The organism is Actinokineospora auranticolor (genome assembly GCF_002934265.1).
GTDB lineage: Bacteria > Actinomycetota > Actinomycetes > Mycobacteriales > Pseudonocardiaceae > Actinokineospora > Actinokineospora auranticolor.
This window is the reverse complement of sequence record NZ_PTIX01000010.1, coordinates 1-57,463: the sequence shown is the minus strand read 5'-3', so window position 1 is coordinate 57,463 and position 57,463 is coordinate 1. Positions and strand designations below refer to the sequence as shown.

Sequence of the window (57,463 nt, the reverse complement as noted above, 5' to 3'; positions counted from 1 at the left end):
CACGACCAGCAGCCCGCCCGCGGTGAGCGGGTGCAGGTTCGGCAGCGGACCGGTCAGGTGCCCGATGTCCCACAGGTGCAGCCGCACCAGACCCGGGGTGAACGTGCTCAGCAGCCGCAGCAGCAGCGTCTCCACGATGGAGTCCACCGCGGCGCGCGCCTCCGGCACCGAGTTCAACCGCAGGTTCCCCTGGTCCAACAACGGCACCGCCAGCGGGAACCCGTCCGCAGGCGACGCGTGCTCGACCTGCGCCGACCCGATCCGCCACAGCCGCGGCGAGCGCACCCCGGGGTCCTGCCCGATCGCGCCCAGCCAGTGCTCCCAGTGCGCCCCCGCCGGACCCCACGCCTCGGCCGCGACCAGCTCCCGCACCGCGCCCAGGCCCTCGGCCCGCCACTCGACGTAGCTCTCGTCGCGCTCGGCGTTGATCCGGGCCCACACCTGCGCGAACGCCGGGTCGGCCAGCTTCTCCGCCAGCTCCGGGTCCAGCGCGGCGGCGCCCAGCCCGACCCGCTGGACCTCGCGCTCGAACTCCAGCTGCCGCTTGCGGACCTCGGCCCGCTCCCGCGCCCCCGCCGCCGCGCCCAACGCCCGGTTCAACACGGTGCGCAGCCGGTTGAACGCCTCGGTCGCGCGATCCCTGCGCTCCCGCCTACCCAGCATCGGGGTTTCTCCTCGTGACAGTGGCTACCCGCGGACGGGCTACCCGTGCGCGCGTCCCGCTACCCGGCGCGCCCGCACCGCGTGTCAACGGCGGGCCGCGTACGCCTCGGCGGTGGAGACGGCGGCCATGGCGGCGCGCTGGGCCTCGGCCAGCGACGCCCGGGCCTCGTCGAGCAACCCGGACGAGCGGTCCAGCTCGGCCGACCCCGTGCCGATCGCGGAGCCCGCGGCCACGAGCGCGGTCCGCGCCTCCTCGAGCTGCAACGACGCCTGCGCGACCGCCGCGACCGCGCCCTGGGTCCGCTGAGTCGCCACCGCGACCCACGAACGCAGCTCCTCCACACCCGCCATACCTGAACAGGCTAGTGCGGATGATCTCCGCCGGCCGCACCGGGTGCGTCCGCCTACTCCGAACGTGTCAGGGCGTGGAGCTGGGAATCGTTATGGGGATCTGTGATCTGTCTGCCCTGCTCACGCCGCATTTACCGTTGGTTCACCGCCGCGTCCCCGGCGGTCGGGGCGAGCCCCCCGAACCCTGCACCGAGGAGTCACCCAGCCATGCGCAGACCACGGACATCACCGCTGATCGCGGTGGTCTTGGCTGTCCCGATCACGGTCGTCGGCCTGACGACCGCCAACGCCGCGCAACCCGCGCAACCCGTCGCGGCACCACTGGCGGCCGCCCCCGCCGTGCTCACCGCGCTGTCCCGCGACCTCGGCCTCGCACCGGCCCAGGCGGTCGCCCGGCTCGACGCCGAGCGGACCGCCACCAAGGCCGACCACCAGGTCCGCGCCACCCTCGGCGGCGACCTGGCGGGCACCTGGTTCGACGCCGCGCGCGGCGGGCTCGTCGTCGGCGTGACCAGCGCGTCCGCCTTCGCCGAGGTCCGCGCGGTCGGTGCCGAGCCGCGGCTGCTCGCCCGGTCGGCCGCCGCCCTCGACGCCGCCAAGACCCGCCTCGACGCCGCCGCCGCGGGCGCGCCCGCGCTGCCGGGCTGGCGGGTCGACCAGGAGCGCAACGCGGTCGTGGTCAAGCACGCGCCCGGTGCCGAGTCCAAGGCCCGGGCCTGGGTGAGCGCGGCCGGGGTCGACCAGTCCGCCGTGCGGTACGAGTCGAGCACCGAACGCGCGCGTCCGCTGATCGACGTCGTCGGCGGCAACCGGTACTGGACCAGCAAGTACGGCTGCTCGGTCGGCTTCTCCGTGCAGGGCGGCTTCATCTCCGCCGGGCACTGCGGCAAGGTCGGCGAGACCACCACCCAGCCGGGCGGCCGGTTCGACGGCTCCACCTTCCCGGTCGACGACATGGCGTTCATCCGCACCAGCGCGGGCGAGACGCCGATCGGCGCGGTCAACGACTACAGCGGCGGCCGGGTGGCCGTGGCGGGCGCGCAGGAGGCCCCGGTCGGCGCGTCGATCTGCCGCTCCGGCGGCACCACCGGCTGGCACTGCGGCACCATCCGCTACCGCAACGCCACCGTCGACTACGGCTCGCAGGTCGGCAAGGTCTACGAGGCCATCGAGACCACCGCGTGCGCCGAACCCGGCGACTCCGGCGGCTCGGCGATCTCCGGCCAGCAGGCCCAGGGCGTGACCTCCGGCGGGTCCGGCGACTGCAAGGGCGGCGCGGCGACGACGTACTTCCAGCCGGTGCCGGAGATCCTGAGCAGGTACAACGTCACGCTGCTGACCTCCGACGGCCCCGGTGAGCCGCCGGGCGGCCAGTGCGGCACCGCCACCACCGGCTCGGTGAACCAGGGCGGCACGGTCTACGAACCGCGCGCCACCGGCTCGTACCAGGCCGCCGCGGGCAAGCACACCGCGTGCCTGGCGGGCCCGTCCGGCAGCGACTTCGACCTGTACCTGGAGAAGCAGTCCGGCACCCGGTGGAGCACCGTCGCCACCAGCGCCGGGCCGAGTGCCACCGAGAAGGTCGACTACACCGGCACGGCGGGCCGCTACCGCTGGCGGATCAACGCCTACCGCGGCTCGGGCGCGTACACGCTGGAGGCCAAGACCCCCTAGTCGACCTCTCACCGACCGGAGGGGCCCGCGGACCGCGGGCCCCTTCCCAGCGCGCGCGCACCGGAGGTACCGTCGCTGAACCGCCGGTCGCTCGCGGTCCGGCGGGGATGGAGGACCCCGTGGAGCTAGAGATCCGCCACCTGCGCGCGCTGGCCGCGATCGACGACACCGGCAGCCTGACCCAGGCCGCGCGCAGGCTCGGCATGTCCCAGCCCGCGCTTTCCGGTCTGCTGCAACGCATCGAACGCACCGTCGGCGGCAGGCTCTTCTTCCGCGCCGAGTACGGCTGCCTGCCCACCCCGCTGGGCGCCGAGGTGCTCACCGAGGCCCGCGTCGTGCTCAGCGGCATGTCCGCCATCGCCGAGCGCGTGGGGGAGTGGTCCAGGCGCGGCCTGCCGTCCGACCCCCTGCGGGTCGGCGGCTACTGCGGTTTCCTGCACGTCGTGGTGTGCCGGTGGCTGCGGGAGCAGTCGTGGTGCTCCGGGGTGAGCGTGCAGGAGGACATCGACGAGCGGATCAGCGTCGACAAGGTCGCGATCGGGGCGCTGGACCTGGCGCTGGTGTACCGGCCGCCGTTGGCCGGGATCACCGTGCCCCCAGGGGTTTCCAGCGTGCTCGTGCACCCGGCGGAGCCCGTGTTCGTGGCCTTGGCGCACGACCACCCGCTAGCCGGGCAGGCGCGCCTCAAGCTGGCCGACGTCGCCGAACACCCGTGGATCGACGACGCGCCGGGCACGACGCGCTGGTCGACCTTCGTCACCCAGGTGGCACACGAGAACGGCGTCGTGTTCGACCAACCGCACAGCACCCAGTGCCTGGCCACGATGCTGGAACTGGTGTCCGCGGGCCTGGCGGTCGGTCCGGCCCTGGCGACCAGCCGGGACCACCCGGGGTCGATCGTGATCCGCCCGATCGAGGACATGCCGATGCACCAGGAACTCCGGCTGTTCTACCGCCAGGGCACCTCGGTGGCCGCGCACATCGAGGAGATCAACGAACAGGTCCTCGCCTTCTACCGCCGCCGCCAGGGTTGCAGCACGGCGTACGACTCCTGGTGGCGCGACCGCGGCGCGGACCTGGCCCTGACCGGCTAGGGAGTTGTGCCACGGCCCCGCGGCGGCCCTGGAACCGGATCCCCCTCGGGTCCGCGAGTCCGGTCAGCCCGGAAACCGGCGCGATCTCGCGTGTGGCGCGGCATGGCGAGATCCCACCGCCATACAACTCGGGTCACACCGTCCTTCCCCCATCCCACATGCCGGTTCCCCCTTCGTCGCCCGGCATACTGCCTTGGTGACAACTGGCAGCGAAGGCGTGGCGGACCGACAGCGGTGGGTGGCGGTCGCGCGGGACGTCGCCGCCCGGTTGGCCGCCGACGCGGTCGAGCGGGAGGCCAAGGGCGCCGAGCCCGTGGCCGAGGTCGCCCTGCTCCGCGAGTCCGGCCTGCTGCCCCTCATGATCCCCACTGCCGACGGCGGGCACGGCGCGGACTGGACCACCGCGCACGCCGTCCTCGCCGAGGTCGCCGCCGCCGACGCGTCGGTCGGGCACCTGCTCGGCTACCACTACCTCCACGTCTGGCGCACCACCCTCTTCGACCGCCCCGACGCCACCACCGCCGCCAACCGGGCGACGGCCGCGCACGGCTGGTTCTGGGCCGGTGTCGCCAACCCCCGCGACGACGCGCTCGTGCTGTCCACTCACGACGGCGGCTACCTGGTCAACGGGCGCAAGTTCTTCGCCACCGGCGCCAGCGTCGCCGACCGGCTCGTGGTCAGCGGTCACCACGAGGCGAGTGGCCGCAAGCTCACCTTCACCCTCGACGCCGCCGCGCCGGGCATCCGGTACCTCGGCGACTGGGACAACCTGGGCCAGCGCCTCTCCGCCAGCGGCGGCGTCGAGTTCACCGACGTCCACGTCCCCGAGTCCGCCGTGCTCGGCGCCCAGCCTGCGCCCGGCGAGCCCCGCGCCAACCGCGATTCCCTTGCCGCGCTCGGGTTCCAGCTCGTCCTGAGCCGCGTGCTGGTGGCCGTCGGTCGTGGCGCGCTCGCCGAGGCCGCCCGCTACACCCGCGACGTCTCCCGCGCCTGGCCCGCCTCCGGTGTCGAGCGCGCCGCCGACGACCCGCACACCCTCGCCGCGTACGGCACCCTCACCGCCCGCCTCGACGCCGCCGAACTCCTCGTCGACGCCGCGGCCCGCGCGTTCGAGGCCGCGGCGGCCGACCCGGACCTCGGCGCCGAGCGGCGCGGCGAGACGTCCGTGCGGATCTCCGCCGCCAAGGTCGTGTCGAGCGAACTGGCCACCGAGATCGGCAGCCGGGTGTTCGAGCTGACTGGCGCCCGCGCCACCGCCGCCCGGTACGGCCTCGACCGGTTCTGGCGCAACGCCCGCACGCTCACCCTGCACGACCCGGCCGTCTACAAGGCCACCGAGGTCGGCAGGCACCTGCTCACCGGCGAGTTCCCCGCCCCCAGCGGGTACAGCTGATGTCCCCGACCCTCGACCGCAGCGTCCGCCTCACCGAGGACGCCGTGATCATCCTCGACCGGCGCCGGTTCCCGTTCGAGCGGGTCTGGGTGCGCTGCGCCACCGCCGAGGAGGTCGCGGTCGCCATCGAGGACATGGTCACCCAGTCCTCCGGCCCCTACTACGCGGCCCTCTACGCCATGGTCCTCGCCGCCCGCGCGCACGCCCACCTGCCCGCCGCCGCGGCCCGCGCCGCGCTCGGCACCGCGGGCGACCGGCTCATCGCGAGCAGGCCCACCAACAACCACCTGCGCAAGGCGGTCGCCGCCGTCCTCGCCGAGGTCGACTCGGGCGACGACCTGGTGGCCGCCGCGACCCGGGGCGCCGAGGCGGGCGACGCGCGCTACCGCGCCGACAGCCGCGCGCTCGGCGAGCACAGCGCCGCCCTGCTGCCCGACGGCGCCCGCGTCCTCACCCACTGCTGGGCCGACGCGTACCTCATCGAGACCGTCGCGGCCGTCCAGCGGGCGGGCAAGGACGTCTCCTTCGTCTGCACCGAGACCCGCCCCTACCTGCAAGGGGCCCGGCTGACCGCGGAGACCCTCGCCGAGATGGGCGTCGACACCACGCTCATCACCGACGGCATGGGCGCGTCCGTGCTGTCGGCGGGGATGGTCGACGTCCTGCTGACCGCCGCCGACCGCGTCACCATGGACGGGCACGTGGTCAACAAGGTCGGCACGCTGGGCCTGGCGGTCGCCGCGCACGCGTTCGGCGTGCCGTTCCTGGCGCAGGTGCAGGCCCCGGACCTGGCCGCGCGGACCGCGGCGGACGTGCCGATCGAGCACCGCGACGGCGAGGAGGTCAAGCACACGCTGGGTGCGCGCACCGCCAGCGCCAGGGTGCGCGGCTTCTACCCGGCCTTCGACGTCACGCCGCCGCGCTTCGTGCGCACCGTCGTCACCGACCGCGGGCCCTTCGCCCCCGACGCCCTGGCCGCTTACCACTCGGCCGTCTACAACCGGAGAGAGCAACCGTGACCGACACGCTGTCCGCCCACTGGGTCGTCCTGGACATCGAGGGCACCCTGATGCCGACCGCCGGTGTCCACGTCGTCCTCTACGACTACGCCCGGCCCCGACTCGGTCCGTGGATCGATGCCCACCCCGACGACCCGACCGTGCGCTCGGCCGTGGCCCGCACCAAGGCCGAGGCCGGGCTGCCCGACTCGGCGACCACCGCCGACGTCGTCGCCGTGCTGCACGGGTGGATGTCCGCCGACCGCAAGGCCGCGCCGCTCAAGGACCTGCAGGGCCTGATCTGGCAGGACGGTTACGCGCGCGGCGACCTGGTCTCCGAGTACTTCCCGGACGTGGTGCCCGCGCTGCGGGCCTGGGACGCCGCGGGCCTCAAGCTGGCCGTGTTCTCGTCGGGTTCGGTCGCGGGCCAGATCGCGTCGTTCTCCACGACCACCGAGGGCGACCTGACCAGGCTGTTCCGCCACCACTTCGACACCGTCAACGCGGGCCCGAAGCGCGAGTCCGCGTCGTACGCGGCCATCGCGGAGGGCATCGGCGGACCGGTGCCGTCCCGGATCGTGTTCCTGTCCGACGTCCCCGCCGAACTCGACGCCGCCGCCGAGGCGGGCTGGCAGACCGTCGGCCTGGCCCGCGACGGCGAGCCGTACGCGTCGGCCGACTTCGGCGCGCACCGGGTCGCCAAGTCCTTCGACGAGTTCCGCGTCGTGCCCGGATGACCGCGCTGGTCACCGTGGGCCGAGCCCTCGCCGCCGAGGCCGCCCGCTACACGGACCTGGGCTGGATGCGCGGCACGTCGGGCAACCTGTCGGTCACCCTGGGCCGAGACCCCCTGCGGCTCGCGGTGACGGCCAGCGGCCTGGACAAGGGCGAGCTGACCGCGCACGACGTCGTCGAGGTCGACGAGGCCGGGGAGGCACTGCCCGGCCAGCGGCTGCGCCCGTCCGCCGAGGCGGGCCTGCACGCGCGCATCGCCCGCGTCGCGGGTGCGGGCGCGGTGGTCCACCTGCACGTGCTGGCCCCCGTGGTCGCCGCTGAGCGCTGGCCCGACGGCATCGAACTGCGCGACCTGGAGATGCTGAAGGGCTTCGGCCGCGCCGCCCACGACGACCTCGTGCGGGTCCCGGTCGTGCCGAACTCGCAGGACATGGGTGTGCTGGGGGACGCGTTCGAGGCCGGGTACGACCCGGCGACCCCCGCACTGGTGGTCGCCCGGCACGGGGTGTACGTGTGGGGGGACGACCTGCTCGAGGCGCGGTGGCGGGCCGAGTGCCTGGAGTGGCTGCTGCGCTTCAAGACCGCGATCGAAGGAGGCCGGTGATGACCCTGCTGACCATCTGGGCCGACGACGACCCCGGGGTGGAGCTGACCCGCACGTCCGATGTGGAGGAGATCACCGCGACCCTGGGCGCCCTCGGCGTCCGCTTCTCGCGGTGGCCGGTCGTCGACCTGCCCCCGAACCCGACCTCGGACGAGGTGATCGCGGCCTACCAGGCGCGGGTGGACGAGGTGAACGACCGCGAGGGCTACACCTTCGTCGACGCGGTCACGATGACGCCGGAGGATTCCGCGGAATGGCGTTCGAAGGCCGCGACCGCCCGCGCCAAGTTCCTCTCGGAACACACCCACGACGATGACGAGGACCGGTTCTTCGCGCGGGGTTCGGGAATCTTCTACCTGCACATCGACGGCAAGGTCCACGCCGTGCTGTGCACCGAAGGCGACCTGCTGAGCGTCCCGGCGAAGACGACGCACTGGTTCGACATGGGCACCCGCCCGGACTACGTGTCAATCCGCTTCTTCCACGACGACGACGGCTGGGTGGCGGACTTCGTGGAGAACTCCATCGCCCACAACTTCCCGACCTACGACCAGATCACCGCCTGATTCCCGGCCTCGCCCGCGCTCAGCCGGACGGACCGGTCCTGCTCCCGGGCCCGGTTCCGCCGGTGGCCGGGGAATGGCGTGATCGCGCTCAACCGGATGTGACAGCTCGGAAATGACAGCGGTGCCCCTGTTCGACAGAACAGGGGCACCGCTGATCCTGGACCGGACTACTGCGAGAAGTTCAGCAGCTGCTGGATCTGCGCCGTCCGGGACTTCACGACCTTGTCGGCGAACGCCTTCACGTCGGCGTTCGCGCCGTCCTTCTTCTCCGTCAGGGCGAACTCCACCGCGTTGTGCTGGTGGCCCGTCAGGATCGTCACGAACTGCTTCTCGAACTGGCCGTCCGGCTGGGCGTCCAGTTCGGCGATCGTCTGGGGGTCGGTGAGCGGCATGCCGCCGTGGTGGGCGTGCGCGCTGGGGTCGCCGCTGACCTCCACGGGCTGCTTCCAGTCGGTGAGCCACTTGCTCATCTGGCTCACCTCCTGCTCCTGGGTCAGCCGGATGGCGTCGGCCAGGTTGCGCACGTCGGCGCGCACCTGGTGCTTGTCGGCCAACTGAACCAGCTCGATGCCGCGCTTGTGGTTGGCGATCGCCATCTGCAGGAACATCACGTCGGCGAGGTTCCAGTCACCGCCGACGGCAGGCGCCGCCGCCGCGCTCGCGCTCGCCGCGCCACCTGCCGGAGCCTGGGCCGACGGCGACGCGGGGGAACTCGACGTGGTGGCGGCGCCATGACCGGCGTGGCCCGCAGGATCAGCGTGTCCGGCGTGGCTGTCGCTGCCGCACCCCGCGACCAGCAGGGTGACGCAGGCGGCGACGGCTACCAGCGGACGTCTCATGCGTGCCTCCTCATGAGGGGACCCGGCCCGGGCCCGCCGAGACCCGGGCCGGGTTGCCACTGGTTACGCCTTGGCCCAGAGGGCGGGCGTGGTGCTGGGCTCCCAGCCCGCGATCGCGGTGTGGCCCTGGAGGCAGCGGTAGCTGCCGCCGTTGTAGGTCACGGTCGCGCCCGTGGCGTAGCTCGTGCCCGCGGCCCACGTGCCGGTCTGCGGCGGCGTGGTGGTGGTCGGGGGCGTGGTGGTGGTGGGCGGGGTGGTCGTCGTCGGCGGCGTCGTGGTCGTCGGCGGCGTGGTGGGCGGGGTGGTGGGGCCACCGCCGCCGACCTGCAGGTCGACGCAGCTGTAGAACGCCATCGCGGTGTCGGCGATGTTCCACACCGCGAGCAGCTTGATGCGGCCGCTGCGGCCACCCAGGTTCACGTTGTGCGTCTTGGTCGCACCCGGCTGCTTGCCACCGTCGTTGAAGACGGCGATGCGCTCGCCACCGACGAAGTACTCCCAGGTGGTGGTCGCGTGCCGGGCGGTCAGCGTCCAGGTGAAGTCCACCGAGTTGCCGACCGAGGCCGCGGGCCACGCCTTCGAGTCGTCGTTGAGCTGGGCGAACTGGGACAGTCCACCGTTGCAGCTCTTGAGGCCCTTGGGGCCCTCGACGCTCTGGGGCTCGTAGATGATCTGGCCGCAGTTGCTGACCTTGCCCGCCGCGCAGTTGGCCTGGCGGCTGGGCGGGGAGCTGATGTACCCGTGCGCGGACGCGGGGCCCGCGGGCAGGGCGACCATGAGCAGGGGTGCGATGCCGACCCCGGCCGCTGCCGCGGCGATCTTGCGCGTGTGCTTCATATTCAGTGCTCCTCCACTTGTGTGGACGGCGTTTCCGCCGGTCGCGGCTAGCGACCGGCGCAGGGGGGAAACGGGGAGCAAGGGGACGCTCGCCTCCCGTCGGGCGTACGGCCGGACCCGGACGCCGGAGGGTGAAACTGGTGTTGCTGTGGTCTAGACCATAAACGCGGCCTCGATCACCCGTCAAGACGACGACTACCGGCCGCGCGGCGGTAAATTCACATATCGTTGCCAATGTTTCAAGCCCCGGTCAATGGACCGTACGGCGCATGTCATCACCAGTGGGGCCGCTGTGGACCGCCAACCGGCCTCCCGGTGGCGACCGTTCGGTCGCATCGGCGGACCGGGCCGCCCGGACTGGACCAATGCCCACCATCGAATCCGACTATTCGCCCCGCGGGCGCCCGCGGCGGGCGCGATCCCGACCCGCACCGGCGCGCTTACGCCTGGCCGTCGGGTCGGCCGGATACCCTCCGGTACCTTGGGACACCTGTTCGACCAGCACCACGGACCAGAATCCAGGAGAGCGACCCAGTGACTGCCGAGACCCTCTACGGGGCCGACGACCTGACGCATCTGGAGGGTCTGGAGGCCGTGCGCAAGCGGCCCGGCATGTACATCGGCTCCACCGACAGCCGGGGCATCAACCACCTGTTCTCCGAGATCGTCGACAACTCCACCGACGAGGGCGTCGCGGGCCACGCGACCAGGGTCGAGGTCACCCTGCACCCCGACGGCAGCGTGCAGGTCGACGACGACGGGCGCGGCATCCCGACCGGCGTGCACGCCAAGTCCGGGTTGTCCGGTGTGGAGCTGGTGCTCACCCGGCTGCACGCGGGCGGCAAGTTCGGCGGCTCCGGCTACAAGACCTCCGGCGGCCTGCACGGCGTCGGCGCGTCCGCGGTCAACGCCCTGTCCCACCGCTTCGACATCACCGTCAAGCGCGACGGCAAGGTCCACCGGATGTCGTTCGCGCACGGCGCCCCCGGCGTCTTCGACGGCGACGGCCCCAAGGCCCCGTTCACCCGCCAGTCCGGGTTGGACGTCGTCGGCAAGACCCGCCGCAACGAGTCCACCGGCACCTCGATCCGCTACTGGTACGACGCCCGCTACTTCGAGAACGGCGCCGCCCTCGACGTCGACGCGGTGCGGTCGAAGATGCGCAACACCGCCTTCCTGGTCCCCGGCGTCACCTACGCGCTGCGCGTGCCCCGCGCGGACGATCCGGACAAGTTCGACACCGAGACCTTCCACTTCCCTAACGGCCTGGTCGACATGGTCGACTACCTGGCGCCGTCGAGCGAGAAGCCGGTCTCGGGCACCATTCTGATCACCGGCGAGGGCACCTACCAGGAGAACGCGGCCGACGAGAACGGCGTCATGCGGTCCAAGGTGGAGCGCCGCGCCGAGGTCGAGGTCGCCCTGCGCTGGGGCACCGGCTACGAGCGCACCGTCGAGTGCTTCACCAACACGATCCGCAACATGCACGGCGGCACCCACCGCCGCGGCTACGAGCGGGCCGCCGTGCGGGCGCTGCAGGAGGCGATCACCAAGACCCGCGGCCTGCTCAAGCCCAAGGAGGACCCGCCGACGCTCGACGACGTGCTCGAGGGCATGACCGCGGTCGTGCACGTGCGCATCCCCGAGCCGCAGTTCACCTCCCAGACCAAGGACGAGCTGTCCACCGCGGGCATCACCAAGGTCATCCAGGGCGTGGTCGAGCGCAAGCTGCGCGAGTGGACCGAGGACCGGCGCACCAAGGCCGAGGCCAAGGTCGTGCTGCAGAAGATCGTCGACGCGGGCCGGGTGCGGATCGCGCAGAAGCAGCAGAAGGACGCCGCCCGGCGCAAGACCGCGCTGGAGGGCGCGGCCATGCCCGCCAAGCTCGTCGACTGCCGCACCACGGGCCTGGCCCGCAGCGAGCTGTTCCTGGTCGAGGGCGACAGCGCGCTCGGCTCGGCGCGGATGGCCAGGGTGTCGGAGTACCAGGCCCTGCTGCCGCTGCGCGGCAAGATCCTCAACGTGCAGAAGGCCAGCCTGGCCGACACCCTGCGCAACGCCGAGATCGCCGCCATCGTCCAAGTGCTCGGCGCGGGCACCGGCCGCACCTTCGACCTGCCCGCGATGCGCTACGGCCGGGTCATCCTGATGGCCGACGCCGACGTCGACGGCTCGCACATCCGGACCCTGCTGATCACCCTGTTCGCCAAGTACATGCGCCCCGTGATCACCGACGGCAGGCTCTACGCCGCGATGCCGCCGCTGCACAAGATCACCACCAAGGGCCGCGGTGCCGAGACCATCTTCACCTTCACCCAGCGCGAGATGGAGACCACCCTCGCCCGGCTGGAGAAGGCGGGCAAGCAGGTCGTCACGCCCGTGCCGCGGTTCAAGGGCCTCGGCGAGATGGACGCGGACGAGCTGTGGGAGACCACCATGAACCCGGCCACCCGCTCGGTCCGCCGGATCACCCTCGACGACGTCGAGGCCGCCGAGACCGCGCTGGAGCTGCTGATGGGGGAGAAGGTCGAGCCCCGCCGCAACTGGCTGGTCGAGTCCGCCGCCCGGGTGGACCAGTCGGCCATCGACGCCTGAGTCATCGAAGCCGCCACGAGAGAGAGCGCTGAGCAATGGCCCGCCGCAAGGCCCCCTCGACCAAGGTCGACCCCGCCGCGTTCGACCAGCCGGGCGCCCAGGTCTTCGACAACTCGCTCAAGACCGAGATCGAGGACTCGTACCTGGAGTACGCCTACTCGGTCATCCACTCCCGCGCGCTCCCCGACGCCCGGGACGGCCTCAAGCCGGTCCACCGGCGGATCCTGTACTCGATGCACGAGCAGGGCCACCGGCCGACGTCGGCCTACGTGAAGTCCTCCCGGGTCGTCGGCGACGTCATGGGCAAGTACCACCCCCACGGCGACACGGCCATCTACGACGCGATGGTCCGGCTGGCCCAGGACTTCTCGCTGAACGCCCCGCTCATCGACGGGCACGGGAACTTCGGCTCCCCGGACGACGGACCGGCCGCCAGCCGCTACTGCGTCGTGGGCGAGACCCGGGTTCGGCTCCCCGACGGCTCCAGCCCGCGGATCGCCGACCTGGTCGACCTCCCCGCGGATTCGGAGGCCGACGCCGACTTCGAGGTCTTGGACAAGGACGGCAAGTCGGTGCGGGTGAACCGGGTCTTCAACTCCGGTGTGCACCCGACGCTGCGCATGTCGACTACGTCGGGTTTCTCGCTGCGCGGCAGCGAGAACCACCTGGTGCTGTGCCTGGAAGCGCCCGCCGGTGTCCCGCTCTTCCAGTGGCGCAGGCTCGACGAGTTGACCCCGGGGATGACCGTCTGCATCGCGCGCAACGCCTGGACGCAGGTGGCGCCCGCGGCAGGCGCCCAGGTGGTCGGTGCCGGGGAGGAGTTCATCCCGGAGTGCGTCTGGACCGGTGGCTGGGAGGCCAAGCGCGCCTTCCTCGCGGCCGTGTTCGACGGCGACGGCGGGTCGCGGGTCACCGAGGACGGCCTGACCGTCCACTGCTCGACCGGCAGCGCGCGGCTGGCTCGTGAGCTGCAGGAGATGCTGGCCGAGTTCGGCGTGATCGCCACGCGCCAGGACCGCGCCGGGGCGAGCGGGGTGGTCGAGCACCGCCTGCTGATCTCGGGTTCGCGCGACGTGCGCGCGTTCGCCGAGCGCGTGGGATTCCTCGAGACCAAGCAGGCCGAGCTCGAAGACCTGCGCGCGCGTTCGCCACGCCTGCCCGGCTCGGACTCCGTGCCGTTCGTCGCGAACTACGTGCGCGACTCCCTCGACCGGCTGACCCAGTACGACTTCGACCGGGTCGAGCGCTGGGAAACCGAGCGCTCGCGCATCATCGACCGGATCGAGGAACCCGAGGTCCTGGCCACGATCCTGCCGGTGATGGACTCCGGGTACCGCTTCGAGTCGGTGACCGAGGTCGTCGCGGACGACCCCGCGGAGGTGTACTCGCTGCGGGTGGCGTCCGATGACCACTCGTTCCTCGCGGGTGGGTTCGTCAACCACAACACCGAAGCCCGGATGTCCCACGAGGCGATGCTGCTGGTCGGGGAACTGGGCGAGGACACCATCGACTTCCGGCCGAACTACGACGGGTCGCTGTTCGAGCCGACAGTTCTGCCCGCCGCGTTCCCGAACCTGCTGGTCAACGGCACCTCCGGCATCGCCGTCGGCATGGCGACCAACATGATCCCGCACAACCTCGGCGAGGTCGTCGCCGCCGCGCGGCACCTGATCTCGCACCCGGACGCCACGCTCGACAAGCTGATGGAGTTCGTCCCCGGCCCCGACCTCCCGACCGGCGGCATGCTGCTGGGCCTCGACGAGGTGCGCAAGGCCTACGAGACCGGCCGCGGCGTCGTGCGGATGCGGGCCAAGGTCGAGATCGGGCCGCTGGAGGGCAGCCGGGGGCGCCAGGCCATCACGGTCACCGAGCTGCCGTACCAGGTCGGCACCGAGAAGATCATCGAGAAGATCACCGAAGAGGTCAACAAGTCCAAGCGCCTGACGGGGATCGCCGACGTCAAGGACCTCACCGACCGGGAGAACGGCACCCGGCTGGTCGTCGAGTGCAAGGTCGGGGTCAACCCGCAGGCGCTGCTGGCCGACCTGTACCGGTTGACGCCGATGGAGCAGTCCTTCGGCATCAACAACCTCGTGCTCGTCGAGGGCCAGCCGCGCACGCTCGGGCTCAAGGCGCTGCTGGAAGTCTTCCTCAACCACCGCTACGAGGTCGTCACCCGCCGCACCCGGTACCGCAAGCGCAAGCGCGAGGAACGGCTGCACCTGGTCGAGGGCCTGCTGCGGGCGCTGATCGACATCGACAAGGTCATCCGGCTGATCCGCGGCAGTGACGACGCCGCCGCCGCGAAGTCGGGCCTGATGAGCCGGTTCAAGCTCTCGGAGATCCAGGCCACCTACATCCTGGACACCCCGCTGCGCAGGCTCACCCGGTTCGACAAGATCGAGCTGGAGGCCGAGCAGGACAAGCTGCTCGGTGAGATCGCCGAGCTGGCGAAGATCCTCGACGACGACAAGGTGCTGCGCCGGGTCGTGTCGAACGAGCTGGCCAAGGTCGCCAGGGACCACACCGCCGAGCGCCGCACCGCGCTGATCGACGGCGACCTCAAGGAGGTGCTGGCCGCCTCCAAGCCCGCCGGGCCGCTGGAGGTCGCCGACGACCCCTGCCAGATCATCCTGTCGGCGACCGGCCTGGTCGCCCGCACGGCCGCGGAGTCCGAGGAGTCGGCCGAGGGCCGCAGGCGCAAGGGCCGGGCCCGGCACGACACGGTCGCCGCGCTGGTCCACTCGACCGCGCGCGGCCAGATCCTGCTGATCACCAACCGCGGCCGCGCCTTCAAGACCGACGTGCTGCCGCTGCCGGTGCTGCCCGAGCAGAGCGGCACGGTGTCGCTCAGCGGCGGCATGGCGGCGAGCGAGCTGGCGCCGCTGGCGAAGGACGAGCGGGTGATCGGCATCGCGCCGCTGGGCGAGCGCGGCGCGGGCTCGCCGGGCCTGGCGCTGGGCACGCGGCAGGGCGTGGTGAAGGTGTGCGCCCCGGAGTGGCCGGTCCGCTCGGACGAGTTCGAGGTCATCACGCTCAAGGACGGCGACGAGGTCATCGGCGCCACCTGGTTGACCGACGGCACGGAGACGCTGGTGTTCGTCAGCTCCGAGGCCGCTCTCCTGCGGTACTCCGTCAGCCTGGTCCGCCCCCAGGGCCTCAAGGGCGGCGGCATGGCGGGCATCACCCTGCCGGGCGCGTCGACGGCGGTGTTCTTCGGCGCGGTGCGCACGGACGACCCCGACCACGGCGAGCCCATGGTCGTCACGTCGACGGGCCAGACGGTCAAGGTCACCCCGTTCATCGAGTACCCGGCGAAGGGCCGCGCGACCGGCGGCGTCCGCGCGCACCGCTTCCTCAAGGGCGAGGGCGGCCTGATCCTGGCCTGGGTCGGCCCGCGCCCGGCCGGGGCGAACAAGTCCGGCTCGGCCGTCGAGCTCCCCGAAACCGACCCCCGCCGCGACGGCTCGGGGGCCGCGCACCCGGGACCGGACGTCGTCGGCCACGTCATCGAGCGGGACTGACCGTGCTGGGGGAGGGGTGCCCGGCACCCCTTCCCCGCTGGTCGTGGCGCTGCGCGCGGTGACCGGAAAACCCCTGCGGAAACCGCGAGTGGGGTGTCGCTACCATTATCGGCTCCGGGAGCCTATGCCACCCGGGGCGGGCGCGGACCCTGCTTTCGAATAATCACCTTACGCCCGAGGTTGGTAGGGTCCGCGCCGCGCCGGAAAGCTGCGCGCGCAACTGTTAAATCATCACCTTTCCACAGTTAACAGCCGCTCGTGTTGGCCGCCGGTGCTGGTGCCGAGCTGCGGTGTCGCCGAATGTGAGTCGGGTTTCCGCGCGTAGCGGGCGATCTTTTACCAGATTATGGATATCCGGTAACAAGTTCCCCTTGTGGTGCGCGCGTCGAGGTGAGCACTATTTATGCGGTATCACCGGATTGTCGCTGGTGAGGGCCCTTTGCGGATTCGGTGAAATCGCGGTCGTCGGTGCCTATGGGTGCCGCGGCCACTTCCCTGCAATCGAGCACCGATGGAGACAACCTCGTGAAACGCTCACTCGTCGTCGCCGCGCTGCTGACCGCCTCGGCGGCCGCCGTGGCCTCCCTGCCCGCCTGGGCCGGTCAGGAGGCGGCACCCGCCCCGGCCGCCGCCGACGCCGTCGCCCCGGAGTTGCTGAGCGCGATGGAGCGCGACCTCGGCCTGTCCCGTGACGCCGCCATCGCCCGGTTGGGCAGCGAGAAGGCCGCGACGGAGCTGGAGACCAGCCTGCGCGGTTCGCTCGGCGACACCTTCGGCGGCGCCTACTACGACGCCGCGTCGGCCAAGCTGGTCGTCGGCGTCACCGACGCCGCGCGCGCCGAGTCGGTGCGCGCCCAGGGCGGCAGCGCCACCCTGGTCAAGCACAGCGCGGCCGAGCTCGACCGGGTCGCCGACACCCTGAACGCCCGTACCGCCCCCGCGGGCGTGACCGGCTGGTACGTCGACGTGCAGCGCAACACCGTCACGCTGACCGCCGCCAAGGGCGCCACCGAGGCCGCGACCAAGTACGCGTCCACCATCAGCTCGGCGATCTCGGTGGTCGAGTCCACCGAGGCCCCCCGCACCCTCGCCGACGTCCGCGGCGGCGACGCGTACTACATCGGTTCCGGCTCCCGCTGCTCCATCGGCTTCTCGGTCCAGGGCGGCTTCGTCTCGGCCGGGCACTGCGGCAACACCGGCGCCTCCACCACCGGCTCCAACCGCCAGGCCCAGGGCACCTTCGCGGGCTCGTCCTTCCCCGGCAACGACTACTCATGGGTCCGCACCAACGCCCAGTGGACCCCGCGCGGCGTCGTCAACCGCTACAGCGGCTCGCAGACCGTCGCGGTCAAGGGCAGCCAGGAGTCCGCGGTCGGCGCGTCCATCTGCCGCTCGGGTTCCACCACGGGCTGGAAGTGCGGCACGGTCCAGTCGAAGAACCAGTCGGTCAACTACCCCCAGGGCACCGTCTCCGACCTGACCCGCACCAACGCCTGCGCCGAACCCGGCGACTCGGGCGGTTCGTGGCTCAGCGGCAACCAGGCCCAGGGCGTCACGTCGGGCGGGTCGGGCAACTGCTCGTCCGGCGGCACCACGTACTTCCAGCCGATCGGCGAGATCCTGTCGGTCTACCGGCTGACCCTGGTCACCAGCTAGTCGGTTCCACCACCCGACCTGCCCAGGCCCACCTCCCTCGGACCTGGGCAGGTTTGGTGCGCGGTGAGGCGGTCTCGGAGGGTGGCGTGCCGGAACGCGAGTCCGGCGGCGACCCCGAACGCGGGTCCGAAAGCCGGACGCGCGGTGGCGGATCCCAACCGGTGAGGGTGAACAGCATGGGCACCGGCACAGTGGTCCGCTGGTCGGCGGGGGAGTGGCTTCGGGGGTCGCCGATACGAGACCCGCGACGGGGACGGGCATCGGCCCTGGCCGACCCCGCCGGCAGCGTCACCGACAGGACCCACCGGCCCAGCGCACCCACCAGCGGGGCCGGCCCGACCCACACCCACCACCCGCGCCGCGTGCCCTCAGGAGCGTCGGCGCACCGGCCGTCACCTCACGACGAGCGGGGGAAGTCCCACGGCAGGTCCGCGCGCGTGCGGACCCCGCACTTGCGCAGCGCGTTCGCCACGTGGTCCTCCACGGTCCGCACCGAGATGAACAGCGCCTCGGCGATCTCCTTGTTCGTGCTCCCCCGAGCCGCCATCCGCGCGACGGCCTCCTCGCGCGGCGACAACGCGTCCCCGTACCCCCGCCTGCCCCCGCGGTGCCGCGGCGCCACCCCGTGTTTGCGCAGCACCTGCGCGCACCGCGCGGCGTCCCAGCGGGCGCCCAGGGCCGTGTACACCGCCACCACGTCCAGCATCGCCTGCTTGTCCCCCGACCCCAGGTGCACCGCGGCCGTCTCCTCCCGCGCCTGGCACGCCGCGTACGGGCGCCCCATCGCGTCGAACAGGGCCGCCGCGGCACCGAACTCGTCTACCCCCGTAGACGCCTTGCGCGCGACGTGACCGGCCGCCAACCGAACCGCGGCGTCCGCCAGCGGCGCGTCGCGTCCCGCAACGGCTTCCGCGAACTCCGCCTGCGCGTGGGACGCCCGGACCCGTTCCCCCAGCGAGGCCAGGGCCGCGCACGTCAACGGCACCACCGCCGCCGCCCACACCCAGTTCCCCTGACGCCGCACGGCATCCAGGGCCGGGGTCAGCAACGCCAGCGCCTCGTCCGCGCGCCCGCCGGACAGCGCGATCCGCGCGCGGGCCGCCGCGGCCGCCGTCATCAGGGGGATCTGCAGGGACGCGCCCGTCTCGGCCACCGTCCGCAGGTCCACCTCCGCGTCCGCCAGCGACCCCGTCGCCAGCGCCAGCTCGGCGGCCACCAGGCGGGCCTCGACGTCCAGTTGCGGCAACCGGTGCGCGCCCGCGCCCGCGCGCACGTTCGCGACGCGTTCGGCGAGGCCGTCCCAGCGGCCCGCCGCCAGGTCCAGGCGCAGCCGGGCACCGTCGAGCAGGCGCACGGTGTAGAGGGCGGGGTCCTCGTCGACGAGGGTCGGGATCAGCTCCAGCAGCTCCCGTGCGCGCGCGTCGTGGCCCAGCCACAGCGCGGCGTCGGCACCGTTGCTCGCGCCCCGCAGCAGGTGCAGGCGGGCCTCCGGCGTGGTTCCCCGCGCCAGCGCGGCCCGCCACACCGGCCAGCCCGCCGGGTCGCCGGAGTACAGCAGCACCGACGCGTGGTTGACGTGCACGGCCGTGTGCACCGCGTGGTCGTCGAACGAGCCCAGCAGGTCCAGCGCGCGCGTGGCCCAGGCCAGGTGCTCGGTGATGGTGCCGGAGCTGTCCGACGGGATCGCCAGCGCCGCCATCGCCCGCGCGGCCAGGTCGGGGCGGTCGGGCAGCTCCGGCACCGCCGCCCGCAGCTCGCCGCGGCCCGCGCTCGCCTCGCCGGACTGCGCGATCAGCAGCATGCCCAGGCCGAACCGGATCTCGCCGCGCCTGCGCGGGGGCAGGTCGTCCTCGGCCAGCACCGCGCGCAGCGCCGACACCGCCTCACCGTGCCGCAGACCGGGCTGCGCGGCCCGGCTGAGCAGTGACGCCACCCTGGCCCGCACGTCGATCTCGACGCCGGCCGCGGCCACCACGTCGGCCAGCAGGTCCACGGCGGTGTCGCCGTCGCCCAGCGCGATCGCGCGGGTGGCGGCGGCCTCGGCGTGCCGCACCCAGTCCTCCACCAGGCCCGCGTGGCGGCAGTGCCGGGCCAGCCGGGCGTGCGGCACCGGGTCGGCACCGGCCAGCGCGGCGGCCGCGTTGCGGTGCGCGCGGCGCAGGTCGCCGGGGGCCAGCAGGTCGATCACCGCGCGGGTGGCCAGCGCGTGCCGGGTGGCCAGCATCCCGGGACCGCCCTGCCGCAGCAGGCCGTGCGCGAGCGCGCGGTCGATGGCGTCGGTGGCGGTTTCCGCGTCCAGACCCGCGACGCGGCCGAGCAGTTCCTCGTCGGCGGGCGCGGCCAGCACCGCCGCCGCGCCGACCACCTCGCGCACGGCGGGCGGCAACGTGGCCAGCCGCTCGGCGATGGAGCCGCGCAGCGCGACCGGCGCGGTCAGCCGGTCCAGCACCGAGCGCGGCGCGTCGGCCAGCCGGGGCGCGGGTTCGGCGGGCAGCGCGCGCGCCACTTCCTCGACCACGAACGGAACACCGCCGGTCAGCTCGTGCAACCGGATGGCGAACTCGTCGGTTACTTTCGTCAGTCCCAACAACCTCGCCGCCAGTTCGCCGACTTCGCGCGCGCGCAGCGGTCGCACGGTCGTCTCCACCGCGCGCGCCCACCGCGGCAGGTAGCCCGCGAGATCCACGACGGGGCGCTCCATCCGCACGCTCTCCGGCCGGTACGTCACCACGACGCGCAGCTTCGGCGGCAGCCCGCGGCACAGGAACCGGAGGAACTCGTACGTCGCCTCGTCGGCCCAGTGCAGGTCCTCCACGACGAGCACCGCGGGACCGAGTTCCGCCAGTCCCGCGCGAATTCTGGGAAAAACGTCCACCCGGTCGACCCTTCCCACCGGGGGTGTGAACACGTCGATCCCCTTGAGCGCGTCGAGCACCGGGCCAAGTGGGAACGGCTCGCGCAGCGGCAGGCACTCACCGACCAACCAGTGCCCCTCGCGCGCGTCGGGGCGGTCGCGGAACTCGCTGACCAGACGGCTCTTCCCGACCCCCGCCTCGCCCGCGACCAGCAGAAGCGCGGGGGCGGAAACGGCGGACAGCCGGGCCAGTTCGGCCGCGCGACCCACCAGCGGCGGCCGGTCGACCGCCGGGGGAGATCTGTCCACTGTGGTTCCCAGGGGACCGGTTTCCATGCTGCGTCCTCATACCTCGGATGACCGCGCGCCGGCCGGATGCCGTGCGTTCACCACGTTTCCGCTCACGGTAGCGCCTGAGTTAAGCCCGTATCACCACGGATTGCAACGAACCTGTCACTGCAACAGCATCGGTTGTGCCAATCCGTGACGATCGCCGACCCGGTGATCTCGTCGTAGGAGGTACTTCCCAAGTGACTGCAGAACTCCCACCGGTCGAAGACGAACTCGCGGGCGAGGGCAACATCACTCGCAAGCGCCTGCTGCAGCTCGGCGCGCTCGTCGTGCCCGCCGCGGGCGTGCTCGGCGTGACGGCGGCCGGTGGTTTCACCGCGTCGGCCGCCACCCCCGAGGTCGCGCCGAACGTCAACGGTGAGCTGCTCGCCTGCACCCCGGGCCAGCAGACCACCATCGCGCAGACGGAGGGCCCGTACTTCAAGTCGGGTTCCCCGCAGCGCACCAGCCTGGTCCAGCCCGGCACCCAGGGCACCCGGCTGACCGTGAGCGGCTTCGTGTTCAGCCGCTCCTGCAAGCCGCTGGCCAACGTCAAGCTGGACTTCTGGCAGGCGGACAACGGCGGCAACTACGACAACGTCGGCTACACCTTCCGCGGGCACCAGTTCACCGACGCCAGCGGCAAGTACACCCTGACCACGATCGTGCCCGGCCTGTACCCCGGCCGCACCCGGCACATCCACGTCAAGGTGCAGAACCCCGGCGGTCGGATCCTCACCACCCAGACGTACTTCCCGGGTGAGCCGAGGAACAACACCGACACCATCTACGACCGGCGGCTGCTGATGAACGTCCGCACCGTGGGGTCGGCGAAGGAAGCCACGTTCGACTTCGTGCTGAACGTTGCCTGATCAACTTCCCTGCTTGATCAGGCACGACGCGTGACACCACCACCACTCCACTGTGGACCCTAGCCGGGTCCCGGTGGGGTGGCGGGGGCCAAGAGACGTCCGACGGCGATGACCCGCCCACCCGGACGACGCCACCCGACGCGGCGGAAAACCGAAGGCGGACCGTGCACCTACGCCTCGCGCCCCGCCACCGCCCGCGTCGGGTCAGGTGTCGCCCGCACAGCAGCACGTCCCGTCGGACTCGCGGTCGCCCCCGGGTCGGACCGGCCGGGGAACGGCCACGGGGGTAGGGGCGCCGAGCACAGCAGGGCTCGGCGCCCCGTCCTGCGTCAGAAGTCCTTACCAGTTGCCATTTCTGTTCACTCGTCGGGGCATCCGATGATTGCCCCGGGTGCCGCAGTCCACTGCGGAGCACCTATTCCCGGCGAACTCACTCCCACTGTCCCGAGTGGACGCCGAGCTGGTACCCCGCGCGCGCCGAGAACTCCGCGACCACGCTGAACCGGTCCCCGCGCACCACCGTGTGCCGCCACTCCACCGGCGTCCCGTCCACCAGCCCGAGCCGGTCCACCGCCAACGCCGCCGTGCCCACCGGCGCGGCCAGCAGCCGCCGCTCGCCCGGGGTGGGGGTCACGGCCCGGATCCGCTCCTGCCCGGCCGTCAACCGGAGGCCGCACCGCTCGTCCAGTTCCCGGTACAGCGACGTCTCGGCGAAATCGGCTGCCCGCAGCCCCGCGGCCAGCGCGTACGGCAGCCAGACGCGGTCCACCGCCAGCGGCGCGTCGCCCGCCAGGCGCAGGCGCTCCAGGTACAGCAGCGGGGTCGACTCCTCCAGGCCCAGCCGGGTCGCCACCACCCCGTCGGCGCGGCGGTCGAGCACCAGCACGACGCTGCGGGCCGTCAGCCCGGCTTCCTGAACCGATGCGAACAGGCTGTACAGCGCGCCCAGCGGCTGCGTGATCTCCGTCGACCGGCCCAGCCTGGGCGGCTGCCCGCGCCCGGCGACCACGGTCCCGTCGGCGCGCAGCCGCCGCAGGGCCTCGCGCACGGTGTTGCGGCTGACGGCGTACTCGGCGGCCAGCGCCAGCTCACCCGGGAACGCGTCGTCGAACTCGCCCGCGTCGACCCGCCGCAGCAGGTCCGCGCGCAACTGCGACCACAGCGGCACCGACCGCGCGCGGTCCAACCGCCCGGGTCCCCACGCCGAGGCACCCAGCGCGGCCACCCCCTCCCCGGGCCCGCCTGGAAACCGACGCGGTCGAACCTATCAGCGGACCACCTCGTGGCCGCGCACCGCCATCCGGGGGCGCGGCAGGGCCAGGCTGTTGAGGTACCACTGGTACGTCGACGCCACCCCCGCGCGCAGCCGGATCCGCGGCGCCCAGCCCAGCGCCGTCAGCACACCGATGTCCAGCACCCGCCGCGGCGTGCCGTCCGGGCGGCTGGGGTCGAAGGTGATGCCGCCCTGGTAGCCGACCGTGTCCGCGATCATCCTGGCCAGGTCGGCGATGCTGATGTCCCGGCCGGTGCCCACGTTCACCGGCTCGGCCCGGTCGTAGTGCGACAGCAGGGTGATGCACGCGTCGGCGAGGTCGTCGGCGTGCAGGAACTCGCGGCGCGGGGTGCCGGTGCCCCACACCGCGACCGACTCGGCACCGGTCTGCGCGGCCTCGTGGAAGCGGCGCATCAGCCCCGCGAGCACGTGCGAGTCGGTGGGGTGGAAGTTGTCGCCCGGGCCGTAGAGGTTGGTCGGCAGCGCGGTGATCCACGGCAGGCCGTCCTGCTCGCGCACCGCCCGCACCTGCGCCATGCCCGCGAACTTGCCGATGGCGTACGTGTGGTTCGCCGGTTCCAGCGGGCCCGACAGCAGCGACGTCTCCCGGATCGGCTGCCGCGACTCCCGCGGGTACAGCCGCGACGAGCCGAGGAACAGCAGCCGCGGCACCCGCAGCGCCCGCGCGGCGTCGAGCACGGAGAGCTGGATGCGCAGGTTGTCGGAGAGGAAGTCCGCGGGCTGGGCGGCCTCCGCGGCGATTCCGCCGCCGCGCGCCGCGCACAGCACGATCGCGGCCGGGGCGTTGTCGGCCAGGAACCGCGCGGTCGCCCCGCGCGCCCGCAGGTCCACTTCGGACGACTCGGCCAGCACCAGGTTCTCGTAGCCCGCCGCGCGCAGGCGCCTGCACAGGGCCGACCCGGCCAGGCCGCGGTGGCCCGCGACGAAGATCCGGGCGTCCGGGGTGAGCTCCGGGGCACGCATGGCGATCCCTTCCGTTGCGCGGGCGGCGTCGGCTGCCGGTGATCACCGTCCGCCCGGCGCGCACCCGCGCGTTGATCACCGTCGGCCCCGGCCAGGATGGCAGGTAACCGGGTGGATCGCCCCCGTCCGGCGGTGTCGCCGCGCCGGGCGCCGTGGCAGGGCCGGGTGGGGGCCCACTCGCAGTGGGCGTACTGCCGGTTGGTGGTCGCGTTAGATCCGCTAGTCGAGTGAGCCGACCGTCGGGTGTGGTGACGGCCCGCGATGCAGGGCAGAGGCAGCGGGCGCGTTACGGGTCTCCGTTAGCACGATCGAGTGGGTTTCGCGGTGCCGAGGTGGGCTCTCGGCCCGGCGCGGGTGGCGCACCGTCGGTCGTCGTGGGCGGATCGCCACCCGATCGGGTTGTCTCGCCGTGGCGTTCCCGCCGACCGGCACGCGCAACGTCCACAATCGAGCCCCCGCCGCCCCACGGGACGGCGATGTTCGCCGTATCGAAGGATGGGAGCCCGCCGGTGTCCCCGCGCCCCTGGACCCGCCCGCCGGAGTGGAGACCGGTCGCCACCCGCCGCGGTGCGGAAAATCCACTGTGGACTCCAATGGTTGGGAACGGATCGTTGTGGCGCAAGGGGTTGGTGTGGTCCAAGGCGCGTGGGACGGCTGCCGCGCGGGAGCGCGCGGCGTGACCGGGCCGCGGAGCGCGACGCTGCCGAGGCCCGCGCTGCGGGTGGGCAGGCCCGCGCCGGTGCGCGTGGGGCTGGCGCACGGGCTGGCGCGGGCGCACGCGCGGATCACCCGCGGGTCGCTGAGCTCGCCGGTGCTGGCGGTGCTCGACCGGGTGCTGCCGCGCGGTCCGCTACCGCCGGTCGCCGCGACGCTCGCGCCGGGGGTCTCCCTGCGCGTCGAGGGCGCGCTGGCCAGGACGGCGGTGGTCGCCGCCGGGCACGAGCACCGGGAAGCGGAGATCCTGACGGCGGCGCTGCGGCCGGGCGGGGTGTTCGTCGACGTCGGCGCGCACGTCGGGTGGCTGAGCCTGCTGATCGCCGCGCACCGGCCGGACACGTTCGTGTGGGCGCTGGAACCGGTACCGCTGACCGCGGACGCGCTCGGCGCGAACCTGGCCGCGTCCGGTCTGTCCACTGTGGAGCTGATCCGGGTGGCGGCGGGCCCGCGCCGGGCCTCCGCCTGGTTCACCACGCACCCGGACAGCAGCTTCGCCCACCAGTCCGACATCGACCCGGTCCGCGGCGCCCTGCCGGAGACGGGGGAGGTGCGCTGCCCGGTGCTCCCGCTCGACGAGCTGTGGGCGCACCGCGGCTGGCCGCGGGTCGACGCGGTGAAGGTCGACGTCGAGGGCGCGGAACCGGACGTGCTGCGCGGCGCCACGACCCTGTTGACCCGCGACCGCCCGCTGCTCGTCGTCGACGCCCCCACCGGCTACGCCCGCGCCGACCTGGCCGAACGCCTGGCGCCGCTGGGCTACCGGCAGCACCGCGCGCCCGGCATGCACCCCCGCAACATCGTCTTCCACGTGTGATCCCCGGGTAGGTTGGTGGCATGGTCGGTACGGCCCTGATCACCAACGACGACGGCGTCGAGGCCCCCGGCCTGCGCGCGCTGGCCACCGCGGCGCTCGCTGCCGGTCTGCGGGTCACGGTCGCCGCCCCGCTCACCGACGCCAGCGGCACCGGCGCGAGCCTGCGAGCAGCGGAAAGCCACCGCCGCGTGGTGACGCGGGAAGTGGACCTCGACGGCCTCCCGGCACTGGGCGTCGGCGCCCACCCGGGCCTGATCGCCCTGGCGGGTTGTCAGGGGGCGTTCGGGGAACGACCGGACGTGCTGCTGTCCGGCATCAACCGGGGCGCCAACCTCGGCCGCGCGCTCCTGCACTCCGGCACCGCGGGGGCGGCCCTGACGGCGAGCGTCGCGGGTATCCGCGCGGCGGCCTTCTCCCTCGACGTGTGGCCCGCGCGGGGGACCGTGGAGCACTGGGAGACGGTGGCGAGCCTGGTGCCGGAGGTCCTCGACCTCCTGCGCGACTGCCCGCCGGGCACGGTGTTCAACGTCAACGTCCCGAATGTCCCGACCGCGCACCTGCCCACCCTCAAGTGGGCCGACCTGTCGGAATTCGGCTCGGTCCGCAGCTCCGTGACCCGCCTGGACGACGGGGCGATCGGCGTGACCACCGTGGCGGGCGACGCGGAACCCGCCCCGGGCACCGACGCCGCCCTGCTGGCGGCGGGCCACCCGACCATCACACCGATCCGCTCGGTGGCCGAAGACCCCCGAATCGACCGCGCGCCGTTCACCCGCTGAGGCCCGCCCGCCGAGATTTCCCTTGAGGCAGGGGGATGCGCCTCCGCCCCCGGTATCCAATCTACCGGCGAGCGCTGACAGTTCCGGCCGAAGACGATCAAGCCTGTGGACAACCGCCCCGCCTGCTTGGCCTGTGCCGCCCACGCCAACCGCCTGCCCCGAAGGCCGCCCCACGATCGACACCCAGCCCCGACCTCCACCCAGCCGCGCTATGCCGGACGCGCAACCGCCACCCAGCACCAACCCGAAGCGCTTGACTGCGCACCCCGCCGCACAATCCCAGCCTGACCCAACACGCCCCGTCACGTCATCGGTGGGTTTCGATTCCTCCTCGGCCCCCCGGAAACCGCCGTGAAAGCCCGCTTCCTGCCCGACCCAACGCGCCCCCACCACATCGTCCGAGCCGTTTTCACACACGCGCCCAGAGTTGTCCACAGCCTTGATCATTTTCGCCCGGAACTGTCGGCCCCTCTCGCTAGCATGGATACCGGGGGCCGGAGGCACGCGTTGATCATCTTGCCGCTCCTGCCGTCCTTCTTGCCCAGGCGCCCCACCACCCCCAGACGCCCGCGCCCGAATCCCGGCCCAGCAACACCCTTCTCTTCCCAGCCACCCCCACCACCGCCGCAGGATCCCAGCCCTCGCGCACCGCAACGTGGCTGTACCGGACTCACCCCGAATCCGCCGCAGGATCCCAGCCCCCACCCAGCGCAACACGGCGGTACCGGACCCACCCCGCAACCGCCGCGGGATCCCACCCACCCACCACACACAGAACGCAATGCGGCTGTACCGGACCCACCCCATAACCGCCGCTTGAGCCCAGCCCCGCCTGACGCAACGCGCCCCTGCCATTCGCCTTGATTGGGTGGACTTGCTTTGTGTGGGGGGACGGGCCTGCCAAGCTCTCCTGCGGGTGGGGGCTTGCCCCTCCCCACCGCTCTTGCCCCACCGCAGGCTCGTAGGGGCCCCGCGCAAAGCAAGTTCGCCCAATCGGGGCCTCCCAGCTTTTCCGCGAACAGCCGGACCGATCAACCCGGCCACGGCCCCGACCGGCACCCCGCAGATCAGAAGGCGATCAACGCACGCCTCCGGCCCCAACGGCACTCCGCAGGCCGCAAGGCGATCAACGCACGCCTCCGGCCCCAGCGACACCCCACGGGCCACAAAGCGATCAACCCGGCCACGCCCGCAACCGGCACCCCGCAGACCGCAAGATGATCAACGCATGCCTCCGGCCCCCACTATCCATCCTAGCCAAGAGGACCGACAAAACCGCCCAAAGATGATCAAGCCTGTGGACAACCTCAAGAGATCAGGCGTCAACCGTCAACGCGTCAGCGACGGTGCGATACGGCGCGATCGCCTCGATGGTGCCCGTGACCTCCATAGCCCGCAGCACCGCGGGCACACACGCCGCCACCCGCACACTCCCCAACGCCGTCCGCCGCGTCTCCGCCAGCAACTCCAGGCCGCACGACCCGATGAACCCCACCGCCCCCAGGTCGACGACCAAGAGCGCAGGCGCCCGGCGCAGCCGCACCGCCAGGGCGGCTTCCACGGTGGGGCAGGTGGCCAGGTCTATGTCCCCGCTCAACCGGAGCACCGGGGCTCTGCGGTCGTGCGAGATGGCGAGTTCCAGAGGGGTCGACCTCATGTGGCGCTCCCAGGTGTCGGGGCGGCCACGAAGAAAATGTAGTCCGAGTTCGGTCTGACACCCGAATGGCATCTCCGACGCGGCGTCACCGGATGATCGTGACAGCGTGATCGTGACAACCCCGACGCTACGCCCTCCGCCCCCGGACTCAAACCCCCGGCCCGGGTGACCACCGGCTCGACCGAACGTGATCGGTCGGTGACCCGCTGTCCACTTCCCCTGCTAGATCCACCCCCGCCGGGCCGCCAGCATGCCCGCCTGGAACCGGGTGTCGGCGCCGAGGGTGGTCATCATCTCCGCGATCCGGCGGACCACCGTGCGCTGCGCCACCCCCAGCGCGCGGGCGATGGCCTGGTCTTTCAGGCCCGCCGCCATCAGGGACAGCACTTGGCGGTCGCGGTCGGACAGCCCCTCGCGCGGGGGTTGGCTGCCGCCGTGCACCGGCGCGGCCTGTTCCCACAGCGCCTCGAAGCACACCACCAGGCCCTCGACCAGCGGTGCGGCGTGCACCAGCAGACGCGTCCTGGTTTCCGCGGCGGCGAACGAGACCGGCATCAGCGCGACGCGGCGGTCCACGATGAGCATCTTCATCGGTGCCGACGCGAGTGTGCGCGCCTGCTCGCCCGCCGCGATGCAGGCCATCATCTGCTCGTAGTGGCCGGGCAACTGCAAGGCGGGTCCGTGGTAGAGCGAGCGGTACCGCACGCCGCGCCGCAGGGTCACGAGTTCCTGGTCGTTCTGCACCGGTGTGCCGTGCAGGTACGGCGGCGCGTCGATGATCAGCACCTCGTCCTGCGCGCTCAACTGCATCTGCGCCAACCGGTGCTGGATGACGTCGTTGCCCTCCAGGATCTCCACCACGTCCGTCTCGGCCGACGCGGGTGTCTCCCGCAGCCGCAGCGCCAGTTCCCTGGCCGAGGCGCGCAGCCCCTCCAACTCCTGTTGCCTGCGCGAGACGAGCGCGTCGATGGACACCTCCGGCGGGGCCACGACGTAGCGCATGGGGCGGGCCAGCAGGGTGGTGACCAACCCGGCCTCGGTGAGGGTGCGCAACGCGCGGCGGACGGCCGGGAGCGCGAGTTCGGCGGATTCCGCGATGTCCTGCGCCGTCCCGCGCGGGGTGGTGGCGAGGGCGAGGTACACCGCGTTGTCGGTCTCGTTGAGCCCGACCGGCCCTAACAGGTGTGCCATCCCGACACCCTAGTGCCTTGATCGAGTCCGGGTGCCGGGAAACATATTCCCGGGTGGAGCCCCGGGCCGGGCCCGAGGCTCCACAGTGGACGAAGAGTGGACTAGCGCGGCGGTCGGACGGTCCAGCGCAGCGGCACGGTCTCCCACTGCGGCGTCACCGCCCGCCCGATGATCACGCCCTGGTTGTTCAGCGCGGTCGGCATCGCGTTGGTCGAGTTCGGCGCGCCCGCCGTGCCGAGGTCGGTGACCCGGCCCTGCCGCCACAGGAAGGCCTGCCGCCGCGAGTAGTCCGGGGTCTCGCTCCAGCCGACCACGTCACCGAGGTCGTTGACCGCCACCGCGCCGCTCGCCCCGCCCAGCGGCGACCCGAGGTCGACCACCCGGCCGTCGCGCCACAGCACCGCGCGGTTGCCGGAGGTGCCGACGATGTCGCCGCGTTCGTTGACCGCCTGCCGGTTCGCCGACACCGACGACCACGTCGCCGACGGCAGCGCGGGCAGCCCGGTCACCGCCGCGCCGTCCCAGCGCACCGCGTTGGTGCCGATGGTGCCCACGATCGCGCCCCGGTCGTTGATCGCCGACACCGACGCCAGGCCGGTCGCGCCGGGCAGCCAGGCCAGCTCCTCGCACGTCGCGCCCTGGCACCGGAACGCGTACGGGTGGTTGCCGAACTGCGGCACGTACGCGCCCGCCAGCACGCCGTTGTTGTTCACCGCGTTGAGGCTCAGGTGCGGACCCGGCACGGGCAGGCCGACGAACGCGCCGTCCTTCCAGTAGCCGACGCGCTCCATGTGGTAGCTCTGGGTCGTGCTGGGGAAGGCGACCGGCGCGGTGCCGTCGTCGGCGATCGGGCCGGTGATCGCGAACGCCCGGTTGGGCAGCGGCAGCGCGGTCGACGTGCCGCGGAAGTACAGCCGCGGCGTGCGCTCGTACGCGCCGACCGACCCGGACACCTGTTCGCCGCCCACGACCTGGCCGCGCTCGTTGATCCCGGTGGCGGCGCCGGGACCGAGGTCGGTGACGGTCGCGCCGCGCCACAGCACGGCGCGCGACGCCCCGGGGCCGCGGCTGCCGCCGACGATCTCGCCGCGCTCGTTGAGCGCGACCGCGTCGGCGCTGGTGTGGCCGGGTGGCAGGGGCAGGGGAGCGGCGGAGAGCACCGGACCGCGGTCGTCCGCGGCCGACGCGGGCGCGGCCACCGGGGCCAGCGCCAGGAGCAGCAGCGCCGCGGGGAACACGCGGCGCGGAGCAGGGAGTTGAGACATGTTCAGCAGGCTGCTCCGGTGAGATGGCCCAGGGCTATACGCCGTACGGCCCAAACCCGCACAGTTCACCCGTTTACTGCTTGGCCGTCGAAGTACCGCTGCTAGACGGGTGAATTCGCGCTGTTCGCCCGGTGTGCGGACGGCGAAAAATAAGTGTCACCCCCGCCTGACCGACCTAGGCGGGGGTGACGTCCGGCTACCTGGAAGCTAGAAGGAGAGCTTCCAGCCGTCGATGTAGCCGGTGTCCGAGCGGTAGGTGTCCTGGGCCTTCAGCCGCCAGGTGCCGTTGGCGACCTCGGAGGAGGCGTTCACGGTGTAGGTGGCGAGGATGTTGTCGGCCGAGTCGCTGGTGCTGGAGTTCTTCAGCCGGTAGGTGCTGCCGTCGGGGGCGACCAGGTCGACCACGACGTCACCGCGGAAGGTGTGCTTGATGTCGACGTCCACCTTCAACGTCGCGGGCGCGTTGCCCGGCACCCCGGTGACCGCGATGTCGCTGTAGACGGCCGCCCCCGCGTCCGGGATGTCCACGTTGGCGGTGTTCTCGAAGACCTTGCCACCCGGCGGGTTCGTGCCGCCGCAGGTGCCGCCGGTCGCGCGCGGCGGGCAGTCGGCGTAGTCGAGCAGGTGCAGCACGGCGTTCTTGTTGCGCGCGGTCTCCCGGCCGATCACCTCGTCGGGCGGGTAGAAGCCGCCGCCGGAGCCCGAGCTGGTCGGGTACATCTCGAAGGTGAACGCCCAGATCTTGTGCACGCCCCACAGGTAGTCGTCGATCGCGCCGTCGGTGATGTAGAGCGCCGAGTCCTGCTCGGGGGTGTAGCCGTTGGTCTGCGCCATCGCGCGGCCCAGCGTCTGGAAGGTGTTGTACTCGCTCTGCGTCATGCCCGGCACGACCTGCGACTGCGTCCACCCGAACGGCCACATGACCAGCTCGCTGTAGGAGTGGAAGTCGATGGCCGCGGTGATCTGCTGCTTGCCGCCGACGTTGCGGCTCTTCACGAAGTTCTGCACCGACGACACCTCGGGCGCCGACCCGGCGAAGGTGCCGCGGTAGGTGTCGGAGGAGGGGCTCGTGGAGGAACCGTTGCAGCAGCCCCACTTGAAGTCCCAGTTGCGGTTGAGGTCGGTGCCGACCGCGGTGGAACCCGAGTTGGCCTGGCGGTTCTTGCGCCAGCTGCGGTACGAGCCCGTGGCGATGTCGTACTCGCCGCCGTCGGGGTTGAGGTCGGGCAGGATCCAGATCTCCCGGCTGTCCACCAGCGCCTTGACCCGGCTGTCGGTGGCGTAGGAGCCGGTGAACAGGTTGACCAGGTACAGCGCCATCTCGACGGTGATGTGCTCGCGGGCGTGCTGGTGGTGGGTGAACAGCACCTCCGGCTCGTCCTCGTCGGTCGCCGCGTTGTCCGAGATCTTGATCGCGTACAGGTCCCGGCCCTGCGACGACTTGCCGACCACCTGCTTGGTGATCAGGTTGGGGTAGGCGGCGACGGCTTTGTCGATCTCGGCGGTCATCTCGGCGTAGTTGTGGTACCCCGAGTCCGCGCTGGGGAAGTCCAGCGGGTTCGCGAGCCCGCGGCCGGTCGGCGCGGCGGCGTCGGGGGTCACGGTGAAGCCGAGCGCGCGGATCCGGGCGACCTCCTCGGGGGTCGCGGTGATCAGCGTGCGGCTGTCCTCGCGGCCGTTGATCGCGGCGCCGGTGGCCGCGACGGCGGTGCGCTGCTCGACCGTGCGCACACCGCTGACGGTGTACTCGGCGGTCGCGCGCGGCTCGGCGGCCGCGGCCGTGGCGACGCTGGTCGCCGGTGCCGCCGTGGTCACCACGACCATGGCGGTCAGCGCGCAGGCGAGCAGGGAAAGACGAGTGCGTTTCAAGGTACCTCCCGCAGGGAGCGCCGGTGACGGCGCTGGAGGGAACGGCACGCCGTCGGCGCGCGCGCACCCTCACCCGGAACACCCGCCGACCGCGTTACCCGGCGAATACTGGCCCGACGGGTCCGGGTGCGGCAAGGGGAGGATCCCGATGGGATGTTGCCGGATCTTTCCCAGTCGAGAATTGCGTATTGGGAATCACCCAACAGGGCGATGCGCGGGTGTGGAATCGGGTTATCAGCAGGTCAGCGACGTAACGCTGGGCGATCGCCGCTCGGTGGTAAAGATGAAACCCGCACGCCACGAACGTGACGGAGAATCGTCCGACTCGCCCGGGCCCGGTTTCCCTCAGTCATGACGCGGCGGGAAAACCCTAGTCGGATCGGGTCGCGTACGGGCCTATCAGGGAATAGGACGTCGATTTCCGTGAGCGTTCTGGTGATTGTGACCGCGCATGGCAGGGCCGCCGCAACGAACCGCCTCTTCCCACGAACGGGCGAGGAAAGCTACGTTCCGGGAGGTGACCGTCCCGGCCCCCGGCTGCTTCGCCGATGCCCTGCGCGCGGCGATCCAGGTCCGCGAGACCACCCTGGAGCGACTCGCCGAGCAACTGCGCGCCCGCGGCACGCCGGTCAGCCTGGCGACCCTGAGCTACTGGCAGACCGGCCGCAGCCGCCCCGAACGCCCCCGGTCGTTGGCCGCGCTCGACCACCTGGAGGCGCTGCTCGGCCTGGCGCCCGGGTCGCTGCGGTCGCTGCTGGAGGCCCCCAAGCCGCGCGGCCGGGCGGCCCGCCGCGTGCCGCAGCCGCTGGCCGTGTCGGCGCCGTGGTCGGACATGGGGGAGTTCCGCAGGTTGGTGGCGGAGCTGGACCTGAGCCAGGATGCCCTGCTGACCAGGCTGAGCGCCCACGACCACATCGAGATCGGCGCCGACCGGGTCAAGAGGGTCCAGCGCACCCGCCAGGTATTGCGCGCGGAACGTGATGGTGTGGACCGGATCGTGGTCACCAGCTGGGCGGAGCGCCGAGGAGGTCCGCCACCTTCGGTGACGGGCCTGCGCAACTGCACCGTCGGTCGGGTCAACATCGACCGCACGGGCGGCCAGATCGCGGCGGAACTCCTCTTCGACCACACCCTGGCGCGCCGGGAGACGATCATCGTGGAGCACGAGTACCGGATTCCTCAGCCCAGTCCGATCGCGCTCGGGCACCAGAGGGTGAGCAGGCTGCCGGTGCGGGGGTATCTGTTGGAGGTTCGGTTCGATCCGCGGGCGCTGCCGAGGTACTGCGTCCAGTACTCGGAGATCGGGGGTCGAGAACAGGTTCGGGCTGTTGATCTGGACTCCGCGCACACGGCTCACGCCTACGCGACTGACTTGCAGGGCCGCTACGGCCTTCGCTGGGCTTGGGGCCGCTAGGCGGAGTTGTCCACAGGCTCGCTGTTGATCTTCCGGTTTTGTCGGTCGCCCTGGCTAGGATGGATAGTGGGGGCCGGAGGCGCGCCTTGATCATCAGGGGCCGCTGGGCTGCGGGTCAGCAGCAGTGCTCGCCCCGCCAAGCCGTGCGGCCCTCGTTCACCGCCGCCGCCGCGATTGCCAGGCCGACCACCGGGTCTGCCCACCACCAGCCCAGCCACGAGTTGAGCAGCAACCCCACCAGCAGTACCCCCGACAGGTACGTGCACAGCAACGTCTGCCGGGAGTCCGCCACCGCGCTCGCCGACCCCAGCTCCCGCCCCGCCCGCCGCTGCGCCGCCGACAGGAACGGCATGACCGCCAACGACACCGCCGCCAGTGCGATGCCGACCGTCGAGTGGGCCGCGACCTCCCCACCCGCCAGCGCCCGGGCGGATTCGATCGCCACGTAGGCGGCCAGTGCGAAGAACGACACCGCGATGACCCGCAGGGCCGCGCGTTCGCGCTTGGCGTGGTCCGTGCCGGAGAACTGCCAGGCGACGGCCGTTGCCGAGGCGACCTCGATCACCGAGTCGAGGCCGAAGCCGATCAGCGCCGTTGAGGACGCGACCGCGCCTGCGGTGATTGCGACGACCGCTTCGGCAACGTTGTAGGTGATGGTGGCACCGACCAGCCATCGGACCCGGCGGGTGAGCAACGTTGTGCGTTCTGCGGTCGTGTTGCAACACGCACACGCGTCGGTGCTCATCCGTTCAGGCACGTCTCATCGGTGTCCACGGCCAGCACCACCTTGACCAGTTCGCCCAGCGCCCGCGCCAGGTGTTCGTCGGCTGGCGCGTACCGCACCTGGCGGCCCTCGTAGGTGGCCACGAGCAGCCCGCAGCCGCGCAGGCACGACAGGTGGTTGGAGACGTTGGAGCGCGTCAGGCCCAGGTGGTCGGCGAGGTGCGCGGGGTAGCTGACCCCGTCCAGCACGGCGACCAGGATCCGGCAGCGGGTCGGGTCGGCGAGCGCCTTGCCGAGGCGGGCGAGGGCGTCCTCCCGTGTTTCACACTTCAGCACAGCGGAAACCGTACAGCATCCACTGAACTGTCGGTTGTCGGTCCCGTGCGGCATGCTGGGCTCGTGACCATGGAACCGCTGTTCCCGCAGGCCGCCGAGCAAGACCCGCTGTACGCGGCGCTGTCGTCGGTCGCGCGCCAGGAGGCCGCCCGGTTCGCCGACCGGAACCTGCGGGTGCGGCGGTCGCCGGTGGTGCACGCCGTGCGGATGGTGCCGTGGGTGTCCGGGCTGACCATGCCCGCGCCCGCCTGCGGCCAGGGCTGGTCCGGCGCGGGCGCGGGCGAGCTGCACCCGGTCGCCGAGACGGTCAACTGCGGGCACTGCCGCGCCTCCGCCGAGGCCCGCGCCGCCGCGGTCGCGGGCGACCAGGCGTCCCAACCGCAGCTGCCGTTCCCGCGCCAGTGATCAGCGTCGTCGGCGAGGCCCTGGTCGACATGATCGCCGACGGCCGGGTGTTCACCGCGCACCCCGGCGGCAGCCCGGCGAACGTCGCCGTGGGGCTGGCGCGGCTCGGGGTGCCGGTCGCGCTGTCGACGAGCATCGGCGACGACCTGCTCGGTGCCCTGCTGCGCGAACACCTCGCCGAGGTCTCCCTGCGCACCCTCGACACCGCCGCGACCAGCGTCGCCTTCGCCTCGACCGACCTCGACGGCGTCGCCGCCTACGACTTCCGCATCGGCTGGGACGTCGACCGCGTCCCGGCCGTCGAGGGCGCCACCTGCCTGCACACCGGGTCGCTGGCCGCCGCGCTGTCGCCCCGCGCCGTCGAGGACGCGATGCGCGCCGCGCGCGATGCCGGGCGCACGGTGTCCTACGACCCGAACATCCGGCCGTCCCTCGCGGGTGCCGTGGCGGACGAGCGGGCGCGGGTGGCGCGGCAAGTGGCGCTGGCGGACGTCGTGAAGGCCAGCGCGGAGGACCTCGCCTGGCTCTACCCGTCCGTCGATCCGGTGTTTCACTCCAACGAGTGGCTGGGTCGGGGGCCGAGGCTGGTGGTGGTCACGCTCGGTTCCCGGGGTGCGCACGCGATCACGGCCAACACCCGGCTCACCCGACCCGCCCCGCAGGTCACCGCGGTCGACACCGTCGGCGCGGGTGACGCGTTCACCGCGGGCCTGCTGTGCGTGCTCTCCCGGTCCGGCCTGCTGGGGCCCGGCGCCGACCCGAGCACCCTCGACCTGGCGACCGCACTCGACTTCGCGTGCACCGTCGCCGCCACCACCTGCACGCGCGCGGGTGCCGACCCGCCCTCGCTCGCCGAGTTGGGGACCGCGGTCGACGCGTTGCCCTAGTCGCGCACGGTGGGCTACAAACCGTCACCGGGCGCAGTGGCCGTACCCCACACGTACCAGCGGGCCTCCGACTTCCGGGTGACGATGACCGGACGGGGCGCGAACGCAGCGGAGAACGAGTACGACGTACGACGGGGGCTGTCCGCGATGGCCACCCGGTGTCCTACCCTGTTCACCGTCCGTCGCCGCTCCTGTGGAGTCCGTCACATGTCCGCTGCCGAACGCTCGCCGTGGGACCCCCGCCCGCCGGGGGCCTCCCTCGACTTCGACGCGCCCAACCAGGCGCGGCTGTTCGACGCGCTGCTCGGCGGGCGGGACAACTACGCCGCCGACCGCGAGGTCGTCGCCCGGCTCGCCGCGATGGCCCCCGGCGTCGAGCAGATGGCCCGCGACCACCGCGAGTGGGTGGGTCGGGTCCTGCGGCTGCTGGTCACGCGGCGTGGCGTCGACCAGTTCCTCGACCTGGGCTCGGGACTGCCGTCCGGCGACAACACCCACCAGATCGTGCAGCGGCAGAACCCCGAGGCGAAGGTCGTCTACATCGACAACGACCCGGTCGTCCTCGCGCACGGCCGCGCGCTGCTGGAGGAGAACGAGTACACGCACATGCTCGACTTCGACATCACCCGCCCGGACCGGGTCACCACCGACCCCGGCCTGCGCAAGTGCGTCGACTTCGACCGCCCGATGGCGGTCCTGCTGTGCGCGGTGACCGGCCACATCCTCGACGACGACGTGGTCCGCGCCCTGGTGCGCGGCTGGGTGGAGGCCCTGCCGTCGGGTTCGTACCTGGTGCTGAGCCAGCAGTACGACCCGGCCGACGGCAGCGTGCACAGCGTGCTGGCGCGGACGCTGTTCAAGGAGTTCATGGGGACGGCGGTGGCGACGTCGTTCCGGGAGCGGCCGGAGATCGAGGGGTACTTCGAGGGGTTGCGGCTCATCGAGCCGGGCCTGGTGCTGCTGCACAAGTGGTGGCCCGACGGTCCCCGGCTGACACCGCTGTGCGAACTCAACCACCTGATGCTGGGCGCGCTCGCGCAGAAGCCCTGATTCGCGCGGGGTCGTGCTCGTTGCCCAGGTGTCGTTGGCCTCGGAGCGCTCGCCTGTCAGTGGATCGGCTCAACAGTCATCCGCCTCGCGCTGATCTTGGTATGCCTCCGGCCCCCGGTTTCCATTCTAGTCGCGGGCACCGACAGTGCTGAGCGAAGACGATCAAGCCTGTGGACACCTCGGTGGCCTGCGCGACCGAGGTGGTGCTGTGGACATCGGGGTCCGGGTGGGTCGTGCCTGGTTTGGTGAGGGCGGGTCCGGTGGTCGGGCCGGCGATCGCGGCGGTGGTGGAGGGGCGCACGGTTTGGCGGGGCGAGCGCTGCTGCTGACCCACTGCCCAGCGTGCCCTGATGATCAAGGCGCGCCTCCGGCCCCCGGTGTCCATGCTACCGGCGCACACCGACAGTTCCGGCCGTAGTTGATCAAGGCTGTGGACAACTGGCTTCGCCCGTAACGATTTCAGCTCGGAGTAGTCCCCATGCCTGCGATTTGTCCACAGTGGAGCAATTTGCCGGTCTGGTGCCGCCGCACGCGGCTTGGCGGAGGTGCGGAGGGAGGTCAATCCGGTCTTGGGCTCGAGCGTTGTATTCAGTGGATGTAGGCCGCTATGAGGCGCGGTGGGCTGACCGCTCGCGGCTGTCGATGTGGAGCTCGTGAACGCCGCGATCTCGTTGATGCGCAAGAGATTCGGGGTTGCGGACGACGGTGCGCGGGCGGGGCGATCTGCGAGGCGTACGAGGTCGACGGTCGGGTTGTGGCGTCGGTGTGCGTGGTCGACGCTCCGGCCGGGCCCGCTGGCTCCGTGCGGTGTGTGCCAAGAGCGCCTTTTCGCCTCCGGCCCGGAGGTCGAGGTGGGAGTGCCGGATCTGGCCGAGGCGCCTGGCCTGTCGAACCGGCGGCGGGCAACGGCTGCCGGTGGCGGCCAGACCTCCTGCCCCTGCCGGGCGCCTCGGCCGTGTTGACCCGGATCATTCGTGTGCACCGGCAATGGCGGATGCCTGGGGGTGGGTCGTGTGTCCGGGGGTGGGGGCGCGGCGGGCGGCGGTGATCAGGGCTTGGGCGGGTGGGCTCAGGGGGCCTTCGGCGCGCCACGCGAGTTCGATGCGGCCTCGGGGTTCGGGGTCGGTCAAGGGGATGTGGCGGGTCGTGGTCGGGTGGAGGGCGGCGACGGGGGCGGGGACGACGGCTACACCCATGCCGCGAGCCGCGAGCTTGACCAGGACCTCCGGGGCGCTCGCCTCGAACCCGATACGCGGGGTGAAGCCTGCCGTGGCGCAGGACTGCTCGAGTGCGGCCCGCAGGCCCGTCCCCGGCGGCAGGCTGCCCAGGACGCGGTCGGCGAGGGCGGCCAACGGCAGGGACGCGCGGGTCGCGAGCGGGTCATCCGGGATGACGACGGCGACCAGCGGCTCATCGGTCACGACAACCCCCGTCAGACCGTCCGGCGTCCGGCCCGCCGTGCTGACCCAGGCGAGGTCGATGGTTCCGGTGATCAGTCCCTCGACCAGGTTGTCCGACGTGTCCTCCCGCAGACTGACCTCCACCCGGGGGTGCGCGGTGTGGAAGTCCGCCAGCAGGTCGATCAGGTTGTCGGCGGGTGTGGCCGTCAGCATCCCGACCGTCACCCGCCCCCGCAGCAGCCCCGCCAACTCGTCCACCGCCAGCCGCCCGTCGTCGATGGCTCTCAGGGCGGCTCGGGCGTAGGGGAGCAGGGCCTCGCCCGCCTGGGTGAGGCGGATGGTGCGGCCCGTGCGGTCGAACAGTTCCTGGCCCAGCTCCCGCTCCAGGCGGCGGATCTGGACGCTCACCCCGGGCTGCGCCACGTGCGCGCGTGCCGCCGCCCGGGTGAAGCCGCCTTCCTCGGTGATGGCGAGGAAGTACTCCAGTTGCCGTAGTTCCATAAGCGTCAGTTCTAGCATCAGCAACGAGCCGCTATTCGACTTATGGGTCGACGCGGCACAGACTCGGGGTATGACCAAGACACCCCGTGCGGCCGTGGAGACCTACTTCGACGCGTGGCGGGAGCGGGACTTCGCGCGGTTCCGGTCCGTCCTCGCCGACGACGTCACCTTCCGCGGGCCCCTCGGCACCGCCGACAACGCCGACGAGGCACGGGCGGGCATCGAAGGGCTCTCCAAGATCGTCACCGGGATCGACGTCGTGCACCGCTTCGTCGACGGGCCTGACGTCCTCACCTGGTTCGAGCTGCGCACCGCCGACGCCCCGCCCGTGCCCACCGCCAACTGGAGTCACGTGGTGGACGGGCTGATCACCCGGATCCGGGTCACCTTCGACCCGCGCCCGCTGCTGCCGGGACCCGGTCGATGACCTGGTGCGCCAGCAGCGTGCCGCCCGCCATCGCCGCCGGGAAGACGAACAGGGCGGCCAGCGGCACCAGGCACAGCAGGTAGACCGGCACCGCCAGCCCCAGCGTCAGCGCGCGGCGGGTCTTCAGGGCCCGCCGCCGCGCCCGCAGGCTGACGCCGCGCCGGACGAACGGGATCGCGGTCAGCTCGATCGCCAGCATCCACGCGCCGACGCACACCGCCAGCACCGGCACCACCGTCTGCCCCACCACCGGGATGAACCCGGCCGCGAACAGCACGACGGCCCACAGCAGCCCCCGCACGACCAGCAGCACCGCGTCGCGCAGCCCGATCCACGCGGCCCGCCCCCAGCCGATCTCCTGGGCCGACGGCACACCGCCGAGCTCCCGGTCCTCGACCTCCTCGGCGATGCTCTCGTAGAACGGACCGCCGACGATCAGCGTCAGCGCGCAGAACAGCACCTGCGACAGCGCGATCGCGCCCACCACGACCGAGATGCCCACGCTCACGCGCAGCAGCGTCCGCCACAGCGCCGCCCAGTCGTCGGCGAAGGGGGTCGCCCAGGCGACCAGGTCGCCGACCGAGAACGCCAGGCCGATGAGCGCGGCGAAGAGCAGGACGCTGGTCACCAGGGCGGGCAGCGCGCCCCGCACCAGCAGGCGGCGGTCGCTGAGGACCAGCCGGAAGCCGCGGGCCAGCAGGCCGACGCCCGCACCGAAGTCGCGAAGGGGAGTGATCACGACGGGAATCGTACAAATCGACTTGACCTCCAGTTCGCCTTAGCTCCTACTGTCGCCCGCGCACCCCCGACGGCAGGAGTCACCGATGGACATGAACATGACCGCGTGGAGCACGCTCTACCGCACCATGCACGCCCAGCAGGACCAGCGGACGCTCACCCGCGCGACGCTGCGTCGGATCCTGGTCTTCGCCCGCCCGCACCGATCCCGCATCGTGCGGTTCCTGCTGGTCAGCGTGGTGCTGTCGGCGTTGGCCGTGGCCACGCCCGTGCTCGCCGGGTGGGTGGTCGACGCGATAGTCCAGCGATCATCACCGGGGGTGGTGATCGGCCTGGCCGCGGTCATCGCCGTCGCCGCCGTCCTCGAGGCCGGGTTCGGCCTGGTCAGCCGGTTCCTGTCGGCGAGCATCGGCGAGAGCCTGATCCTCGACCTGCGCACCCGCGTGTTCGACCACGTGCAGCGGATGCCCGTCGCGTTCTTCACCCGCACCCGCACCGGGGCGCTGGTCAGCAGGCTCGGGCACGACGTCATCGGGGCGCAACGGGCCTTCAGCGACGTCCTGTCCGGGATCGTCGGCAACCTGGTCACGCTCACCCTGACGCTGGTCGTGATGATCGGCATCTCGTGGCAGGTGACGCTGCTGGCGCTGGTGCTGCTGCCGGTGTTCGTCATCCCCGCGCGGCGCATGGGCGCGCGGCTGGCCGGGCTGCAGCGGGAGGCGGCCGAGCACAACGCGGCGATGAGCACGCAGATGACCGAGCGGTTCTCCGCGCCGGGCGCGACGCTGGTCAAGCTGTTCGGGCGGCCCGCGCAGGAGTCGCGAGAGTTCGCGCTGCGCGCCGGGCGGGTGCGCGACATCGGCGTGCGCTCGGCGATGGTGCAGTGGGTGTTCGTCACCGCGCTGACCCTGGTGTCGGCGCTGGCCCTGGCTCTGGTCTACGGGCTCGGCGGCTACCTGGCGATCACCGACGCGCTGGAGCCGGGCGCGGTCGTGTCCCTGGCGCTGCTGCTGACCAGGCTCTACTCGCCGCTGACCGCGCTCGCGGGCGCCCGGGTGGAGGCGATGAGCGCGCTGGTCAGCTTCGAGCGGGTGTTCGAGGTGCTGGACCTGCCGCCGCTGATCAGCGACGCGCCGGACGCGCGGGCGGTGCCGGACGGGCCGGTGTCGGTGGAGTTCGACGGGGTGGGCTTCGCGTACCCGTCGGCGGACAAGGTGTCGCTGGCGTCGTTGGAGGAGGTCGCGACGCTGGACACGCGCGGCGGCGTCGAGGTCCTGCGCGACGTGTCGTTCCGCGCCGAGCCGGGGCAGCTGGTCGCGCTGGTCGGGTCGTCCGGCGCGGGCAAGTCGACGATCGCCCAGCTCACCCCCCGGCTCTACGACGTGGACACGGGTGCGGTGCGGCTGTCCGGTGTGGACGTGCGGGAGCTGACGTCGGAGTCCATTCGGGACGCGCTCGGCATGGTCACCCAGGACGGGCACCTGTTCCACGACACGATCCGGGCCAACCTGCTGCTGGCCCGCCCCGAGGCCGCCGAGGCCGAGGTGTGGGACGCGCTGCGCCGCGCCCGGCTCGAAGACCTGGTCCGGTCGCTGCCGGACGGCCTGGACACCGTCGTCGGTGAACGCGGCTACCGGCTCTCCGGCGGTGAACGCCAGCGCCTCACCATCGCCCGACTCCTGCTGGCCCGCCCCCGAGTGGTGATCCTCGACGAGGCCACGGCCCACCTGGACTCCACCTCGGAGGCGGCGGTGCAGGCGGCGCTCGCGGAGGCGCTGGAGGGCCGAACGGCCCTGGTCATCGCCCACCGGCTGTCCACGATCCGCGCGGCGGACCTGATCCTGGTCGTGGAAGCGGGCCAGGTGGTGGAGCGCGGCGGACACGAGGAACTGCTGGCGGCCGGTGGGCGGTACGCCGAGCTGTACCGGACGCAGTTCGCCAGTGAAGATCAACCCGCCGTGGCCTGATGGCCGATTCTCGCTTTCCTTCACATAACTCGGAGTTGTCCACAGAGGCTTATTCACAACCCCGGGGTGAGTATCCGAAAGTAAGAGGTGGCGGCCCGTTTGGGAGAATTCAGTTACCGCACATCACTCTCAAAAACGGACCGCCTTCATGTGTCATATCACCGGCCTCACCCGAGGCCGTGTCGAGGAATTGTGCGCTTTGATCCACGAAGCCACCAGCGAATCGATTCGCCGGTGGCCGCCGGTTCTGGTTTTACATCGGTCCGTAGTGGTCACGTTGGCGTACTTGCGGCGGAATCGAGTGCAAGCGGAGTTGGCGGAAGCGTTCGAGGTGTCACAGCCGACGATCAGTCGGGTGATCGCGGCGATGACACCATTGTTGGCCGGCGTGCTCGAACAGTGCATTCCCGCGGCCGACGATCTCTCGACGACCGCAACTCCCACAGAGAGCCCAGCACCTGGCTCGGCGACAATGGAGCAGGGCTGTCCCCCGAGGTGGGCGGGGGCTGTCTTTTGGGGGCCGGGGCGGTGAAATAGCCGGGGTGCTGGCTGCGTGGGCGGGTTGGCTGCCTTGGGGTGGCGGCGTAGGCGATGTCGAGGCGATTGTCACCCGGTGGTGGCGCGGTATGCGATCCACATGTTGTGGTCGGGGCTGCCGAATCCGCTCCATTGCTGTGTGAGGCTCGTGGCGACGGGTGTTGCCTGGCTGTTCGTGCGAGCCGGGGTTCCGCAGCGCAGGCCTTTGCTGACGGCGGGTTCCCGCTGCTTCCCCACACGCGTCCGGAGTTGTCCACAGGAGGACGTCACCCGCTTCCCTCGCCCGGCACCGCGAAGTGGAGTCACAACAAGGGGTTCCCCTTGGCGGGCGACCCCTCGCGGGCGTAGAGGTCCCGGATGCGGGAGGGGAGGGGCGGAGGATCCGCCCGAGAGGTGCAGGGGACGTGGTGCGGCGGAAGGTGTTGTGCGGGAGTGCGGGGAGTGGGGCCTAAGGAAGGGGAGCGGGCCGGGGAAGCGCTGGTTCAGCACGTGTTCCGGATCGTGGACTTCGTCAGGTTCCGCGGGTGTGGTCACCGCTCCGGGGGCGTCCGATCGAGTGAAGTCCGTCCCGTCAGTCCGGAAAGGACAGTGCGCCCCCGAGGGGGCCTGCGCCCGTCCGCACCGGGGATTGCCTGGGGTTGCGGGACATCGGAACGATGTTCGGCGCGTCCCGTTACGGCAACCGGGCGACTTTACCGATCCGGCATGCTGGACCAATGCCTACTCCCCCCTCGAGCGCGGTCAACGAGACCGCCGACGCCGTCCGGCAGGCGCTGGCCCTCGCGCACCCCACGGTGGCCGCCGACGTGGTCACGGCCGTGGTGTACCAGGCGGCGGGTGAGCTGGTCGGGCGATCCGCCGTGCCCGCGGACTTCGGGCGCCTGCTCCGCCGCCGGGCCAATGCCCGGCTCGCCGCGATGACCGGGATCCTCACCCCCATCCGCACCGCCAGACCCTGATCGGACGACGCCCACCGGGCCACCGCATGACCGCCCGTGGTGGGCGTCCACTACCTTCACCCCTTCGTGTGGTCGCGGCCTACGATGCGGGCAGCCGCCGAAGGGACTGTGCGGATGCCGCGGTCGAACGAGATGTCGGAGGGGGACGCGCCGTCGGATGGGGGCGCGCGCCTCGGCTTCCGGTCGTCCAAGACCGCCCGGCGCGACCCCACCGCCGTGCTGGCCATGGCCCGGCGCATCGGCGAGGACCTGGCCGACGGCCTGGCCGGGCCCGGTGTCCGCGCCGCCGCCCGGCGGGTGCGGGCGCTGCTCGGCGCCGACGCCGTCGGGGTCGTCGACCTCGCGGGCACCGCCACCTGGTCCGGCGCCGTCCCCCGGGGCACCCGCTGGCTCGCCCTGCTCGACCTCGCCCTGCACACCGAGACCCGCGCGGGTCGACCACCGCTCACCGCCGTCCCGCTGCACGTGCACGACGAACTCGCGGGCGTCCTCGTCGTCGCGGGCCGCACCCGGTCCGGGGCCATCCGGGAGGTGGCCGACTGGATGGTCGCCGCCCTCGAACGGGCCCGGCTGGAGGCCTCCGCCGAGTACGCCGCGCAGGCCGAGCTGCGGGCCCTGCGCGCCGAGATCTCGCCGCACTTCGTCTACAACGCGCTCACCGTCATCGCCTCGCTCGTGCACTCCGACCCGGACCGCTCGCACGAACTGATGCTCGATTTCGCCGACTACAACCGATACAGCCTGGCCAGCCACGGCGAATACACCACTGTGGCCGAGGAGTTCCACGCGATCGAGACCTACCTGGCACTGCAGCGCGCGGTGCTGGGCGACCGGCTGCGCGTCCAGGTGCGCGTGGCCCCCGAGGTGCTCGCCGTCGCCATCCCCTACCTGGTGCTGCAACCCCTGGTCGAGAACGCCGTGCGGCACGGCGTCGAGCCGCGCCCCGGCGGCGGGCTGGTGCAGGTGAGCGGCGAGGCCCAGGGCAGCGACTGCGTCATCACCGTCGAGGACGACGGCGTCGGCATGGCGCCCGCGCGCGCCGAGGCGATCCTCGCGGGCAAGGGCCCGGCCGAGAGCGTCGGCCTGGCCAACGTCGACCGGCGGCTGCGCACCGTCTACGGCCCCTGGTACGGGCTGGTGGTGGAGACCGAGCGGGACGCGGGCACCCGGATGGTCGTCCGGATGCCGATGTTCGCACCGGGGGTGGTGCCGTGAACGGGGTCCGGGTTCTCGCGGTCGACGACGTGCGCGCCGCGCTCGAGGAGCTGTGCAGGCTGCTGCGCGACGCCCCGGGCGTGGCCGAGGTGCGCGCGGCGGGCGACGCGGTCAGCGCGCTGCGGATCCTGCAGGCCGAGCGGTTCGACGCGGTCTTCCTCGACATCTCCATGCCGGGCCTCACCGGCCTGGAACTCGCCTCGCTGCTGGCCAAGCTGACCGAGCCGCCGGTGATCGTGTTCGTCACCGCGTTCGACGGCCACGCGGTCACCGCCTACGGCATCGGCGCCGTCGACTACCTGCTCAAGCCGGTCCGCGCCGAGCGGCTGGCCGAGGCGCTGGCCCGGGTCACCCGGATCGCCGAGTCCCGCAAGGCCGCCGCCGAACCCGAGGCCGCGAGCCCCGACGCCATGCCCGCGCTGCCGGTCGAGTCCGACGGCCGCACCCGCTACGTGCGGCGCGGCGACGTCAAGTTCGCCGAGGCGCACGGCGACTACGTGCGCCTGCACACCACCGCGGGCGTGCACCTGGTGCGGATGCCGATCTCCCGGTTGCAGGAGTACTGGGAAGGCTCCGGTTTCGCCCGCGTGCACCGCGGCTTCCTGGTCGCCCTGGACGCGGTGCGCGAGCTGCGCAGCGACTCCGTCGGCGGCATGCTCGCGCACACCGACCTCGGCGACGTGCCGGTCAGCCGCAGGCACGCCCGCGAACTGCGGGAACGGCTGCTGCGCGCGGCCCAGCGCGGCGAGTTGGGCAAGCGGTGAGCCCGCACCGCCGCGTCGCCGTCACCAGCCCGCAGACCCGCCTCGCGCACGCCCGCCGCAGGCACCGCACCGCGTGGCGCCCGCCGACGCTCGACCCGGCCGAGGTGCACGAGGCCGTGCGCGTCTTCCACGCGCAGCGCTCCCGCGCGGCCGTGGCGCTGGGCGCGCTGTCGGTGCTGCTGCTGGGGCTGCCGGTCGTGCTGAGCCTGGCGCCGTGGCTCGACCACGCGCGGGTGCTCGGCGTGCCGGTGTCGTGGGTCGCGCTCGTCGCGGTCCCGTTCCCGGCCATGGTCGCCATCGCGCACTGGCACCTGCGCCGGGCCGAGCGCGTGGAGGACGACTCCGAGCCGGGCACCCCGGGACCCGGCGGGTGATCGCGTTCTTCGCCGTCGCCCCGGTCGTGCTGGTGACGCTGCTGGTGGGCCTGCGCGGGGTCGCGGCCATGCGCACGACCTCGGACTTCCTGGTCGCCTCCCGCCGGGTGTCGCCGCTGCTGAACTCGGCGGCGGTGTCGGGGGAGTACCTGTCGGCGGCGTCGTTCCTCGGCGTGGCCGGGCTCGTCGTCAAGGACGGCGTGGGCGCGCTGTGGTACCCGGTCGGGTTCACCGCGGGCTACGTGGCGATGCTGGTCCTGGTCGCCGCCCCGATGCGCCGCTCCGGCGCGGTCACCGTCCCCGACTTCGCCGAGGCCCGGCTCGCCTCGACCCCGCTGCGCAAGCTCGCCGCGGTGACCGTGCTGGTGATCGCAGGCCTCTACCTGGTGCCGCAGTTCCGCACCGCGGGCCTGGTGCTCAGCGTGGTCAGCGGCGGACCGTACTGGGTGGGCGTGGTGATCGCGGCGGTCGTGGTCAGCGTGACCCTGGCCGTTGGCGGGATGCGCGCGGCGACGTACGTGCAGGCCTTCCAGTTCTGCTTCAAGCTGGTGCTGTTCATCGTCCCGGCCATCTGGCTGCTGCTCTCCGCCGGGCCCGCGGTGCGGCACGAGGCCGTGCACCCGGTCGAGTTCACCCACTTCGCCCGCGACACCCCGGTCGACTTCGGACTCGAGGTCACGCTGGAGGTCCACGAGCCCACCACCGTCCGCGCCTCCGACGGCCGGGTCTTCACCATCCCGCCCGGCGAGTTCCGCGTCGAGGACGGCGACACCCTCGTCTTCCCGGCGGGGGCGCCCGTGCCCGGTGTGCGCGGGGGAGCGGCCCCCGGCGGACCGGACTGGCAGCGGCCGCTGCTCGACCTGCAGGACGCGGGCCACCCGCTGCTGGGCACCTGGGCCGTGCTGCTGGCCACCATGCTCGGCACCATGGGCCTGCCGCACGTGCTCATGCGCTTCCACACCAGCCCCGACGGCCGCGCCGCGCGCCGCACCGCCGCGATCACCGTCGGCCTGCTCGGCGTCTTCTACCTCTTCCCCGGCGTCTACGGCACCCTCGCCAAGGTCCTGGTGCCGCAGCTCTACCTCTCCGGCGCCACCGACACCGCCGTCGTCGCCCTGCCGTCGCAAGTGGACAGCGGAGCGGCGGGCACGGTGTTCACCACCCTGCTGACCGCGGGCGCCTTCGCCGCGTTCCTGGCCACCTCGCTCGGGCTGCTGCTGGTCGTGGCGGGCGCGATCTCGCACGACCTGGTGCCCGGCGGGCTGGCCCGGCTGCGGTTCACCGTCGTCGCCGCGGCGGCGGCGGTCGTGCTGCTGGCGCTGCCGTCGGCCCGGCTGGACGCGGGTGTGCTGGTCACGTGGGGCTTCACCGTGGCCGCGTCGACGTTCTGCCCGCTGCTGGTGCTCGGCATCTGGTGGCCCCGGCTGACCGCGCCCGGCGCCATCGCCGGGGTCGCCGCCGGGTTGCTCGGCACGGCGGGCGCGATCGTGGCGACGCTGTTCGGGCCGCCGGTGTCCGGCTGGTTGGCCATACTGGTGGCGCAGCCCGCGCCCTGGTCCGTCCCGCTGGCCTTCGGCACCATGGTGGCGGTATCACTGCTGGGCCGTCCGCCTGCCTGGTCGTCGGCCGCGATGTTGCGGCTGCACCTGGTGGAACGCCGCACGTCGGTGCCCACCCGCGACCGCGGGCGTGACCTGGGCCACTCGTCCTGGTCGGCGCGCCGCTCGTCCGCCGTTCGTCGCATCATCCGTCGATTGAGCCGCTGATCCCCCGACGGCGAGCATCTCCTCCCTAACGTGACGCGGAACACCCCTGCCGCTGGAGAGGAGGCGTCGGATGGGCACTGCCAAGGCCCCGGACCCGACGGATCGCGAGATCCGGGAGGACACCTGGGAGGAGGTACACGCCAGCGCGGAGTTCGTCGAGCTGCGCAGGCGGTTACGCCGCTTCGTGTTCCCGATGACCGTGCTGTTCCTGGTGTGGTACCTGGTCTACGTCCTGCTCGCCGACTACGCCCACGGGTTCATGGCGACCCGGCTGGTCGGCAACCTCAACGTCGGGCTGCTGCTCGGACTGCTGCAGTTCGTCTCCACCTTCGTGATCACGAGCCGGTACGTGCGCTACGCCGACCGCAAGCTCGACCCGCTGGCCACCCGCATCCGCGAGACCGTGGAAGGTGGTGACCGGTGAGCCCGATCGCCGCCGGGGTCACCGGCAACAACCCCGCCCTCAACATCGGCATCTTCGCCGCCTTCGTGCTCATCACGCTGGTGGTGGTGTTCCGGGCGAGCCGCAACACCAAGACCGCCGCCGACTACTACGCCGCGGGCCGCAGCTTCACCGGCCCGCAGAACGGCGTGGCGATCTCCGGCGACTACCTGTCCGCCGCCTCGTTCCTGGGCATCGCGGGCGCCATCGCGCTCAACGGCTACGACGGCTTCCTGTACTCGATCGGCTTCCTGGTCGCCTGGTTGGTGGCCCTGCTGCTGGTCGCGGAACTGCTGCGCAACACCGGCAAGTACACGATGGGCGACGTGCTGGCGTTCCGGATGCGGCAGCGGCCGGTGCGCGCCGCCGCCGCCACCTCGACGCTGGTCGTGTCGTTCTTCTACCTGCTGGCGCAGATGGCGGGCGCGGGTGGCCTGGTCGCGCTGCTGCTCGGCGTCACCAACAAGGCCGGGCAGGCCGTGGTGATCGCCGTGGTCGGCGTCATCATGATCGTCTACGTGCTGGTCGGCGGCATGAAGGGCACCACCTGGGTCCAGATCATCAAGGCCGCGCTGCTGATCACCGGTGCGCTGGCCATGACCATCTGGGTACTGGCCCGCTTCGGCTTCAACCTCTCGGAGCTGCTCGGCGGCGCGGTCGACGCGAACACCAAGGCGGGCGCGAAGGTGCTGGAACCGGGCCTGCAGTACGGGGCCACCGGCACCAGCAAGCTCGACTTCCTCTCGCTCGGCCTCGCCCTGGTGCTCGGGACGGCGGGCCTGCCGCACATCCTGATGCGCTTCTACACCGTCCCCACGGCCAAGGAAGCCCGCCGCTCGGTGGTCTGGGCGATCTGGCTGATCGGCATCTTCTACCTGTTCACCCTGGTCCTGGGCTACGGCGCCGGGGCGATCGTCGGCCCGGACGCGATCCGCGCCGCGCCGGGCAAGGGCAACTCGGCGGCGCCGCTGCTGGCCCAGGCCCTGGGCGGCCCGGTCCTGCTGGGACTGATCGCGGCCGTCGCCTTCGCCACCATCCTCGCGGTGGTGGCCGGGTTGACGATCACGGCGTCGGCGTCGTTCGCGCACGACATCTACGCCAACGTCATCAAGAAGGGCGAGTTGTCGGACAAGAACGCGGAGGTCCGGGTCGCCCGGATCACCGCGGTCGTGATCGGGATCGTGGCCATCGTCGGCGGCATCGTCGCGAACGGGCAGAACGTCGCGTTCCTGGTGGCACTCGCCTTCGCCGTCGCGGCGTCGGCGAACCTCCCGACCATCCTGTACTCGCTGTTCTGGAAGCGCTTCAACACCCAGGGCGCGTTGTGGAGCACCTACGGCGGCCTCGCGATCAGCATCGTGCTGATCGTGTTCTCCCCGGCCGTGTCGGGCAAACCGTCGACGGCGTCGACCCCGTCGATGATCTCCGGGGTGGACTTCCACTGGTTCCCGCTGGAGAACCCGGGCATCGTGTCGATCCCGCTGGCGTTCCTGCTGGGGTGGCTGGGGACGGTGCTGTCGAAGGAGCGCAGCGGCCCGAAGTACGCGGAGATGGAGGTCCGGGCCCTGACGGGCGCGGGCGCGGAGAAAGCGGTCGAACACTGACCACCGCGGATCACGGCTGATCGGGCCGGAAGAGCGACAGGCCGGGCGAACCGATCCGCTCGGCCTGCTCGCTGTGACCTGGCCGAGGCGCCATCTCTCGGTGGGACGCCCCACGAGTGGCCGAGCACTGGCAGTTGCCCGGCTCCTGCGCGCGCGGCTGCTGGGGATCGACTAGCGGCGATCCTGCTCGAGACGAAGGCCCGCTACTCCGAATGGCCCCCTTTCCACCGCCCGGTCGGTAGGGGGCCATTGCTGTCTGTGGGCGCGGTCTCCCGCCCTCGTCCGGCGTGGGTCCCACGAACGAGTGATGATCAGGAGAGTCTATGCAGTAGTTCATGCATAAGGGAGAGAACATGGCTTCCCGACGGCTCGTCCCGGCCATCGCCCTGCTCGCCGTGCTGCCGCTGGCCGGGTGCAAGGTCGACATCAACAGCGGGGCCGGTGGCGGCTCGAGCGGGGCGGACGTCCCCGGGCCCGCGATCGGTGGTCCGCACGCCGAGGCGCTGGCGGCGCTCGGTCAACCGCGGCCCGAGGACACCGGTGCCCACTACGACCGCGACGACTGGGGTGACTGGCGCGAGGACTCCGCGTCCAAGTGCAACACCCGCGAACGCGTCCTCATCCGGGACGGTGACGGTGAGGCGGTCGACTCGCAGTGCAGGCCGTCCTGCCCCAAGGAGTCCTGCTGGACCAGTCACTACGACGGGGTCAAGTCCAAGGACCCCAAGGACCTCCAGATCGACCACATAGTCCCGATCGCGGAGGCCAACCGCTCCGGGGCACGTGACTGGACCCGCCAGCAGCGCACCGACTACTACAACGACCCGGCCAACCTCATCGCCGTCTCCGCGCGGTCCAACACGCAGAAGAGCGACGGGGACCCGGGCAAGTGGCGCCCGGCCCGCGAGTACTGGTGCGACTACGCCACCGCCTACGTCGCGGTCAAGACCAAGTACAAGCTCTCGGTCGACGACGCCGAGCTCGCCGAGCTGACCCGCATGCTCAACACCTGCCCATGAGCGGAAAGCGGGTCGTGGCGAAAGCCGCCACGACCCGCTCCACCGTCCTCAGCGACAGTCAGAACTCAGACACCCGCGATGCTCTGGATCCAGCTGCGGTACTGGCCGACGCTGGTGTAGTTGGTCACGCTCGACCGGTCGCTGGTGGACGCGACGCCGATCTGGCGGCCGTTGCCGAACATCGGGCCACCGGAGTCGCCACCGGCGGTGATGCCGTTGACCCGGCGGGCCTGGATCGCGACACCGTTGTAGGCGTCCCGCGCGTTGGTGGAGCTGACCTGCACGGTCGCGACCTTCAGGTAGCGCGACTGGCAGTTGATCTCCGACTGGTTGGTGCAGGTCGCACCCCAGCCGTAGACCTGGACCTGCTGCCCCGCGCGCGCGTCCGCGGTGGTGCCCAGCGGCGAGTAGGTCGCCGACACGCTGCGGTCGAGCCGGGCGATGGCCAGGTCGGAGGCCGAGTGCCGGTAGATCTGCGAGGCGTTCGCGGTGGTGCCACCGGTCGTCTGGTCGAGGCTGCCGATCCGGAAGCTGATCGTGCCGCTGGCCACGCAGTGCTTGGCGGTCAGCACGTACTGCGGCGCGATGATGGTCGCGGTGCAGGACTGCTGGCCGTTGGCGAACAGCCGCGCCGCCCACGGGGCGTTGCTGGCCGTGCCGCCGCCGATGATCGCGGGGGACTGCCCCGAACCCGGCGCCGACTCGGCGGCGAGCACGGAGGGGGCGACGGCGACCATGGCCGCCGCCACGCCGGCGACAGCGACGGCGAGCTTGGTCATCTTCATACTTTTTCTCGATTCTGCGGCCGAAGCCGCGGCAGGGGTGAATCGGGAAGACCGCATGGTCGGCCCATGCGGAAAAACGACAACGCGCGCACCGCGGAGCCCGGAGAAACCCCAGGTCAGCTAGTCCTGGCAACCGTGAGCACCGAGGCGGTCACGCCGTCGAGAACCCACTTTTTCACCCAAATGTCGCGATTCGCAAGAGTGTCCTGTCGCCATAACATTCCCACTCCGCGGGCGTGGTAAATGGTAACGACGACCCCCGGATTGCCCTGAATTGCTTTATCGGTTTCGCGCGCGCGTGGCCAGGGTCGGGCGGCACTAACATCCTCAGGTGGGGCGGCAACGCGGCCGCGCCCGAGCGAGCCTCTAGGAGGGCGAACCCCCATGGCGTTGCTGCGCAGCTACGTCCGCGGCCACTGGCACACCCCCGACACCGAGGGCGCACCGCTGCACGACGCGGTCACCGGCGCCGAGATCGCCCGGATCTCCTCGGCCGGGGTGGACATGGCCGCCGCGCTCGACCACGGCCGCCGGGTCGGCGGTCCCGCGCTGCGCGAACTCACCTTCCACCAACGGGCCGCGCTGCTCAAGGAACTCGCCCTGCGGTTGACCGACGCCAAGGACGAGCTCTACGCGCTGTCCACCCGCACCGGCGCCACCCGCCGCGACTCGCTCGTCGACGTCGACGGCGGCATCGGCGTCCTGTTCGCCTACAGCGGCAAGGGCCGCCGCGAACTGCCCAACGCCAAGGTCCTGCCCGAGGGGCCGGTCGAGCCGCTGGGCAAGGGCGGCACCTTCGTCGGCAGGCACGTCGCCGTGCCGCTGCGCGGTGTCGCCGTGCAGATCAACGCCTTCAACTTCCCGGTCTGGGGGCCGCTGGAGAAGTTCGCCCCCGCGTTCCTCGCGGGCGTGCCCAGCCTGGTCAAGCCCGCCAGCCCCACGGCGTACGTCACCGAGAAGCTGGTCGAGCTGATCATCGGCACCGGGCTGCTGCCGGAGGGCAGCGTGCAGCTGGTGTGCGGCAGCGCGGGCGACCTGCTCGACCACCTCACCCCGCAGGACCTGGTCTCCTTCACCGGGTCCGCCGCCACCGCCCGCAAGCTCCGCGTGCACGAGACCGTCGTGCGCCACGCCGTCCGCTTCAACGCCGAGGCGGACTCGCTCAACTGCTCCATCCTCGGACCCGACGCCGGTCCCGGCACCGCCGAGTTCGACCTGTTCGTCAAGCAGCTGGTCAACGAGATGACGGTCAAGGCGGGCCAGAAGTGCACCGCCATCCGCCGCGCCTTCGTCCCCGCCGCGCTCGCCGACCCCGTCACCGAGGCCGTGGTCGCCCGCCTGCGCAAGGTCACCGTCGGCAACCCGGCCAACCCCGACGTGCGGATGGGCTCGCTCGCCGGTCTCGAACAGCGCGAAGAGGTCCGCCGCGCGCTCAAGGCGCTCACCGACGCCGGGGACGTCGTCCACGGCGACCCGACCCGCGTGGACGTCGTCGACGCCGACGCCGAGCGCGGCGCCTTCCTGTCCCCGATCCTGCTGCGCGCCGACGGCGACCGGGCCGAGCCGCACGAGGTGGAGGCGTTCGGGCCGGTCAGCACCCTCATGCCGTACGAGACCACCGACGAGGTGATCGACCTCGCCGCGCGCGGCCTCGGCAGCCTCACCGGGTCGATCGTCACCGGCGACGCCGACTTCGCCGCCGAGGTCGTCGGCGGCCTCGCCCCCTGGCACGGGCGGCTGCTGGTGCTCGACGCGGACGACGCGGGCGAGTCCACCGGCCACGGCTCCCCCCTGCCCAACCTCGTGCACGGCGGCCCCGGCCGCGCGGGCGGCGGCGAGGAACTCGGCGGTATCCGGGCGGTCCTGCACCACCTGCAGCGCACCGCGGTGCAGGGCAGCCCCAAGGTGCTGGCCAAGGTCACGGGGGAGTGGACCGCGGGCGCGCCGGTCGCCGACACGAGTGTGCACCCGTTCCGCAAGAGCCTCGCCGAACTCCGCGTCGGCGACAGCGTCACCGCCGGGCCGCGCGTGGTGCACCAGGCCGACGTCGACCACTTCTCCGAGTTCACCGGCGACACCTTCTACGCCCACACCAACCCGGAAGCGGCGGCGGCCAACGAGTTCTTCGGCGGCATCGTCGCGCACGGCTACCTGATCATCTCGCTGGCCGCGGGCCTGTTCGTCTCCCCGGAACCCGGGCCCGTGCTGGCCAACTACGGGCTGGAGAACCTGCGCTTCACCACCCCGGTCCACCCCGGTGACTCGATCACCGTCACGCTGACGGCCAAGCAGATCACCCCGCGGGAGAACGCCCACTACGGCGAGGTCCGGTGGGACGCCGACGTCCGCAACCAGGACGGCGTCAGCGTCGCCCGCTACGACGTGCTGACGCTGGTGGCGAAAACCCTGTGACGACGAGGGCGGCGGGTACGTCCCCTGTGGATGGACGCACCCGCCGTCTCCCTCCTCCGGTCAGGCGCCCACCTTCGCGCCGGTGTCGTTGAGCGCGAACCAGGTGCCCCCGACACCCTGACCCTTGGTGTCGCAAGGAACCTTGTCCTCGGCGAAGCGGTAAACCGGCCAACCCCCGACGGTCAGCTGGCGGGTCCCGTCCCCGCGGTCCACGGTGCCCAGCGAGTCCAGCCCCTCGACCTTCGCGCCGTCCGGGACCAGGACCGGCGGCCACTTCTTCGCGCAGTCGCCCTTGCAGTTGGTGGTCGGCGGCTTGGCGGAGTCCTTGTCGAAGCGGTAGAGCGTCATGCCCTCCCGGTCGGTGACGATCTGCCCGAGCTTGCCGACCTTCATCACCGCGACCCCGACCGTGCCCGACTTCGCCGCCGCGGCCTTCTTGCCCTCGGGGGTGAACGCGAACCAGTTGCCGCCCGCGCCCTGCCCCTTGACGTCGCCGGGAGCGGTGTCCTTGGCGTAGCGGTAGGCGGGCCAGCCCGCGATGGTCAGCTGCTTGCCGCCCTCGGGCCGCTCGACGGTGCCGAGCAGCGTGGCGTCGACCCCGGTGGCCTGGACGGCGGCGGGGTCGTCGACCAGGACGGGCGGCCAGGCGGCGGCGCAGTCGCCGGTGCAGTTGGTGGTCGGGGGTTTGGCGGTGTCCTTGTCGAAGCGGTAGATGGTGCGGCCGTCGCCGTCGACCACCAACTTCCCGAACTCGGGCGAGGGCATGGCCCGGATGGCGTCGGTCAGGGCCGTGGCGACGGAGTCGACCGCCTTGGCGTCGCCACCGACCTGGACGCTGGCGGGCTTGACGTCGGCGGTACCGGGGAGCTGCGCGTCACCGCAGGCGGTGAGCACGGCGCCGGCGGCGAGCAGGGAGACGGCGAGGGCGGACCTGCGGTTCACGGGGGCCTCCTGGGGAATCGGTTGACTCCCACACGGCCCGGGGCCCGCCCCGGTTCAACCGAGCTCGAAGTTCCTCGCGGTGCGTCCGGCGGGTGTGCCGGTTCACGTGGCGCCTGAGCAGGGGCTACCACCGAACCCGCACTTGAGCGAGGGCACTCCGTGGCCCCGGCAGCGCGCCCGCCTACTCCTCGACGCCGCTGACCTCACCCTTCGCGCCGAGCCCACGCGAAGGTCTTTTCGCCGGGAAGTGATCAGCCATCGGTGGGGCCGCCGCTTCAGAGGCGTTCGACGCGGTCGGCCTGCGGGCCCCGGTCGCTCTGACGCACCGCGTACCGGACCCGGTCACCCTTCCGCAGCGGCTCCGACCCCATGATCACGGACACGTGGGCGAAGAGGTCGTCGCCGCCCGCGTCCGGGGTGATGAACCCGAAGCCGCGGTCGCCGTCGTAGCGCGCGACGACGCCCTCGCCGCCTCGTGCGGGCACGTCCCGCGTGGCGGGTCCCGCGGTCGTGGCGGGTGCCGGCCGCCGGGGCGGTGTCTGGGGTTCGGCGCCCCGGACCAGGTGCACGTCGCGGGCCTGTGGGCCCTTGTCGCCGCTGGTCACCTCGTAGGCGACGCGGTCGCCCTCCGCGAGCCACGTCAGCCCTTCGGCCAGGGCGCGGGCGTGGACGAAGACGTCCCCGGCGCCGGAGTCGGGGTTGATGAAGCCGAAGCCCTTGTCCTCGTCGTACCAGGCCACCGTGCCGTCGGCACCGTCCCCGATACCGGCCGCGGCGGGTGAGCCTGCCCCCGCTGCCAGCGGGATCACGTACCCGGCCTGCGGACCGCGCTCACCGTCGACGATCAGGAAGGCCACCCGCTGCCCCTCGGTGACCACGCCGCCGGTCACGATGGCGGAGCTGTGCACGAAGATGTCGGCGCCGCCGCCGTCCGGCGACGCGAAGCCGTACCCCTTGCCCGGCTCGTACCAGTTGATGGTGCCGAGCAGGCCAACGGCGCTGCCGGTGGCCGCGTCGGCGGTGACGCGAACGCGCAGCGCCTGGGGCCCGCGGTCGTTCTCGCCGACCTCGAACACGACGGCCTGACCCTCGCGGAGCACTTTCGCGCCGCCGTCCTCGACGATCTCGGAGGCGTGCACGAACACGTCCGGCGAGCCGTCCTCGGGGGCGAGGAAGCCGAAACCCCGTTCGACGTCGAACCAACGGACGGTCCCTTGCGGCATCAAAACGCTCCAGGTCGAGAGGGCGGGCACTGGCCCCCAGTCTCTCTGACGGACTTCCGGTCCGTCGGGCCGGGCCCACAGGCGGGCGGTGCGGAGCCAGGGGAGGGCGTGAGCGGTGGTTGGCGCGAGGTCCGGGGAGTGGAGCGCCGAGGGAGGGGTATGTGGATGGCCCCCGGGTGCGGAAAGACCGCGGCGGCCGGTCCCCGGAGGGGCCGACCGCCGCGGGGGGTGGGTTAGGCGGCGTCCTTGATGATGACCGTCAAGGGGGCCTCCTGCTGGGCCAGGCCGTTGGCGTAGTTGCGCTGGACCTGGGACCGCTCGGCGCTGCTGGGCTGGGCGTTGGCGCAGCTCACCGGGGCCGAGCTGCCGGACATCAGGTCCGAGCACAGGCCGGTGCGGCGGTCCGGCAGGCCCAGGGTGTGGCCCATCTCGTGGGTGATGATCCGGACCTTGTTGTACCCCTGGTCCACCGCCTGCTTGCCGAACCAGATCTGCAGCGTCTGGCTGGAGCGCACCGGGCCGAGCTGCGCCTGCGGCCAGCCCGGGTCCGACACGATGCGGATGTTGACCCGCTGACCGGCCGTCGCCTTGGTGATGCGCACGTTCGGCGCCGCCGAGTTCCAGATGGACGCGGCTTGGGCGATCTCCGAGGCGTACTGGCTGGCACCGCTGTCGCTGTAGGTCAGGTTGGTGACCAGCGCCGCGCTGTCCTGCGCGGCGTTCGCGGGGGCGGCCACGCCGAGCACCACGGCGGCGCCCACCAGGGCGTTGGCCGCGACGAGCGCGAGAGTCCGTCGTTGCATGGGGTTCTCCTGGTTGTTCCGCGGCCCGCCGGGACAGCGGGCCGCACCCGGATGGTTGCCACGCGGTTGGCCACGCCGAAGGGACGGCGACGACGTCGAACCTGCCGCAGGGTGAAGCGGGGTGCCCACCGGTGGGTGGCATCCCGTGACTAGGGGTACTCGGTGCGTAGTTCATTCCCACGGAATAGTGACCGCGATCACAGGGATTGACTTTCCCAGGTGTCGCGGGTCGGCTAAGTGAACGGACGGGGTGTCGATAGGGGGTTTGATCAGCGGAAACCCGTTCGTCGGGCGCGTTCACGGCCGTTGTGCGACCATCGACGGCGGTGTGCGGACCTCCCGCGTGGAACCGTTGTGCCGCAACGGTTTTTGCCTGGAATTGTGCGCGAGTGCACCCCCGATTTGATCCCGGGTTGGCACCCGTGTAACTTTCTTCCTGTCAGCGGAACGGGCCGGGAAAACCGGGCCAGAGCGAGACATAAGAACTTAGCGAGTAACCAGCCTCGGATGAGGTCGCCCTTCCGGCGGTCGAGTACGATGAGCGTGTGTTGTTTGAGAACTCAACAGTGTGCCGATTTAAGCCAGTAGAGCTTGAATGATAGAACCCCGATGTGGGTTCCTTTGAGATGAATTGAT

48 protein-coding genes and 1 pseudogene (1 of these 49 cut by a window edge) are annotated in these 57,463 nt (G+C 72.1%); 29 read left to right on the top strand and 20 right to left on the bottom strand.

Translation table 11 applies throughout. The annotated features are described in order from the left end of the window. Both CLV40_RS19205 and CLV40_RS19200 read right to left on the bottom strand, forming a co-directional pair. A protein-coding gene (locus tag CLV40_RS19205; RefSeq protein ID WP_245931388.1) for an FtsK/SpoIIIE domain-containing protein crosses the window boundary here: on the bottom strand, window positions 1–663 show its beginning. It extends 2,049 nt beyond the left edge of the window; the window shows 663 of its 2,712 coding nt (coding positions 1–663); it begins with the start codon at window positions 661–663; the stop codon falls past the left edge of the window. An 84-nt stretch (window positions 664–747) separates the two neighbouring features. Continuing rightward, complete coding sequence (locus CLV40_RS19200) at window positions 748–1,014, bottom strand: hypothetical protein (protein WP_104480338.1); 267 nt, start codon at window positions 1,012–1,014, stop codon at window positions 748–750. A gap of 207 nt (window positions 1,015–1,221) precedes the next feature. Between CLV40_RS19200 and CLV40_RS19195 the strand changes: the two genes are divergently transcribed. From CLV40_RS19195 to CLV40_RS19165, 7 genes are all read left to right on the top strand, one after another. After that, window positions 1,222–2,688, top strand: a complete 1,467-nt coding sequence (locus tag CLV40_RS19195; protein ID WP_104480337.1) for a S1 family peptidase — start codon at window positions 1,222–1,224, stop codon at window positions 2,686–2,688. Window positions 2,689–2,807: 119 nt separating this feature from the next. Beyond that, window positions 2,808–3,782 carry a LysR family transcriptional regulator gene (locus CLV40_RS19190; protein ID WP_104480514.1) on the top strand — a complete coding sequence of 325 codons (975 nt, stop codon included), beginning with the start codon at window positions 2,808–2,810 and terminating at the stop codon, window positions 3,780–3,782. Between the two features lie 196 nt (window positions 3,783–3,978). Then, complete coding sequence (locus CLV40_RS19185; protein ID WP_245931387.1) at window positions 3,979–5,175, top strand: acyl-CoA dehydrogenase family protein; 1,197 nt, start codon at window positions 3,979–3,981, stop codon at window positions 5,173–5,175. Then, window positions 5,175–6,194, top strand: coding sequence for a s-methyl-5-thioribose-1-phosphate isomerase (locus tag CLV40_RS19180; protein WP_104480335.1), 1,020 nt, complete (start codon window positions 5,175–5,177; stop codon window positions 6,192–6,194). Before CLV40_RS19185 ends, CLV40_RS19180 begins: the two co-directional genes overlap by 1 nt. Continuing rightward, window positions 6,191–6,910 carry an acireductone synthase gene (gene mtnC / locus CLV40_RS19175; RefSeq protein WP_104480334.1) on the top strand — a complete coding sequence of 240 codons (720 nt, stop codon included), beginning with the start codon at window positions 6,191–6,193 and terminating at the stop codon, window positions 6,908–6,910. Before CLV40_RS19180 ends, mtnC begins: the two co-directional genes overlap by 4 nt. Continuing rightward, on the top strand, window positions 6,907–7,512 hold the full coding sequence (mtnB, locus tag CLV40_RS19170) for a methylthioribulose 1-phosphate dehydratase (RefSeq protein ID WP_104480333.1): 606 nt from the start codon (window positions 6,907–6,909) through the stop codon (window positions 7,510–7,512). The genes mtnC and mtnB overlap by 4 nt, the downstream gene beginning before the upstream one ends. Continuing rightward, complete coding sequence (locus CLV40_RS19165) at window positions 7,512–8,078, top strand: 1,2-dihydroxy-3-keto-5-methylthiopentene dioxygenase (protein WP_104480332.1); 567 nt, start codon at window positions 7,512–7,514, stop codon at window positions 8,076–8,078. Before mtnB ends, CLV40_RS19165 begins: the two co-directional genes overlap by 1 nt. 167 nt (window positions 8,079–8,245) lie before the next feature. On the opposite strand, the gene CLV40_RS19160 is transcribed toward CLV40_RS19165, so the two are convergent. Together CLV40_RS19160 and CLV40_RS19155 are read right to left on the bottom strand one after the other, a co-directional pair. After that, complete coding sequence (locus tag CLV40_RS19160) at window positions 8,246–8,917, bottom strand: DUF305 domain-containing protein (RefSeq protein ID WP_104480331.1); 672 nt, start codon at window positions 8,915–8,917, stop codon at window positions 8,246–8,248. A 63-nt stretch (window positions 8,918–8,980) separates the two neighbouring features. Continuing rightward, entirely contained in the window at window positions 8,981–9,754 is a 774-nt protein-coding gene (locus CLV40_RS19155) for a lytic polysaccharide monooxygenase (RefSeq protein ID WP_104480330.1), read from the bottom strand. A gap of 534 nt (window positions 9,755–10,288) precedes the next feature. On the opposite strand from CLV40_RS19155, the gene CLV40_RS19150 reads away from it, so the two are divergent. From CLV40_RS19150 to CLV40_RS19140, 3 genes are all read left to right on the top strand, one after another. Then, entirely contained in the window at window positions 10,289–12,349 is a 2,061-nt protein-coding gene (locus tag CLV40_RS19150) for a DNA gyrase/topoisomerase IV subunit B (protein ID WP_104480329.1), read from the top strand. 35 nt (window positions 12,350–12,384) lie between these two features. Further along, window positions 12,385–15,873 carry a DNA gyrase subunit A gene (locus CLV40_RS19145; RefSeq protein ID WP_104480328.1) on the top strand — a complete coding sequence of 1,163 codons (3,489 nt, stop codon included), beginning with the start codon at window positions 12,385–12,387 and terminating at the stop codon, window positions 15,871–15,873. Window positions 15,874–16,398: 525 nt separating this feature from the next. Further along, window positions 16,399–17,529 (top strand): S1 family peptidase, encoded by a 1,131-nt coding sequence (locus CLV40_RS19140; protein WP_245931386.1) that lies wholly within the window; start codon window positions 16,399–16,401, stop codon window positions 17,527–17,529. 397 nt (window positions 17,530–17,926) lie between these two features. On the opposite strand, the gene CLV40_RS40325 is transcribed toward CLV40_RS19140, so the two are convergent. Next, complete coding sequence (locus tag CLV40_RS40325; protein WP_104480326.1) at window positions 17,927–20,719, bottom strand: ATP-binding protein; 2,793 nt, start codon at window positions 20,717–20,719, stop codon at window positions 17,927–17,929. Window positions 20,720–20,913: 194 nt separating this feature from the next. Here CLV40_RS40325 and CLV40_RS19130 point away from each other — a divergent pair, with 194 nt between their 5' ends. Further along, window positions 20,914–21,585, top strand: a complete 672-nt coding sequence (locus CLV40_RS19130; protein ID WP_245931385.1) for a dioxygenase family protein — start codon at window positions 20,914–20,916, stop codon at window positions 21,583–21,585. 430 nt (window positions 21,586–22,015) lie between these two features. On the opposite strand, the gene CLV40_RS19125 is transcribed toward CLV40_RS19130, so the two are convergent. Together CLV40_RS19125 and CLV40_RS19120 are read right to left on the bottom strand one after the other, a co-directional pair. After that, window positions 22,016–22,810 carry a GntR family transcriptional regulator gene (locus tag CLV40_RS19125; RefSeq protein ID WP_245931384.1) on the bottom strand — a complete coding sequence of 265 codons (795 nt, stop codon included), beginning with the start codon at window positions 22,808–22,810 and terminating at the stop codon, window positions 22,016–22,018. Window positions 22,811–22,852: 42 nt separating this feature from the next. Beyond that, window positions 22,853–23,842, bottom strand: coding sequence for a GDP-L-fucose synthase family protein (locus CLV40_RS19120; protein WP_104480325.1), 990 nt, complete (start codon window positions 23,840–23,842; stop codon window positions 22,853–22,855). Window positions 23,843–24,518: 676 nt separating this feature from the next. Here CLV40_RS19120 and CLV40_RS19115 point away from each other — a divergent pair. Next, complete coding sequence (locus CLV40_RS19115; RefSeq protein ID WP_146108105.1) at window positions 24,519–25,373, top strand: FkbM family methyltransferase; 855 nt, start codon at window positions 24,519–24,521, stop codon at window positions 25,371–25,373. A gap of 20 nt (window positions 25,374–25,393) precedes the next feature. Next, a complete protein-coding gene (gene surE / locus CLV40_RS19110) occupies window positions 25,394–26,152 on the top strand; it encodes a 5'/3'-nucleotidase SurE (RefSeq protein ID WP_104480323.1) in 759 nt (252 codons plus the stop codon). Window positions 26,153–27,467: 1,315 nt separating this feature from the next. Here surE and CLV40_RS19105 read toward each other — a convergent pair. The 5 genes and pseudogenes from CLV40_RS19105 to CLV40_RS19090 form a co-directional block, all read right to left on the bottom strand. After that, window positions 27,468–27,809, bottom strand: coding sequence for an STAS domain-containing protein (locus CLV40_RS19105; protein WP_181043592.1), 342 nt, complete (start codon window positions 27,807–27,809; stop codon window positions 27,468–27,470). Window positions 27,810–28,031: 222 nt separating this feature from the next. Next, the gene (locus CLV40_RS19100) at window positions 28,032–29,000 is read right to left on the bottom strand and encodes a helix-turn-helix transcriptional regulator (RefSeq protein WP_104480321.1); all 969 of its coding nucleotides are present in this window, start codon (window positions 28,998–29,000) and stop codon (window positions 28,032–28,034) included. A gap of 101 nt (window positions 29,001–29,101) precedes the next feature. Then, on the bottom strand, window positions 29,102–30,265 hold the full coding sequence (locus tag CLV40_RS19095; RefSeq protein ID WP_104480320.1) for a hypothetical protein: 1,164 nt from the start codon (window positions 30,263–30,265) through the stop codon (window positions 29,102–29,104). Between the two features lie 207 nt (window positions 30,266–30,472). After that, a complete protein-coding gene (locus CLV40_RS40795; RefSeq protein ID WP_281261672.1) occupies window positions 30,473–30,709 on the bottom strand; it encodes a proprotein convertase P-domain-containing protein in 237 nt (78 codons plus the stop codon). A 165-nt stretch (window positions 30,710–30,874) separates the two neighbouring features. After that, a pseudogene (locus CLV40_RS19090) lies at window positions 30,875–32,089 on the bottom strand (M14 family metallopeptidase); the annotation flags it as partial. A gap of 562 nt (window positions 32,090–32,651) precedes the next feature. On the opposite strand from CLV40_RS19090, the gene CLV40_RS19085 reads away from it, so the two are divergent. Further along, the gene (locus tag CLV40_RS19085) at window positions 32,652–33,548 is read left to right on the top strand and encodes a helix-turn-helix domain-containing protein (RefSeq protein WP_104480318.1); all 897 of its coding nucleotides are present in this window, start codon (window positions 32,652–32,654) and stop codon (window positions 33,546–33,548) included. 115 nt (window positions 33,549–33,663) lie between these two features. Here the strand turns inward: CLV40_RS19085 and CLV40_RS19080 are convergent, their stop codons facing one another. Continuing rightward, window positions 33,664–34,293, bottom strand: coding sequence for a cation efflux transmembrane domain-containing protein (locus tag CLV40_RS19080; protein WP_104480317.1), 630 nt, complete (start codon window positions 34,291–34,293; stop codon window positions 33,664–33,666). Continuing rightward, window positions 34,290–34,607 carry a Cd(II)/Pb(II)-sensing metalloregulatory transcriptional regulator CmtR gene (gene cmtR / locus CLV40_RS19075; protein WP_104480316.1) on the bottom strand — a complete coding sequence of 106 codons (318 nt, stop codon included), beginning with the start codon at window positions 34,605–34,607 and terminating at the stop codon, window positions 34,290–34,292. The genes CLV40_RS19080 and cmtR overlap by 4 nt, the downstream gene beginning before the upstream one ends. A gap of 63 nt (window positions 34,608–34,670) precedes the next feature. On the opposite strand from cmtR, the gene CLV40_RS19070 reads away from it, so the two are divergent. The 3 genes from CLV40_RS19070 (at window position 34,671) to CLV40_RS19060 (ending at window position 36,949) form a co-directional block, all read left to right on the top strand. After that, window positions 34,671–35,012: a hypothetical protein gene (locus tag CLV40_RS19070; RefSeq protein ID WP_104480315.1), complete on the top strand. Its 342-nt coding sequence runs from the start codon at window positions 34,671–34,673 to the stop codon at window positions 35,010–35,012. Next, window positions 35,009–35,899, top strand: coding sequence for a carbohydrate kinase family protein (locus tag CLV40_RS19065; RefSeq protein WP_104480314.1), 891 nt, complete (start codon window positions 35,009–35,011; stop codon window positions 35,897–35,899). Before CLV40_RS19070 ends, CLV40_RS19065 begins: the two co-directional genes overlap by 4 nt. Window positions 35,900–36,106: 207 nt before the next feature. Then, the gene (locus CLV40_RS19060; protein WP_104480313.1) at window positions 36,107–36,949 is read left to right on the top strand and encodes an SAM-dependent methyltransferase; all 843 of its coding nucleotides are present in this window, start codon (window positions 36,107–36,109) and stop codon (window positions 36,947–36,949) included. A 968-nt stretch (window positions 36,950–37,917) separates the two neighbouring features. Here CLV40_RS19060 and CLV40_RS19055 read toward each other — a convergent pair. Beyond that, the gene (locus CLV40_RS19055; RefSeq protein WP_104480312.1) at window positions 37,918–38,850 is read right to left on the bottom strand and encodes a LysR family transcriptional regulator; all 933 of its coding nucleotides are present in this window, start codon (window positions 38,848–38,850) and stop codon (window positions 37,918–37,920) included. 70 nt (window positions 38,851–38,920) lie between these two features. On the opposite strand from CLV40_RS19055, the gene CLV40_RS19050 reads away from it, so the two are divergent. Further along, complete coding sequence (locus CLV40_RS19050) at window positions 38,921–39,277, top strand: nuclear transport factor 2 family protein (RefSeq protein WP_104480311.1); 357 nt, start codon at window positions 38,921–38,923, stop codon at window positions 39,275–39,277. On the opposite strand, the gene CLV40_RS19045 is transcribed toward CLV40_RS19050, so the two are convergent. Then, on the bottom strand, window positions 39,234–40,016 hold the full coding sequence (locus tag CLV40_RS19045; protein ID WP_104480310.1) for an EI24 domain-containing protein: 783 nt from the start codon (window positions 40,014–40,016) through the stop codon (window positions 39,234–39,236). The genes CLV40_RS19050 and CLV40_RS19045 overlap by 44 nt on opposite strands. Before the next feature lie 85 nt (window positions 40,017–40,101). Between CLV40_RS19045 and CLV40_RS19040 the strand changes: the two genes are divergently transcribed. From CLV40_RS19040 to CLV40_RS18995, 10 genes are all read left to right on the top strand, one after another. Further along, window positions 40,102–41,982 (top strand): ABC transporter ATP-binding protein, encoded by a 1,881-nt coding sequence (locus CLV40_RS19040; RefSeq protein ID WP_104480309.1) that lies wholly within the window; start codon window positions 40,102–40,104, stop codon window positions 41,980–41,982. Between the two features lie 148 nt (window positions 41,983–42,130). After that, window positions 42,131–42,514 carry a helix-turn-helix domain-containing protein gene (locus tag CLV40_RS40790; RefSeq protein ID WP_104480308.1) on the top strand — a complete coding sequence of 128 codons (384 nt, stop codon included), beginning with the start codon at window positions 42,131–42,133 and terminating at the stop codon, window positions 42,512–42,514. A gap of 721 nt (window positions 42,515–43,235) precedes the next feature. Beyond that, window positions 43,236–43,478: a hypothetical protein gene (locus tag CLV40_RS19030; protein ID WP_104480307.1), complete on the top strand. Its 243-nt coding sequence runs from the start codon at window positions 43,236–43,238 to the stop codon at window positions 43,476–43,478. Between the two features lie 114 nt (window positions 43,479–43,592). Continuing rightward, entirely contained in the window at window positions 43,593–44,693 is a 1,101-nt protein-coding gene (locus CLV40_RS19025) for a sensor histidine kinase (RefSeq protein WP_245931383.1), read from the top strand. After that, the gene (locus tag CLV40_RS19020; RefSeq protein ID WP_104480306.1) at window positions 44,690–45,457 is read left to right on the top strand and encodes a LytR/AlgR family response regulator transcription factor; all 768 of its coding nucleotides are present in this window, start codon (window positions 44,690–44,692) and stop codon (window positions 45,455–45,457) included. The genes CLV40_RS19025 and CLV40_RS19020 overlap by 4 nt, the downstream gene beginning before the upstream one ends. After that, window positions 45,454–45,831, top strand: a complete 378-nt coding sequence (locus tag CLV40_RS19015; RefSeq protein ID WP_104480305.1) for a hypothetical protein — start codon at window positions 45,454–45,456, stop codon at window positions 45,829–45,831. Before CLV40_RS19020 ends, CLV40_RS19015 begins: the two co-directional genes overlap by 4 nt. Beyond that, entirely contained in the window at window positions 45,828–47,597 is a 1,770-nt protein-coding gene (locus CLV40_RS19010; RefSeq protein ID WP_104480304.1) for a sodium/solute symporter, read from the top strand. The genes CLV40_RS19015 and CLV40_RS19010 overlap by 4 nt, the downstream gene beginning before the upstream one ends. Before the next feature lie 70 nt (window positions 47,598–47,667). After that, the gene (locus CLV40_RS19005; protein ID WP_104480303.1) at window positions 47,668–48,021 is read left to right on the top strand and encodes a DUF485 domain-containing protein; all 354 of its coding nucleotides are present in this window, start codon (window positions 47,668–47,670) and stop codon (window positions 48,019–48,021) included. Further along, a complete protein-coding gene (locus CLV40_RS19000) occupies window positions 48,018–49,643 on the top strand; it encodes a solute symporter family protein (RefSeq protein WP_104480302.1) in 1,626 nt (541 codons plus the stop codon). The genes CLV40_RS19005 and CLV40_RS19000 overlap by 4 nt, the downstream gene beginning before the upstream one ends. 353 nt (window positions 49,644–49,996) lie before the next feature. Then, a complete protein-coding gene (locus CLV40_RS18995) occupies window positions 49,997–50,662 on the top strand; it encodes an HNH endonuclease family protein (protein WP_181043590.1) in 666 nt (221 codons plus the stop codon). A gap of 65 nt (window positions 50,663–50,727) precedes the next feature. On the opposite strand, the gene CLV40_RS18990 is transcribed toward CLV40_RS18995, so the two are convergent. Beyond that, entirely contained in the window at window positions 50,728–51,447 is a 720-nt protein-coding gene (locus CLV40_RS18990) for a S1 family peptidase (RefSeq protein WP_104480300.1), read from the bottom strand. Between the two features lie 384 nt (window positions 51,448–51,831). On the opposite strand from CLV40_RS18990, the gene paaZ reads away from it, so the two are divergent. Beyond that, complete coding sequence (gene paaZ, locus CLV40_RS18985) at window positions 51,832–53,859, top strand: phenylacetic acid degradation bifunctional protein PaaZ (protein ID WP_104480299.1); 2,028 nt, start codon at window positions 51,832–51,834, stop codon at window positions 53,857–53,859. A 60-nt stretch (window positions 53,860–53,919) separates the two neighbouring features. Here paaZ and CLV40_RS18980 read toward each other — a convergent pair whose 3' ends face one another. The 3 genes from CLV40_RS18980 to CLV40_RS18970 all read right to left on the bottom strand — a co-directional run bounded on the left by CLV40_RS18980 (window position 53,920) and on the right by CLV40_RS18970 (window position 56,827). Then, window positions 53,920–54,801: a hypothetical protein gene (locus CLV40_RS18980; RefSeq protein ID WP_104480298.1), complete on the bottom strand. Its 882-nt coding sequence runs from the start codon at window positions 54,799–54,801 to the stop codon at window positions 53,920–53,922. Window positions 54,802–55,076: 275 nt separating this feature from the next. Continuing rightward, a complete protein-coding gene (locus tag CLV40_RS40320; protein ID WP_104480297.1) occupies window positions 55,077–56,024 on the bottom strand; it encodes a cold-shock protein in 948 nt (315 codons plus the stop codon). Between the two features lie 233 nt (window positions 56,025–56,257). After that, entirely contained in the window at window positions 56,258–56,827 is a 570-nt protein-coding gene (locus CLV40_RS18970) for a snapalysin family zinc-dependent metalloprotease (protein WP_104480296.1), read from the bottom strand. Window positions 56,828–57,463: the final 636 nt, after the last annotated feature.

What these genes read in the sequence shown, in the direction of transcription:
- CLV40_RS19055 (WP_104480312.1), bottom strand. Translation starts at nt 38,850, where the DNA reads ATGGAACTACGGCAACTGGAGTACTTCCTCGCCATCACCGAGGAAGGC.
- mtnB (WP_104480333.1), top strand. Translation starts at nt 6,907, where the DNA reads ATGACCGCGCTGGTCACCGTGGGCCGAGCCCTCGCCGCCGAGGCCGCC.
- CLV40_RS18995 (WP_181043590.1), top strand. Translation starts at nt 49,997, where the DNA reads ATGGCTTCCCGACGGCTCGTCCCGGCCATCGCCCTGCTCGCCGTGCTG.
- surE (WP_104480323.1), top strand. Translation starts at nt 25,394, where the DNA reads ATGGTCGGTACGGCCCTGATCACCAACGACGACGGCGTCGAGGCCCCC.
- CLV40_RS19080 (WP_104480317.1), bottom strand. Translation starts at nt 34,293, where the DNA reads ATGAGCACCGACGCGTGTGCGTGTTGCAACACGACCGCAGAACGCACA.
- CLV40_RS19180 (WP_104480335.1), top strand. Translation starts at nt 5,175, where the DNA reads ATGTCCCCGACCCTCGACCGCAGCGTCCGCCTCACCGAGGACGCCGTG.
- CLV40_RS19040 (WP_104480309.1), top strand. Translation starts at nt 40,102, where the DNA reads ATGGACATGAACATGACCGCGTGGAGCACGCTCTACCGCACCATGCAC.
- CLV40_RS19195 (WP_104480337.1), top strand. Translation starts at nt 1,222, where the DNA reads ATGCGCAGACCACGGACATCACCGCTGATCGCGGTGGTCTTGGCTGTC.
- CLV40_RS19030 (WP_104480307.1), top strand. Translation starts at nt 43,236, where the DNA reads ATGCCTACTCCCCCCTCGAGCGCGGTCAACGAGACCGCCGACGCCGTC.
- CLV40_RS19160 (WP_104480331.1), bottom strand. Translation starts at nt 8,917, where the DNA reads ATGAGACGTCCGCTGGTAGCCGTCGCCGCCTGCGTCACCCTGCTGGTC.
- CLV40_RS19105 (WP_181043592.1), bottom strand. Translation starts at nt 27,809, where the DNA reads ATGAGGTCGACCCCTCTGGAACTCGCCATCTCGCACGACCGCAGAGCC.
- CLV40_RS19005 (WP_104480303.1), top strand. Translation starts at nt 47,668, where the DNA reads ATGGGCACTGCCAAGGCCCCGGACCCGACGGATCGCGAGATCCGGGAG.
- CLV40_RS40325 (WP_104480326.1), bottom strand. Translation starts at nt 20,719, where the DNA reads ATGGAAACCGGTCCCCTGGGAACCACAGTGGACAGATCTCCCCCGGCG.
- CLV40_RS19060 (WP_104480313.1), top strand. Translation starts at nt 36,107, where the DNA reads ATGTCCGCTGCCGAACGCTCGCCGTGGGACCCCCGCCCGCCGGGGGCC.
- CLV40_RS19145 (WP_104480328.1), top strand. Translation starts at nt 12,385, where the DNA reads ATGGCCCGCCGCAAGGCCCCCTCGACCAAGGTCGACCCCGCCGCGTTC.
- CLV40_RS40790 (WP_104480308.1), top strand. Translation starts at nt 42,131, where the DNA reads ATGTGTCATATCACCGGCCTCACCCGAGGCCGTGTCGAGGAATTGTGC.
- CLV40_RS18970 (WP_104480296.1), bottom strand. Translation starts at nt 56,827, where the DNA reads ATGCAACGACGGACTCTCGCGCTCGTCGCGGCCAACGCCCTGGTGGGC.
- CLV40_RS19025 (WP_245931383.1), top strand. Translation starts at nt 43,593, where the DNA reads ATGCCGCGGTCGAACGAGATGTCGGAGGGGGACGCGCCGTCGGATGGG.
- CLV40_RS18990 (WP_104480300.1), bottom strand. Translation starts at nt 51,447, where the DNA reads ATGAAGATGACCAAGCTCGCCGTCGCTGTCGCCGGCGTGGCGGCGGCC.
- CLV40_RS40320 (WP_104480297.1), bottom strand. Translation starts at nt 56,024, where the DNA reads ATGCCGCAAGGGACCGTCCGTTGGTTCGACGTCGAACGGGGTTTCGGC.
- CLV40_RS19155 (WP_104480330.1), bottom strand. Translation starts at nt 9,754, where the DNA reads ATGAAGCACACGCGCAAGATCGCCGCGGCAGCGGCCGGGGTCGGCATC.
- CLV40_RS19120 (WP_104480325.1), bottom strand. Translation starts at nt 23,842, where the DNA reads ATGCGTGCCCCGGAGCTCACCCCGGACGCCCGGATCTTCGTCGCGGGC.
- CLV40_RS19095 (WP_104480320.1), bottom strand. Translation starts at nt 30,265, where the DNA reads ATGTCTCAACTCCCTGCTCCGCGCCGCGTGTTCCCCGCGGCGCTGCTG.
- CLV40_RS19165 (WP_104480332.1), top strand. Translation starts at nt 7,512, where the DNA reads ATGACCCTGCTGACCATCTGGGCCGACGACGACCCCGGGGTGGAGCTG.
- CLV40_RS19200 (WP_104480338.1), bottom strand. Translation starts at nt 1,014, where the DNA reads ATGGCGGGTGTGGAGGAGCTGCGTTCGTGGGTCGCGGTGGCGACTCAG.
- paaZ (WP_104480299.1), top strand. Translation starts at nt 51,832, where the DNA reads ATGGCGTTGCTGCGCAGCTACGTCCGCGGCCACTGGCACACCCCCGAC.
- CLV40_RS19050 (WP_104480311.1), top strand. Translation starts at nt 38,921, where the DNA reads ATGACCAAGACACCCCGTGCGGCCGTGGAGACCTACTTCGACGCGTGG.
- CLV40_RS19100 (WP_104480321.1), bottom strand. Translation starts at nt 29,000, where the DNA reads ATGGCACACCTGTTAGGGCCGGTCGGGCTCAACGAGACCGACAACGCG.